This is a genomic window from Mesorhizobium sp. M3A.F.Ca.ET.080.04.2.1 (genome assembly GCF_003952525.1).
In the GTDB taxonomy this organism is placed as follows: Bacteria; Pseudomonadota; Alphaproteobacteria; order Rhizobiales; family Rhizobiaceae; genus Mesorhizobium.
Genome location: NZ_CP034451.1, coordinates 3388370 through 3444036, shown reverse-complemented (window position 1 = coordinate 3444036; position 55667 = coordinate 3388370). Strand labels below are relative to the sequence as shown.

Genomic DNA, 55667 nt, shown 5'->3' with positions numbered 1-55667 from the left:
AGAAGGCATACAGTCATCAAGTCGTCCGCATCGACTTGAGGCTCACGGACGCTTGGAAGCGGTAATCATGCTTTCGGCCCCATATGGGAGACAAGCATGTCGGCTCACGGAGTGGCGGATTCCGCCCAGCTCGCAATTCTGACAAAAGCATTGAACGACTACTGCGCAACGCATCATGTCGTGGATACCGATGAGCGCGAACAGATCGCGCTCAAGATACTTAGCCTTTTTCGGCGAGGCATGATTGATCCTACCCAGCTATCGACGGAGCTGGAAAAGATAGGCTAACGACCCCTCGCATTGCTGATGGCCCGACCTGCGGTCCAGTGTCTGGCGCGCCTCAGCCAACAGACGTGAAAGATGCGGTCAACATTATGGCAGGCGGCGCCGGGCTCGGACCGGCGTAATAGAGAGGCGGATCGGGCTTACTTGAAACGGGGGCGCTAAGCCCTATACTCACATACATCGTCGGCAACAGCCTAATGGACGCCTACGGCTGAGAGACAGCGACCGCGCTCCCGTCTGAACTAAGACCGGAGGCCAAGTTATGTCGGACGATCCCGAAATCCAACGCCCGCGCCAGTCCCAGCACGACCGGAACCTGCTCGTTCAGACGAGAGCAGCTATAAATCGTTCGCGGCAACTGCTTATCGATACCGAGCCGCAGCGAGACCCGCACAGGATACAGCTCGATCGAAATGCTGTCTCCATAACCCAGGTCGACGACAAGTGGCACGTCCTCGTCGAGCAAGCGGACCAGCATATGGTCACTCGCTCTTTCCGAAACGAGCAGTACGCGGTCAAATTCGCCAAGGCAAAAGGGTGCGTCTAGGCCTGCAAACGGTGAGCCGTATCTAGGCCGCCTTCTCCAGCCTTTGCCAGCAACCGCGACAGATACATCAATGCAAGTCTTGCATGCTTTCGAACAGGTCAAGCAGTTCGAATGCTCTCTCGGTAGGCAATTGGAGACGCTCTAATTCAGTGATGCGCTCGCGCTGCTGGGCGATGCGTCTTCCCAGCCTCACATGCCCCCGCACCATTTCGATGTCATTCGCGAGCACCATTTGTTCAAACCTGCAGGCTGGAAAGATAGTTCCTCGGCCAGCGCGCCCTCTTGGTTGCCACCACGACGCTAGTTGGCCGAGCCACTTCTTAGAGAGCTAGTGTACTCCATTTGGCTGTTCGCCACAGAGACAGATTGCGAGCGCGGTTCCATTTGCGCAGGATCACCCTCATTCCGCTTGGGCGGGGTGGGCCTGGCCCTGCGAACTCCTGTGCATACCCACAGTGACCAGCGGGGCCGGGCGGTTCCGACTGGCCGGCTCCCGTGCCTCGTTGATGCTCCTAGCCATCCAATCCCAGCGGCTTATGCCCTTGCTGCTCGTGCCACCTTGGCGAAGATCGCGCCGGTCAACAGCCTGGCCGCGTTTAGGGCACCGGTGGAAGTTCTCCTGTTCCGTGACGGCTGTTCTGGCTCGGTACTTTGCAGTGACGATAGGTGGGCCGAGGTCCGAAAGCTTCGTCATGTCTGGCTACCTCTCTTGGCCATGCAGTGGAGTCTGGAGCAGCAAACGGCATCGTTAAGCTAGTTCTAATATATGTAAAATTGTTTGGAACCCACGCCGACGCTGTCAGTTATTAGCGGTCGACCCCTCAGGTGGCGTAGGAGGGCGGAATGAGCGAAGTTTCTGTGCGTGAAGTTGTAGGTGAATGGCGGGTTTCAGTTCGCGCAGGCGGACACAGTCCGTGGATGCGCGTCTTTGATAGCGAGGCTAGCGCAAACGCGTTTGCACAAGCACAGAGGGCGCGGTTAGGTCTGGCAGCGACACCGCTCCTGGAAAAAGAGCTTGCAGGTGCAGAAGAACTCTAGATCGATGGCTGCTGGCTGCCTCTGAAGGGCCAGGACTGGCGGAACAATCCTCTAGTCACCCGGTTCGGGGCTGCGGCGCGGCTCCTTGACCGAGGGTTGGCCGCGTCGTTGGGTGCAAACCCGGAGCCCGTTCGACTTCCCCACAAAGCGGGCGGGCTCTTGGAGGCGGAACCTCAGACCTCAGGCATCGTTGACAGTGTTGGGCGCAGTTCCCGCATCACGGTCGAGCAAGCGCCTGTCGGGTTACAGGTTCCCGACGTGGGAGCCCGCTGATCAGGGGAGGTTTCTGGCGGCGGGCTTCCTACCACCCGAGCTACCGCTTACCAACCATGTCGGAGGATACAGCCGCCATGTTGGTCAGCCCCTTCGGTTGACAATTCGGGTGCCCATTTCTACCAATCATTGATTGGGTGGGAGTTCGATTATGGATGACGATCAGAAAGGCGCTTCGCCTGAGGATGTTCGCCACGCCCTGAAGGGGTGGGGATTCTTTTTCGTCCTAATGACCGCTATTTTCGGCCTGGCCTACGTCCTTGTCGAGATGTGAATCCGTCGATAAGCGGGCCGCCTATGCTCCGCCTTCCGGACGCCTATATCAACGGAATGATGCCCGCCGACCGCCTAAGAGTGAGCAAATCCGACGACCGCTACCAGGTGGCAGACGAGAGCGGCCCGATGCGCAGGTTCGACACCATCGTCGAGGCTGTGCGGTTTGTTCGCGATCGTGGGGCTCGCCTGTGGCTCGACTGGGGCCGAACCATCATCGGGGGCCAGATAGCACCGCAAGACTTCGTGGCGACGTTCCTAGGCTCTCCCGTCGGCCGCATTCAAGGCGAGCGACATGGCCCGAGCGCTGCCACATGGCGTTGGTCGATCGCCACACACGATAAGCGCTGGCGTGGACATGGCGGGCAGCGCGGCCAGGCGAACGCCAAGGATGAGGCGGTGGCCGAGCTGGAGCAGGTGTTCACGAAATACATCGCCGAGACGCCGGAGGGACCATCGCCCTACTCGCGAAAGAGCTCTTGAGCGAGTGCGGTTGTCACAGGGCAGACTGTCCCAACGGAATACGGGCTATATCTTTCAGTTACTCGGACCAATGCGCTTGGCGGTCCCGGACCTCTGCCGATTGTGAACCAAATGGCAAATCAGACACTCTCCGATCGCGCCGGCTGGTAAACCCCAAGCCCCCCGCCCATCAGTCGGCAGGACAGCCCGGCTTGCAATTCGCAAGCCGGGCTTCCGTCTCCAAAACTTGTGCCGAACTTGGAGACGCCGCATGATCACAACCAAGCCCCGGCAAGAGCCGGCTTAAGCCCTAGTCTTCCGCTTGCCTGTGCTCTTCGCCGGCTTTTTCGCGGGATTCCGGCCGAGCCCAGCCGCCTTGGCCAGCGTCGATCGCTGGGCGGCGTAGTTCGGCGCCACCATCGGATAGTCCGGCTTCAGCCCCCACTTCTCGCGGTACTCTTCGGGCGTGAGCCCGAAATCCACGCTGAGATGGCGCTTCAGCGATTTGAACTTCTTTCCGTCCTCGAGGCAAATGATGTAGTCGGGGAACACCGACCGCTTCGGATTGACAGCGGGCGCCTGGGCTGGCGTCTCGGGTTCGGCCGGTCCTCCGATCTTCGAAAGCGACGAATTCACGCTTTCGATGATCTCTGGAAGAGACGCAACCGGGACCGCGTTCTTGCTGACGTAGGCGGACACGATGTCCGCGGTGAGCTCGATCAACTGGACTCTATTGTTTTCCGCCTCTTCCGGCATGCAATGTCTCCTGTTTTACGGCAACAATTGCAGACCTCTTAGCCGTTTTTCAGAGAAACTCCAGTTCAGATAGGCCTCGCTCGGTGCAGCCACGCTGCCGGTGTCTTCCTGGCCCGGAATCGCGAAATGTCCACTGCAGTAGCAATCCCTCGTGATCGCTCGTTTGCGACGGACGAGGATTGAACGTAGTTGCGGCACAGACCCTCGGCGCCGCAGTTATGTGACCGTGGCCTATTGTTTCAGAACATTCCCGGCTTCTGATATAATCTTCGGATTGGCTCCCAGGGAAATCGCGTAGCTGAATCGAGCGGCGCCGTGTGCCTGCTTGTTTCTTGGGATACTCCGCACCACCCAATCATAAATGCCCGATACCATGCACGCGCCATTAGCGCAGGTCACCATCAGAGAACCATCGCGGATGCGATAGGCTCGCTCAGGCCACCGTATGAAATAATCTCTCTTATCGGCCAGGACTTCGCTTAGAGGTCTCTGCTTTCCGTAATATGAAACAGAATCCGCATATATGGCTGCAACGGCTTGCAGCGAGGACGACGCATCGCCGCTGTCGCGTTCTATCAAATTGCGAATGACCGCGACCGCTGCCTCTTTGACGGCTTCATTGGATGATGTGCCGGGTGGAGTTGATGGCACTTCGGCTGTCGATGGTAAGGGGCCAGTGTTAGCAAGCGGTTTTTCAGCACCGTGGCAAAGGACCTGAACAACCGATGGTACAACTTTGTCGGAGAGATCGGCTGTTGAAAGCGGTTTCGCATCAGCCGCAGCATCGGCGGCGTCGAACTGAATGTTCCGGCTTTGAAGGAACAATTCGACCACGTTCGATCGAATGGCAAAATTGACGTTCTGCACAGCAATGCCCGTCTCGTTCGTGAACTTCGATCCGAGCACCGCTGTCGAAACACCAATGATCGAGCCCCATTGATCAACTATTGGGCCGCCGGAGTTCCCTGGCTGAAGGGGCGTTGACACTTGTAGATATCGGGTGTCGTTCTCCATACCCACCAGCGAATTGACGTTCCCGGTCGTGACCTTAATGGAGTCAGAAAGCAACCCACTGAGAGGGAAACCGTAGGCGGCAATATCTTCTCCAAGCCGGGGTTGAGAGCGGCGCAGCGGAAGGTGAGGCTTTCCTGTACCCATAGCGAGCTTAAAGACAGCGAGGTCATTTTGGTTGTCGACGGCGAGGTCACTGCCGTCCCCCAGCTGTGGGACGCTGATGCTTATGCAACCTTCAACGACGTGTGCGTTGGTAACCACCCAGCCTTGATCGTTTACGAAAAAGCCAGTTCCCGAACTGGAAACCTCAGACTGGTCCGCATTTGCTGGTTGTGTGGCAAACGCAACAGCAACGGCCGCCACGGCGGCGAAACTAGTCTCCCATCTTTTCAAGCTCATTATCCGACCCGCCCATAAACCACCCCTCTGCTACTAAGCCGTGGAACTCACTTGGGGGCAAGCCTGCAACTAAGAAGCAGTTAAGATCGTCTTGAAGGATTCATCCGCATCCAAACAGTGTTGGCGATGCGGAAGGATTGGTCGCCCGGAGACACGCTTGCGGTCACCGCGCGGCCACCCTTTTGCTACTTCGCTGCCGTTTGCGTCAGTTCACCGGAGTATCGTTCCGTTCATAAATCGTCGCCCGACAGGCGCTGGAAGGACGGACACTCTTGCGCACTGACATGAAATCTGAAAGATTCTTGTTCAATACCTTGACGGCGCAATTTACCGCTTGCCAAGGTTGGGGTCGGGCGTTCGAATCGCCTCACCCGCTCCAGTTTCCTTCAGGGATCAAGCAAACGAAAAGCCGCGGTTTTCCGCGGCTTTTTCGCGTTTTGGAGCTGAGCTGCCCCACAGAATCTCTTCGGCAATACCTACGCCAACCTCGCCCGCGTCGTCCGCGGCGTCGCCAGCAGCAGGCTCGTCTCGCTCCCGGTAATGCCGGGGATCAGCCTTATCCGCCGCAGCACGGCGTCGAACTCGGTCAGCGAGGCGGTGCCGAGTTCGACCACCAGGTCCCAGCGGCCGTTGGTGGTGTGGATGGTCGAGACCTCGGGGAAGCCGCCGAGCGCCCTGATCACGCGGTCGGCGGCATGGCCTTCGATCTCGATCATCATCACGCCGCGGATGCGCTGGTCGACCGCGTCGGCGCGCAGCACCACCGTGTAGCCGATGATCTCGCCGGATTTTTCCAGCCGCTCCATGCGCGCCCTGACCGTCGCGCGCGAAACGCCGAGGTCGAGGGCGAGATCGGAGACACTGCGCCGCGCATCGTGCCTCAGAAGCGTTACCAGCCTTTCGTGTAGCGTATCCATTTGGCTTTGCATTTCGGTCAGAACAGCTGATCGAAATGATAGATCATCCTTCCCGAAATGCCAATTTTCCCTGTTCAAACCGCCAGCCCGTGATGATCCAATCCGCGCAATCAAATCGCAGGGGCTAAAAGAATCATGCGTTGCAGGATCGTTGGCGCGCCGGTGCAGGACGGTGCGGGCAGGATGGGATGCGAGATGGGGCCGAGCGCGCTGCGCACTGCAGGCCTGGTCTGGGTGCTGTCGGAACTCGGCCATGAAGTCGAGGACTGGGGCGCGGTTCAGCCGGCTCGGGCGCGCGCCGTCGTCCATGGCAATCTCGCGCTCAAGGCGCTGCCGGAGATTTCAGCCTGGACGGCGGCGATCGCCGAGACGGCCTACACGGCTTCCAGGGATGCCATGCCGATCTTCCTTGGCGGCGACCATTCGATCTCCGCCGGCACGGTCTCGGGCGTCGCCCGCCGCGCCGCCGAACGCGGCCGGCCGCTCTTCGTGCTGTGGCTCGACGCGCATCCGGATTTCCACACGCTCGACACCACCACCAGCGGCAATCTGCACGGCGTGCCGCTCGCCTATGCCAGCGGTCGTCCCGGCTTCACCGGCTATTTCCCGGATCTGCCGGCGGCCGTCGATCCGAGCCGCATCTGCACCATCGGCCTGCGCAGCGTCGATCCGGCCGAGCGCCGGGCGCTCAACGAGGCCGGCGTGACCGTGCACGACATGCGCGCCGTCGACGAACACGGCATCGCGCCGCTGCTGCGCGCTTTCCTGAGCCGCGTCGAGACGGAAAACGGCCTGCTGCATGTCAGCCTCGATGTCGACTTCCTCGACCCCTCGATCGCGCCCGCGGTCGGCACCACGGTGCCCGGCGGCGCTACCTTCCGCGAGGCGCATCTGGTGATGGAGATGCTGTCAGACAGCGGTCTGGTCTCCAGCCTCGACTTGGTCGAACTGAACCCGTTCCTCGACGAGCGCGGCCGCACCGCGACGCTGATGGTCGACCTCACCGCCAGCCTGATGGGCCGCCGCATCATGGACCGCCCGACCCGCAGCCATTCCGGAAGCCTCTGATCATGACCCAGCCGTCGCGCCTTGCCATCGTCCCCTTCGTCAGCGTCGACCGCATGATGAAGCTGGTGCTCGCCATCGGCATCGAGCGCTTCCTCACCGAGCTCGCCGCCTATGTCGAGGAGGATTTCCGCCGCTGGGAGCTGTTCGACAAGACGCCGCGCATCGCCTCGCACAGCCATGACGGCGTCATCGAGCTGATGCCGACCAGCGACGGCAAGATGTATGGCTTCAAATATGTCAACGGCCACCCGAAGAACATGCGCGAGGGCCGCCAGACCGTCACCGCCTTCGGCGTGCTCGCCGATGTCGGCTCCGGCTATCCGATGCTTTTGACCGAGATGACCATCCTGACGGCGCTGCGCACCGCGGCCACATCCGCTGTCGCGGCCAAATACCTGGCGCCTAAGGGCTCGCGCGCCATGGCCATCATCGGCAACGGCGCGCAGTCCGAATTCCAGGCCATCGCCTTCAAGGCGCTGCTCGGCATCGACCGGCTGCGGCTCTACGACATCGACCGCCAGGCCTCGGAAAAATGCGCCCGCAACCTCGCCGGCAAGGGGTTCGACATCACCATCTGCTCGACCGGGCAGGATGCGGTGGAAGGCGTCGACATCATCACCACGGTGACCGCCGACAAGCAGTACGCCACCATCCTCACCGACAACATGGTCGGCTCCGGCGTCCACATCAACGCCGTCGGCGGCGACTGCCCCGGCAAGACGGAACTGCATCGCGATATCCTGCTGCGCTCGGACATCTTCGTCGAGTTCCCGCCGCAGACGCGCATCGAGGGCGAGATCCAGCAGCTCGACGCCGACCATCCGGTGACCGAGCTGTGGCAGGTGATAACCGGCCAGGCAGAAGGGCGCAAGGCGCCGGAACAGATCACCCTGTTCGATTCCGTCGGCTTCGCCACGGAAGATTTTTCGGCACTGCGCTATGTCCGCGATCAGCTCCAGGCCACCGGCCTCTATGAGGAGCTCGACCTGCTCGCCGACCCCGACGAGCCGCGCGACCTGTTCGGCATGCTGCTGAGAGCGGCGATGCAGCCGGCGGCATAAGCCTTTCATCTTCTCCCCGTTTCACGGGGAGAAGATGCCGGCAGGCAGATAAGGGGCAGCGCCGGCGTCAACAATTGCCGCCACCAATGCATGTCGCCATTCGGGACACTGGCTTACTGGCCAACTTTTTCGATCTGCCTCGTTTTTCGGCGTATACGGCCCAACGTGTCCAGAACTCTTAAGCGCTTCAACGGGACGCCATCATACTCCGTAAGAGAACTGCGGCCGTTTCGATCTACAACGGTCAGCACTGCGCGACACCTGCCGCCTCTGGCATCAAACGCAGCGAGAAAACTCTGGAAGTCCGTCACCTCCGCGCCGTTCCTTTTGCAGAAGGCAGGAAAGGCTTGCCCAAATATGACCGCAGCACTTTTCAATTGGTCCGAAGGGCGGCCTCTGACAACACTCCCGCGCAGGAAGTCGATCTCGATTACTCCACCCGTGCTGATGGCGGCCTCTCCAAACACGTCGGTTTGGCAGTAGCCGACAACAAAGCCCAGGCCACTTGCCATCGAGTCGGCGAAGTTGTGAGCGATCGCGCAAAGACGTTCATGCTTCATCCTAGAAGGATAGCAACCTCATCGCCTGCTTTCCACCCGTGCTGGTCCTTCCGCATTTATGAGTTCACGGCCCGAAGTAAGAAAACCTGTTCTCAATTTCGAGATCCATGCTTTATCCGCGCACCGCCGCGCAGCTCTCCCGTTCGACCAGCACCGGCGCCAGCACCTCACGGCGCGACGGCGCCGCCGGCTCGCCGAGGCGCTCGAGAAGCAGGCTCACCGCGCGCGTGCCGATCTTCTCCACCGGCTGGGCGATCGTCGTCAGCGGCGGCCATGTGGTGACGGCATAGGGAATGTCGTCGAAGCCGACCATCGACATGTCGTCGGGAACCCGCAGCCCGCGCGAGCGCAGCGCGGTGATGGCGCCCATCGCCATCAGGTCGTTGCAGGCGAACACCGCCGTGATCTCCGGCACCTGTTCCATCAGGCGTTCCATCGCCAGCCGTCCGCCGGCGAATTGATAGTCCGAATCCACCACCGATGCGGCGGGCAGGTCGAGGCCCGCTTCCTCGAGCGCCCGGGTGAAGCCGCGCTGGCGGGCGGGGCTGGAGCTCGAATCGCGCGGACCGCCGATCACGCCGACTCTTCGGTGGCCGAGCCCGACCAGGTAGCGGCCGGCGAGATAGCCGCCGTGATCGTGGTCGACCAGCACCGAATCGACATTGACCGAATGGATCTCGCGGTCGAGCAGCACCGCCGGCACGTCGGGTGAAAGGCGCGAGAACACCCGCGCGTGGTCCGACGAGCCGGCGAAGATCAGCCCGTCGATCTGCTTGGCCATCAGCACCGACAGATAGCGCTCCTCCTTTTCGGCGTTGCCGTCGGAGTTGCACAGGATCACCGTGTAGCCGGCCACGAACCCCGCATCCTCGATCTGGCGCGCGACGCTGGCGAAGAAGGGATTAGAATTGTCGGGCAGCAGCAGGCCGATGGTCTTGGTCTCGCCGCGCCGCAGGCTGCGCGCCAGCGAATTGGGGCTGTAGCGCAGGGCGGCGATCGCCGCGCGCACGCGCTCGGCCGTCTTTGGCTCGACATGGCGCGTGCGGTTCATCACATGCGACACGGTTGCGACGGACACTCCGGCGTAGCGCGCGACATCGGCAATCGTTGTCATAGCCCTTTGGTCCTGGTTACTCCTGCTTGTCCCACGCAACTCCGGGCGAAAAAACGCCTACGCATTTTTGCGCGGCGTGCATTAGCGGATCCTCCGCAACAGCCGCTCCCGATACGCGTCTAGAATGACGGCGAGCACGATGACAAGGCCAATCACGATCGGCTTGAAATTGTCGCCGACACCAAGCAGCTGCAAGCCGGTGCTGAGCACCTGCAGGATGCAGGCGCCCACCAGCGTGCCGATGATCGAGCCCTTGCCGCCGCTGAGGCTGGTGCCGCCGATGATGACGGCGGCGATCGCGTTGAGCTCGTAGCCGACGCCGGCGATCGGGCTGCCGATGTTGAGGCGCAGGAGATAGACCATGGCCGCGATGCCGGCCGTCAGGCCGCTGATGGTGAAGGCAGCGACCTTGTAGAAGTCCGGGTTATGGCCGGAGAGCCGCACCGCCTCGTCATTGGTGCCGACGGCGAAGATCATGCGGCCGAAGACGGTGAAGCGCAGCACGAACCAGCCGGCCGCGATGACCAGCACCGCGACCAGGAAGATCGACGGCAGGAAGCCGCCGATGATCAGGTTGCCGAAATCGACGAAACTCTGCGGCAGGCCGGTGATGGTCGAGTTGTCGCTGACGACGCGGGCGGCACCCGCCGCCATGTTGAGCATGCCGAGCGTGACGATGAAGGAGGGGATCTTCCAGCGCGTCGAGATCCAGCCGTTGAGCAGGCCGCAGGCCGCCCCGGTTGCCATGCAGGCGAGCAGCGCCAGCGTGATCGCCGCCGCCGGCGACAGGCTCTCGTTGATCATGACCGTCGCGCCGACCACGGTGCACAGCGCCAGCACCGAGCCGACCGAAAGGTCGATGCCGCCGGTGAGGATGACGAAGGTCATGCCTGCCGCCAGAACCGTGTTGATGGCGATCTGCACGAAGATCTTCAACGCATTGCCGGGCGTCGCGAAATAGGGCGCGCTGAGCGAGAAGAACAGCGTGATCAGCACCAGCGCCAGGAGCACGCCGGCGTCGCGGATGAGGAAGCGCAGGAACTTCGCCCGGCCGGGGGAAACGGGCGCCGCCACGAGGGGTTCGGACGTCTCGCTCATGGTCGCACATACTCCTGATAGGCCAGCGACAGGATGCGCTCCTGGTCGAATTCGGCGCGCGGCACCTCGCCGACGATTCTGTTCTTCGAGAAGACGATGATGCGGTGGCACATGCCCATCAGCTCGGGCAGGTCGGACGACACCATGATGATGCCCTTCTGCGCCGCCGCCAACATCCAGAGCAGCTGGTAGATCTCTCGCCGCGCGCCGATGTCGACCCCGCGCGTCGGCTCGTCGAGGATCAGCGTTGAGGTGCCGCGGAACAGCCATTTGGCCAGCACCACCTTCTGCTGGTTGCCGCCCGAGAGGTTTCGCACCGCCTGCTCGATCGAGCTTGCCTTGACGCGCAGCTGGCCGATCAGATCCCTGGCCACTGCGGCTTCGGCGCGGCGGTTGACCAGCCCATGGCGCGAAACCTTTGCCAGATCGGTGATGGTGATGTTCTTGTCGACGGCCAGGTCGAGCAGCAGCCCCTGGCCCTTGCGGTCCTCGGTGAGCAGGCTGAGCCCATGCCGCACGGCATCCTTGGGTGCGGTGATCGCTACCGGCTTGCCGTCGATCTCGACGATGCCGTCGAGCTTGGGATCGGCGCCGAACAGGGCCCGCATGGCCTCCGTGCGGCCGCTGCCGACCAATCCGGCGACGCCCAGGATCTCGCCATGCCGGACGGCGAAGGAAATTTCGGGCGTCGCTGCGCTGCGCTTCAGACTGGCGACGCTCAGCGCGATCTTGCCCGGCACGATCGAGGCGTCGAAGCTGTATTCGTCGGCGATGTCGCGGCCGATCATCATGCGCACCAGGTCGGGCACTGCGAGGCCGCGGAGGTTGCGTGTCGCCACCAGCCTGCCGTTGCGCAAAATGGTCACCCGGTCGCCGATCTCGAACACCTCATGCAGGCGATGCGAGATGTAGATGATGGTGACGCCCTTGGCCTTCAGCCGCTTGATGATGGAAAAGAGCCGTTTGATCTCCGGCGGCGTCAGCGTCGCCGTCGGTTCGTCGAGGACCAGGAGCTTGCTGTCGTAGCTCAGCGCCTTGGCGATCTCGACCAGCTGCATCTGCGCGACGCCCAGCGCCTCGACGCGGGTCCGGGGGTCGACGTCGAGCCCGACCTCCTCGAGCAACGCCACCGCGCGCCGGTTGAGCGCCTTGCCGTCGACGATGCCGAAGGCGCGGCGCGGCAGGCTTTCCAGCATCAGGTTCTCGGCGATGCTGAGATAGGGCAGCAGGTTGAGTTCCTGATGCACGATGCGGATGCCGCTCTGCTGCGCATCATGCGGCGTCTTCGGCTCATAGGGCGCGCCGTTGAATGCGATCGAGCCGCTGTCCGGCTGGTAGATGCCGGCGAGCAGCTTGATCAGCGTCGACTTGCCGGCGCCGTTCTCGCCCAGGATGATATGGGTTTCGCCGCGCGCGATCGACAGCGAGACGTCGCTCAGCGCGACGGCGCCGGGAAAGATCTTTCCGACCCCTTGAAGGGAAAGAATCACGTCGTCCATGGGCAGCGAAAAGTCCTGAGCTCCGCTCTTCTACCGCGAAAGCGATAGGAACGCGCCATCCTCGCCGCCGGAACAGGCCGGCGGCGACGATCAGGTAAAATGGGCGATAGCACCAGCTATCGACGCTGGTGCCGTTGGCAGTTTCACGCCGTGACCAGCTTGATGTCCGTCTTGACCCAGCCGGAGAATTTTTCGCCGGCGAGCTCGCGCAGGCCGTAGTCGATGCCGAGCGCCGCCATCTGCGCGCCATACTGCTCGACGGTGGCGAGCATCTTGCCTTCCTTGAGCAGCGGCCCGACGGCCGGGATGTTGTCGAATCCGACCACCTTGATCTGGCCCGACTTGCCGGCCGCGTCGATCGCCTTGACGACGCCGAGCGCCATCGAGTCGTTGGCCGCCATCACGCCCTGGATATCCGGGTGCTGGGTAAGGAAGTTGGTCATCAGCGTGTTGGCTTCCTCGGTCTCCCAATGCGCCGTCTTGGAGTCGAGCAGGTCGAGGCCGTGTTCCTTGACCGCGTCGTCGAAGCCGAGCTTGCGCTGCTTGGCGTTGTCGGCCTCCGGATTGCCTTCGAGGATGACGACCTTGCCGCCCTTGCCCAGCGCCTTGCCGAGCGCGTCGCCCGCCAGCTTGGCGCCGGCCCGGTTGTCCGGGCCGAAGAAGGCGAGATCGATGCCGGCCTTCTTCTTGGCTTCCTCGTCGAGCGCGACGTCGATGTTGATGACCTTGATGCCGGCCTTCAGCGCCTTGGCGATCGGCGTCACCATGGCCTTGGAATCGGCCGGCGCCACGACGATGATGTTGTAGTTCTGGGTGATGAAGTTCTCGATCGCATCGACCTGCGCGGCGAAATCGCGCTCGTCCTTCATGCCGACGGCGGCGAAATCGAACTTGTCCTTGTTCTTGGCCGCATACGCCTCGGCGCCGGCCTGCATCTGCTTGAAGAACTCGTTGGCCAGGGACTTCATGACCAGGCCGACCTTCGGCTTGTCGGCAGCGAAAGCCGGGCCGAATGGCAGTGCGAGCGCGCCGGCGGCAAGCGCGCTGGTCCTGAGAAACTGGCGCCGCGAGAAGCGGCTTAGATCGAGTCCATGCGACTTTGAAGTCTTGCTCATGCTTTCCTCCACTCATTACGCCGTAATCGGTTACGTAACCGATTACGTGAAAGTAAGATGTTATTTTATCAGGTGTCAATATCGACGGTAAGCCACATCCCGAGCGCCGCAGCAATATTGGGGAAGTCGGTCCGGCTTAGCGCCAGCCCAGCGCCGGCGCGACGTGCTTCAGGATCGCCTCGATGACATGGGCGTTGTAGTCGACGCCGAGCTGGTTGGGCACGGTGAGCAGCAGCGTGTCGGCCTCGGCGATCGCCTGGTCTTGCCTGAGCTGTTCGACCAGGACGTCCGGCTCGGCGGCATAGGTGCGGCCGAAGACGGCGCGCTTCTCCGGCTCGATATAGCCGAAATGGTCCTCGCCCTCGCTGCCGCCGAAATAGGCGCGGTCCATGTCGTTGACGAGCGCAAAGATGCTGCGGCTGACCGAGACGCGCGGCTCCCTGGCGTGGCCGGCTTCCTTCCAGGCGGCGCGGTAGGCGCGGATCTGCTCGGCCTGCTGGATGTGCAGCGGCTCGCCGCTCTCGTCGAATTTCAGCGTCGAGCTCTGCAGGTTCATGCCGAGCCTGGCCGCCCATTCGGCGGTGGCGTTGGTGGCGGCACCCCACCAGATGCGCTCGCGCAGGCCAGCGGAGAACGGCTCCAGGCGCAGCAGCCCGGGCGGGTTGGGAAACATTGGCCGCGGATTGGGCTGCGCAAAACCTTCGCCGCGCAGCAGGTCCAGGAAAATCTCGGCGTGGCGGCGCGCCATGTCGGCGTCGCTCTTGCCCTCTTCCGGCACGTAGCCGAAGTATCGCCAGCCATCGATCACCTGCTCGGGCGAGCCGCGGCCGATGCCGAGCTGCAGCCGCCCGCCGGCGATCAGGTCGGCCGCGCCGGCATCCTCGGCCATGTAGAGCGGGTTTTCGTAGCGCATGTCGATGACGGCGGTGCCGAGCTCGATCCGCTTCGTCTTCGCGCCCGCCGCGGCCAGCAGCGGGAAGGGCGAGCCGAGCTGCCGGGCAAAATGGTGGACGCGGAAATAGGCGCCGTCGGCGCCGAGCTCCTCGGCCGCGACCGCCAGGTCGATCGATTGCAGCAGCGCGTCCGCTCCCGAGCGCGTGCCCGATTGCGGCGCGGGCGACCAATGCCCGAACGAAAGAAACCCGATCTTCTTCATGCGCTCCATTCCAGTCCGGAGCGGCTCGCCGAGCCGCTGAAATTCGTTTGTTGCCCAGGAAAAGCCAACGCTTTCGGCCTGGGAATTTCGTGAAGACAGGTAGTAGGGCAGGGCAGCGATTCAACGGACACTGAATTGATACAGACTGTCAATCAGTACGGATCCAGACGCCCTTGGTGTGGAGATATTCATCGAGATGCTCGGCGCCGCCCTCGCGGCCGTAGCCGCTCATCTTGTAGCCGCCGAAGGGCACCGCCGGGTCGATGGCGTGATAGGTGTTGACCCAGACCGAGCCGGCGCGCAGCCGGTTGGCGAGCTGATGCGCCTTGCCGACGTCGCGGGTGAACACGCCGGCGCCGAGTCCGTAGGGCGTGTCGTTGCCGCGCCGCACCGCCTCGTCCAGCGTGTCGAAGGGCAGCGCCGAGATGATCGGCCCAAAAATTTCCTCGCGCGCGATGCGCATGCCGTCGCTGACCCCTGAGAACACACCGGGCGTCATGAAATTGCCGGCGGCCAGGGCGCCCTCGGTGATGCGCATGCCGCCCGTCAGCAGCCGCGCGCCTTCGCGCGCGCCGTCCTCGATGAAGCCTGTGACACGCTCGAGCTGCCGCGGTGAGATCAGCGGCCCGATCTCGGTGTCGGGATCGGCGCCGTCGCCGATGCGGAGTTTCGCGGCGAAGGCGGCGACGCGCTCGACGAATTCGTCGTAGATCGGCCGCTCGACGAAAAGCCGCGAGCCGGCAATGCAGATCTGGCCGGAATTGGCGAACACGGACATCGCCGTCACCGGCACGGCGCGCTCGATATCGGCATCGGCCAAGACGATCACCGGCGACTTGCCGCCGAGTTCCAGCGACACGCGCTTCATGTTGGCGGCCGAGGCGCGCAGGATGGCCTGGCCGGTGGCGGTCGAGCCGGTGAAGACAAGCTTGTCGACATCCATATGCGCGGCCAGCGGCGCGCCGGCTTCCGCGCCGGTGCCGGTCACGACATTGACGACGCCGGGCGGCACGCCGGCCTCCTGCATCAGGTCGGCGATCAGGAGCGGCGTCAGCGGCGCCTCTTCCGAGGGCTTCAAGACGATGGTGCAGCCGGTGGCCAGAGCCGGGCCGATCTTCCAGATCGAGGCGGCGGTCGGCGCATTCCAGGGAATGATCGCGCCGACCACGCCGACCGGCTCCTTGCGCGTGTAGGAGACGATCTCGCCCGGCAGCGAATTGCCGATCGTGTGGCCGTGGATCGACGTCGCCATGCCGGCATAGAAGCGCAGCATGCCGAGCACGCGGTTCCTGTTGGCCAGGGTGCGGGTGATCGGCATGCCCATATCGGTGGTGTCGGAAAGCGCCAGCTCTTCCCAATGCCGCTCCATCAGATCGGCAATCTTCAGCAGGAGCAGCTGTCGCTCATAGGGCTTGAACCGGCTCCACGGCCCTTCGAAGGCGCGGCGCGCCGCAGAAACCGCGAGATCGATGTCTTTCGCGTCGGCCTGCGGCACGGTGCCGATCAGGGCGCCGGTGGCCGGGTTGCGCGTTTCGAATGTCCGGCCGCTGACAGCGTCGCACCACTGGCCGTCGATCAGCATCTGCCGGTGCCGGCCGTCGATCGGGGTGCGTGGGGAAAGACGTCTCGCCGGTATCGCCATCCGGTTGTTTCCTTAGCTGGTTCGTGGCGTTATGGCATCGCCTAAGATCGGGCTGCAAGGCGGGCACGCCGCCGCCGGTCGTCCGCATATTCCAATCTGCCATAGTTTGGGCTTCATAACCGATTGAACAAGGGCTGCGCGTCGAGCGTGATCACTCGGCGGCAATGCTGGAGACCCGACCTTTGCACGACCTGACACCCATCCTCTCCACCGTCACGGCATCGTTCCTGGCGTCCTTTGTCGAGGTCGTCGAAGCCTTCACCATCGTGCTTGCCGTCGGCGTGACGCGCAGCTGGCGCCCGGCGCTGACGGGCGCCGCGCTAGCTCTCGCCGTGCTGGCGGCGCTGGTGCTGGCCTTCGGACCGCTGCTGGCGCTCGTCCCCATCACCGTCCTGCAATTCGTGGTCGGCGTGCTTCTCATCCTGTTCGGCATGCGCTGGTTGCGCAAGGCGATCCTGCGCAGAGCCGGCATCCTCGCGCTGCGCGACGAGGAGGCGGCCTTCTTGCGGCAGACCGCCGCGCTTGGCCGCCAGGCGGCCGACCGCCGCGCCGACTACCTGGCCGGCGTGGCGGCCTTCAAGGCGGTGCTGCTCGAAGGCGTGGAGGTGGTGTTCATCGTCGTCGCCGTCGGCGCCGCGCATGGGCAGACGCTCTATGCCAGCCTGGGTGCGCTGGCGGCTTTCGTGCTGGTGATGCTTGTCGGCCTGGCCGTCCACCGCCCGCTGGCGCGCGTTCCGGAAAACGCGCTCAAATTCATTGTCGGGCTGATGCTGACCAGCTTCGGCGTATTCTGGACCGGTGAGGGCCTCGGCGCCGAGTGGCCCGGCGAGGATTTCGCGCTCATAGCCATTTTCGGCATCATTGCCGGGACGTCCTTCGCCATCGTGCGCCGGCTGCGCGGCGTCTATCCTAGGCCCGCTGAAGGAAGCGCCCGATGAAGATCCTCAGCCTCATCCTGAAGGAGCTGGTCGGCATGTTCGTCGACGACGGCAGCCTGGCGCTGTTGGCGCTGGTCCTGATCGCCTTGATCGGAGCGGCCGTGAAGCTGCTCGGACTGCCGCCGCTCGCCGGCGGCGTGCTGATCCTGCTCGGCTGCCTCGCCATATTGTGGCAGAGCGCCCGCCGCGCGGCACGTGAGGGAGAGAGGTGATGGGCTACCGGCCGCCCGCCCTGCGGAAATCGGAGGGAGACATGCCGGCAAGCTTGCGGAACGACTTGTTGAAGGCGCTCAGCGAGCCGAAGCCGGAGTCCATCGCCACCTTAAGAACATTGGCATCCTCATGCATCAGCAGCGCCTGCGCGTAGCTCAGCCGCAGCAGGTTGACATACTCGTTGAGCGTCATGCCGGTCGATTTCTTGAACAGGCTCATGGCGTATTTCGGGTGAATGTCGGCGGCGGCAGCGATGTTCACGCAATCGATGTCGTAAAGGAAATTTTCGGCGATGAAGTCGCACATGCGCCCGACATTGCGCGACGACTGCTGGTCGAAGGGATTGCCGGCACCTTGCCCCGGTCCGGTCCCCGGCACCAGCCGGTACGGCTCGAAGCGCACCCGCTCGAGCCTCAACAGCAGCTCGTTGACGGCATGTTCGGCCTTTGCCGGATCGCCCGAGCGCGCATACTCGTTCCAGCGTCTGAAATTATCATTGTCAGACTGGTCGGTGGCATTCGTCACCAGCGTCGCCCCGGTCATCAGCCGGTGCCTGACATCGGCCGGCAAATGCAGCCTGAAGAAATGCACCAGCGGCAGGTGCGCGCCGGCATAGATGGCGTCATCCGTCAGGTCGTCCATCTGGTGCGGCAGGCCGCCCCAGAACAGGCACATCTCGCCGGCCGAAAGCGATATCTCATGCTCCGCCATGCGGTAATGCACGCTGCCGCGCACGATGAAGTTCACCTCGACCTGGGCGTGCCAGTGGGGTTTCAGCATCACCAGCGGATGGTTGTGGAACATCTGCAGCGCCAAGGGCAGGCCTTCGACGCTGCTCGCGCCGGGCTGATAGAACGGACGCCCAGGCATCTTACTTTCCGCCAACTTCTTATTCCCTTTGTCGGGGACAAGCCTTCCGCGCCGCATAATCTAGCCACGCTCACGGTGAGAGAGCAAACGAAATGGGAGGATTTCAATGCGCACCACACTGACCTGCGCCACGCTTTTGCTTGCGCTGGGCTCCGGCCCGGCGCTGGCGCAATCCGGCGAAATCACGATTTGGAGCTGGAACATCGCCGCTTCCTCGCTGAAGGCCACGGTAGCCGGCTTCAACAAGAAGTATCCCGACATCAAGGTCACCGTTCAGGACCTCGGCAATCAGCCTACCTATGACAAGTCGATTGCCGGTTGCGCCGCCGGCGGCGTCGGTCTGCCCGACATCGTCTCGATCGAGAATGGCGAGGCCGAGAACTACTGGAGTCAGTTCCCCGACTGTTTCGTTGACCTGCACACGCTTGGCTACACCGCCGAGGACGAGAAGAAATTCCCCGATTTCAAGCGCACCGAGCTCGAAGTGGGCGACAAGGCCTACGCGATGCCGTGGGATTCCGGACCGGTGGCGGTGTTCTACCGCCGCGACTTCTACGAAAAGGCTGGCGTCGATCCCGCCTCGATCAAGACCTGGGACGATTTCATCGCCGCCGGCAAGAAGATCCAGGCCGTCAATCCCGGCGTCACCATGACCAATGCCGATTTCAACGGCGACACCGAATTCTTCCGGATGATCTCCAACGAGCAAGGCTGCGGCTACTTCGCCGAGGACGGCCAGTCGATCACGGTCAACCAGCCGAAATGCGTCGATACCCTGACCAAGATCAAGGAGATGAAGGACGCCGGCATCATGTCGTCGGCCGACTGGGGCACCAAGATCACCAACAACACCGCCGGCACCGTCGCCAGCCAGGTCTATGGCGGCTGGTATGAAGGCACGATCCGCACCGAATCGCCGAAGGAGAGCGGCAAGTGGGGCGTCTACCCGATGCCCAGCCTCACCGCCGACGGGCCGCGTGCCGCAAATCTCGGCGGCTCCTCCTTGGCCATCACCTCGGCCAGCAAGAACAAGGAAGCGGCCTACGCCTATCTGAAATACACGTTGGAGACCAATGAAGGCCAGATCACCATGCTGAAGGATTTCGGCCTGGTGCCGTCGCTGATCTCGGCGCTCCAAGACCCCTACGTCTCGCAGGGTCTGGACTACTGGGGCGGCCAGGCGGTGTGGAAGGACATTCTCGCCACCCTGCCCAAGGTGGTGCCGAGCCGCGGCACGCAGTTCCAGAGCGATGCCGAGATCATCATGCGCGCCGTGCAGACCAAATATCTGGGCGGCGGCTATCCGGATGCCAAGGCGGCGCTCGACGACGCCGCCAACCAGATCGCCTCGGCGACCGGCCTGCCGGTAAAGTGAGGAGGCGGGAATGGTGCCGCTGGCAGTTTCGACAGCAAGATTGCCGGACCGTCGGCGCTGCCCCTCACCTGCCTGCCGGCATCCTCTCCCCGTATAGTGACGGGGAGAGGGGCGCTGTCGCCAACGGTTTCGCCAATCGCCAAGGTCGGGGGGCGCCGGCGGTGCGCCCAGCCCCTTCTCCCCGTCACTATACGGGGAGAAGTGCCCGGCGGGCGATGAGGGGCGGCGGCGGCATCGACAGTTGAGGCTGCGCTGAAATGGAACCGCGAGCCACACCGGCATTATAGCTGACACGACGCCAGAGGCGGCATGTCACAATCCCGGAACCGGAAAGGAGGAAGACGATGCGCTACCGGAACGCCACCGCGTATCGCTTCCTCACGCCCTATCTGCTGGTCTTCGCCATTTTCTGGATCTGGCCGATCATCAGTTCCTTCCTGATCTCCTTCCAGGCGACTCGCACCGTGCCGTGGCGATTCGCGCCGGCCTTCAACTGGGGCCGCCTGATCGGCGACCCGGCCTTCTTCAACGCGCTCAAGAACACCCTGCTGATCCTCGTCATCCAGGTGCCGGTGATGATCGCGCTGGCGATCGTGATGGCGGTGCTCTTGAATTCGCCACTGCTGAAACTGCGCGGTCTCTACCGCTTCGCCTTCTTCGCTCCGGTCGTGGTCGGCGAGGTGGCCTATTCGGCGGTGTTCCGGCTGATGTTCAGCCTTGATTTCGGTATCGTCAACAAGCTGCTCAACGGCGTCGGCCTGCCGAAAATCGACTGGTTCTCCAACGACACGCCGGCCATGGCGCTGATCATGATCGCGGTCACCTGGCGCTGGGCCGGCTACAACGCCATCATCATCCTCGCCGGCCTGCAGTCCATTCCGGACGACGTCTACGAGGCGGCGACGCTGGATCGCGTCAGCAAGGTCAAGCAGTTCTTCTACATCACCTTGCCGCTGCTGAAGCCGGTGATCGTCTTCTGCGCCGTGCTGTCGATCATCGGCACCATGCAGCTCTTCACCGAGCCGTTCCTGATCACCGAGCGCGGCGGACCGGGCGGCGGCACCGAGACGCTGGGTCTCTTGCTTTACCGCCAGGGTTTCCGCTCGCTCAATTTCGGCTATGCCTCGGCCATCGCCTACACCATGGCCGGGCTGGCGATCGCCATCACCCTGGTGCAGCTCTGGCTGACGAGAGACCCGAAATGACCTCGCGCGCCAACAATCGCCTCGGCCGCAGCATCCTGCTGCATCTCGTCCTGACGCCGCTGGCGCTGGTCTGGCTGTTCCCGCTGTGGATGATGGTGGTGTTCGCCACCATGCCCGACAACGCCATCTTCAGCCCCGGCATCCAGCTTCTGCCGCGTGACAGCTTCCTCGACAATGTCGGCAATCTCGAGCGCGACACCAATTTCATCGGCGCCATCGGCATCTCGGTCTCGGTCGCGGTGACCTACACCTTTCTGTCGGTGCTGCTCACCTCGATGGCCGGCTGGGCGCTGGCGCGCTACGAGTTCTTCGGCAAGGGCATGGTGGTGGCGATCATCTTCGGCACCATCACGCTTCCCTATGCGGTCGTGCTGATCCCGCAATTCATAATGGTGGCGCGCGACTTCCAGCTCGCCAACACCTGGGTCGCGCTGATCGTGCCGCCGCTGTTCAATTCGCTCGGCGTGCTCTTCATGCGCCAGGCCTTCTCGATGATGCCGGCCGAGCTGTTCGACGCCGCGCGCGTCGAGGGCGTGAAGGAGTGGCGCATCTTCCTTTTCGTCGCGCTGCCCCTGGCGCGGCCGATGCTGGCGGCGCTTGCCATCATCCTCTTCCTCGCCTCCTGGAACAATTATCTGTGGCCGCTGCTGATCAACAGCCAGCCCGGCGCGATGACGGCGCCGGTCGCGCTCGGCACGCTGATCGGCCTGACCAAGGTTTCATGGGGCGGCATCATGGCCGGCGCCGTCATGCTGACCGTGCCGATGCTTGTCGTCTTCGTGCTGCTGCAGCGTCATTTCATCGCCGGCATCGCCGCCGGCGCAGTCAAATAGGACAGGACCAGGATGGCTGCGGTCACCCTCACCAATGTCGTCAAGCGCTTCGGCGTCTTCGAAGTCGTCCATGGCGCCAGCATCGACATCGCCGATGGCGAGTTCGTCGTCTTCGTCGGCCCGTCCGGCTGCGGCAAGTCCACGCTCTTGCGCATGGTCGCCGGGCTCGAGGACATCAGCAGCGGCGAGATCGCCATCGGCGGCAAGGTGGTGAACGATGTCGAGCCGGCCGACCGCGGCATCGCCATGGTTTTCCAGTCCTACGCGCTCTATCCGCATATGACGGTGGAGCAGAACCTCAGCTTCGGTCTGAGGATGAACGGCAACCCCAAGGCCGACACCGATCGGCGGGTGAAGCGCGCCGCCGAAATCCTGTGCATCGACGAGCTGATGCAGCGGCGGCCGAAGCAATTGTCCGGCGGCCAGCGCCAGCGCGTCGCCATCGGCCGCGCCATCGTGCGCGAGCCGCAGGTCTTCCTCTTCGACGAGCCGCTCAGCAACCTCGACGCCGAATTGCGAGTCCAGATGCGGATCGAAATCTCGCGCCTGCACAAGGAACTCGGCGCCACCATGATCTATGTGACGCACGACCAGACCGAGGCGATGACGCTGGCTGACCGGATCGTCGTGCTCAAGGCCGGCAATGTCGAGCAGATCGGCGCTCCGCTCGACCTCTACGACGATCCGGCCAATCGCTTCGTCGCCGGCTTCATCGGCTCGCCGAAGATGAATTTTATCGCCGCGAGGGTCGTCGAGGCAGGGCACGGCTTCGCGACCATCGAACTCGTCAATCATGGCGGCGCGAGACTGCGCAAGCCGCTTTGCGACGCGGCACCGGCCGCAGGCGCCGAGGTGGCGCTCGGCGTTCGGCCCGAGCATTTCTTCGAGGCCGGGCAAGGCGACTGCGACATCGCCGTCAAGGCCGAGGTCGCCGAGCATTTGGGCTCGGTAAGCTACGTCTATGCCGATGCCGGGCCAGAGGAGCTGATCATCGAGCGCGAGGCCGCGCGTCAGCGCGCCAGCGGCGACCACTTCACCGTCTCGATCAAGGCCGACCGCTCGCTGCTCTTCGATAAGACAGGCGCGCGCATCCGCTGACTTTCCTTTCCTGCCCGATCGCCAAGGCGAGCGCGGCGACCCATGGAGAATTTTGACATGACATCCATATCCAGAAAGATTCGCTGGGGCATTCTCGGGCCCGGCAGCATCGCAAGATCCTTCGCCGGCGGCGTCGCGCAGTCGCGTACCGGCGAGCTGGTCGCGCTCGGCGCCCGCAACCCCGGCAAGCCGGGACTCGCCGAAGCCTTTGCGGGTGCGCGCATCCTCGGCGGCTACGAGGCGCTGCTTGCCGATGACTGCGTCGACGCCGTCTACATCGCGACACCGCATCCCGGCCACGCCGAATGGGCAATCAAGGCCGCGGAAGCCGGCAAACATGTGCTGTGCGAGAAACCGCTGGCGCTGACCGCCTTCGAGACGGATGCCATGATGCACGCGGCCCGCAAGGCCGGCACGTTCCTGGGCGAAGCCTTCATGTACCGGCTTCACCCGCAGACCCGGCAGCTGGTCGAGCTGATCAAGTCAGGCGTCATCGGCGAGGTTCGCATGATCAAGTCGAGCTTCGGCTTCGCCATGCCGGGCTTCATGCCCGAGCATCGGCTTTATGCCAACGAGCTTGCCGGCGGCGGCATTCTCGATGTCGGCGGCTATCCGGTGTCGATGGCGCGGCTGATCGCGGGTGCGGCGGCGGGACGACCTTTCCTCGAGCCGGACAGGGTAGTGGGTGCCGCCCATCTCGGCCAATCGAGAGTCGACGAGTGGGCCTCGGCGCTGCTCACCTTCCCGGGCGGCATCGTCGCCGAGGTCTCCTGCAGCATTTCGCTGAACCAGGACAATGTGCTGCGCATCTTCGGCACCAAGGGTCACATCGAGGTGCCCGACTTCTGGTTCGCCGGCGGCAACCGCGATGTCGGCCTGGGCCGGATCGACGTGGTCCGATCCGGGGCTGCGCGCGAAACCGTCAGCGTCAACGAGACGCGTCATCTCTATTCCTTCGAGGTCGACGCTGCGGGCGAAGCAATCCAAGCGGGCCGGCAGGAATTCGCCTGGCCGGGCATGAGTTGGGCCGACAGCCTCCATAATCTGCGTGTTCTCGACAAATGGCGTGCCGCGGTCGGGCTGGAATACGAAATCGAGAAGCCGGCAAAGCGCATCAACACCATCTCCGGCCGGCCGCTCAGGGCCGGCGGCACCGCCATCGGCAAGCGCACCATTCCGGGACTGCCGCGGCCGGCTTCGCGGCTGGCGCTCGGCTTCGAGGATTTCCGCACCTTCTCCTCGGGCTCGATCCTGCTCGACGCTTATTTCGAGGCCGGCGGCAATCTGTTCGACACCGGCTATGTGTACGGCGGCGGCTACACCGAGACGCTGCTCGGCCAATGGCTGAAGAATCGCGGCGTGCGCGAACAGTCGGTCATCATCGCCAAGGGCGCCCATTCGCCGCTCTGCTACCCCGATGTGATCGGCAAGCAGCTCGCCCAGTCGCTCGACCGGCTGCAGACCGACCATGTCGACATCTATTTCATGCACCGCGACAATTCGGACGTGCCGGTCGGCGAATTCGTCGACGCCATGGACCGGGAGGTGAGGGCCGGCCGCATCCGCGGCCCGTTCGGCGGCTCCAACTGGACGATGGAGCGCATGGATGAGGCGATTGCCTATGCCGAGCGCACCGGCAAGCAGAAGCCGGGCGCGCTCTCCAACAATTTCTCGCTGGCCGAGATGCTGGAGCCGATCTGGGCCGGCTGCATCACTTCTTCGAGCGATGATTGGAAAGCCTGGCTGACGGCAAGGCAGATGCCGAACTTCGCCTGGTCGAGCCAGGGCCGCGGCTTCTTCACCGATCGCGCCGGCCGCGACCGCACCGACAATGAGGAGTTGGTGCGCGTCTGGTATTCGCAGAAGAATTTCGGCCGCCGCGACCGGGCGATCGAACTGGCGCGGAGGCTCGGCAAGAGCCCGATCCATGTCGCGCTGGCTTACGTCTTGGCGCAGCCCTTCCCGTCGGTGCCGCTGATCGGTCCGCGCACGCTGGACGAGCTCGAGGACAGCTTGAAGGCGCTGGACATTGAGCTGTCGGCGGAAGATGTGGCGTGGCTGGACAACGGGCCGGAGAGAAGGCGGGCGTAGGAGCCGACGCTTGAGATTGGCGAAGGCCGCCGCGACATCCAATCTCCCCCCTTGCGGGGGAGATGCCTGGCAAGGCAGAGGGGGGTGCTGTCCCGCCGGCGTCTCCTAACATGTGACTGGCACGAGAAGACAGGCCAAAGCCGGCATTCCTTCACACCCCCCTCTGGCCTGCCGGCCATCTCCCCCGCAAGGGGGGAGATCAGCAGTTCCACCGCCCCGCCTCACCGATCCACCCGCGTCGACAAGATGATCGACGACGACGTCCGTTCCACCCCGTCCATCGCTCCGATCCGGTCGAGCAGCGCGTCGAGATCGCGGATCGACGGCGCGTCGACGATGACGATCATGTCGAAATTGCCGCTCACCGAATGCAGCGTCCTGACTTGCGGCAGCGCCTCCAGGCTGCGCACCACCTTGTCGGCGAGCTTGGGCGTGACGGTGAGCAGGACATGCGCCTTGACCAGCCCCTGCTCATAGTCCGGTGACAGCCTGACGCCATAGCCGGCGATGATGCCGCGCTGTTCCAGCCGCTCGATCCGGCTCTGCACCGTGGTGCGCGACACGCCGAGCTGTCTTGCGAGCTCCGCGGTCGAGGCGCGTGCGTTGGCGCGCAGCAGCGAAAGCAGGGCCTGTTCGGCATTGCTGATCATTTCGACGAAACCTCTCGGCAATAAGCTTAAACTTGAGCTTCACTTTGACAGATTCCACGCTTCTTTTCGACGGGCAAGCTGCGATGATCCCGGCAGCTCGAATCGGCCCCGTCCGAATTGGCCCACCCGAATTGGAGAGGGTATGATCATGAAGAACATCGTTGTCGTCGGCGCCGGCAAGATCGGCTCGACCATCGCCGAGATGCTCAGCGCCACGGGCGACTATCACGTCACGCTCGTCGACCGCTCGGCCGCCCAGTTCGCCGCGGCCGAATTGCCCGCCGCCGTCGCGACGCGCGAGCTCGACATCGCGGCGCCGGGCGCGCTGGAGGCAGTGTTCGCCGGCAAGTTCGCGGTGCTGAGCGCCGCGCCTTTCCACCTCACCACGCGCATCGCCGAGGCAGCCGCCGCCGCCGGCGTGCACTATCTCGACCTCACCGAGGATGTCGTCAGCACGCGCCGGGTGAAGGAGCTGGCGCGCGCCGCAAACAGTGCCTTCATTCCGCAATGCGGCCTGGCGCCGGGATTCATCTCGATCGTCGCCAACGATCTCGCCAGCCGCTTCGACACGCTGGAAAGCGTGCGCATGCGCGTCGGCGCCCTGCCGCAATATCCGTCCAACGCGCTGAACTACAACCTGACCTGGAGTACCGACGGCGTCATCAACGAATATTGCGAGCCCTGCGAGGCGATCGTCGAGGGCGAGCTGATCGAGGTGCCGCCGCTGGAGGAGCGCGAGGAGTTCTCGCTCGACGGCGTCACCTACGAGGCCTTCAACACCTCCGGCGGTCTGGGCACGCTGGCCGAGACGCTGAAGGGGAAGGTGCGCACGCTGAACTACCGCACCATCCGCTATCCCGGCCACGCCGCGATCATGAAGGCGCTGCTCAACGATCTCGGGCTGCGCCACCGCCGCGACGTGCTGAAGGACATTTTCGAGAGCGCGCTGCCGGCGACGCTGCAGGACGTGGTCATCGTCTTCGTCACCGTCTCCGGCCGCAGGAACGGCCGCCTGCTGCAGGAGACCTACGCCAACAAGATCTACTCGCACCGCGTCGGCGACGTCGTGCGCAGCGCCATCCAGATCACCACCGCCTCCGGCATCTGCGCCGTGCTCGACATGCTGGCCGACGGCACCCTGCCGGCCAAGGGCTTTGTCCGCCAGGAAGACATCGCGCTCGACGCCTTCCTCGCCAACCGCTTCGGCCGCGCCTACGCCCAGCACGAGATGGTGAGCCGATTAGCGGGGTGAGCTGTGTGATCTTCCCCCTTGAGGGGAAATGTCGCCGAAGGCGACAGAGGGTCGCCGCGCGTGGAGCGCCAACCTCCATCTGTCGCAACGGAGTCGCATCCAGTCGCATCGACCCCCTCTGGCCTGCCGGCCATCGCTCCCTCTAAATATGCAGCGCGTGGCCTAACGCCTTCAGCGCCGCTTCCTGGAACCCCTCGCCCTGCGTGGGATGTGCATGGATGGTGCCGGCGATGTCTTCCAGCCGCGCCCCCATTTCCAGCGCCAGGCCGAAGGCCGCCGACAGCTCCGACACACCCTGCCCGACCGCCTGGATGCCGAGCACCAGGTGATTGTCTGCCCGCGCCACGACGCGGACGAAACCGTCCTCGCCTTGTTTGGTCATGGCGCGGCCGTTGGCGGAGAACGGAAACTGCCCGATCTTGATCTCGCCCGCGAGCGCTTTCGCCTCGTCCGGCGACAGCCCGGCGGTGACCAGCTCCGGATCGGTGAAGCAGATCGCCGGGATCGCGCGCCTGTCCCAACTTCTTTTGTGGCCGGCGACGATCTCGGCCACCATCTCGCCCTGCGCCATGGCGCGATGCGCCAGCATCGGCTCGCCGGTGACATCGCCGATGGCGTAGATGCCGCGCATCGAGGTGCGGCACTGGTCGTCGATGCGAATGAATTTTCCCGCCATGTCGAGGTCGATCTGCTCCAGGCCCCAACCCTCGGTGAGCGGCTTGCGGCCGACCGTTATCAGGATCTTGTCGGTAGCGAGTTTGGCGTTCTTGCCGTCGGCCGCCTCGACAAGCAGCGCATCGCCTTTGGTCGACAGCCCCCTGGCCTTGGCGCCTTGCATCACCTCGACGCCGAGTTCGCCCAGACGCTTGAGCACCGGCCTTGTCAGCTCGGCGTCATACTGCGCCAGCACGCGCGGCAACGCCTCGACCACAGTGACCTTGGCGCCCATCTTGGCAAAGGCCATGCCGAGCTCGAGCCCGATATAGCCGCCGCCGACCACGACGAGCTTGCCCGGCACTTCGCTGAGCGCCAGCGCTTCGGTCGACGAGATGACCGGTCCGCCGAAGGGCAGATCCGGCAAGGCGACCGAAGCCGAGCCGGTGGCAATCACCACCGTCTCGGCGCGGATGATTTGGGTCCCGGTCTCGGTCTCGACCACGACGCTCTTGCCGTCCCGGAACGTCGCCCAGCCATGCACGGTCTTGACCTTGGCCTTTTTCAATAGCCCCGCGACGCCGCTGGTGAGCCGGCTAACGATACCGTCTTTCCAGCTGATCGTCCGCGCCAGATCCAGCGCCGGCGTGGCCACCGCGATGCCGAGCGGGCTCTGTGCCCCCGCCAGATGCGCGATTCTGTCGAACTCTTCCGCCGCATGGATGAGCGCCTTGGACGGGATGCAGCCGACATTGAGGCAGGTGCCGCCCGGCTTGCCAACCTCGACGATGACGGTGTCGACGCCCAGCTGGCCGGCGCGGATGGCGCAGACATAACCGCCTGGACCGGCACCGACGACGAGCAGCTTGCAGGAGATTTCTTTCATGACGTTCTCGTTGCTGAGCACGGGGATTTTGGCTGACCCAATCGCAGACCGTGGCGATTGGCCGATATCCTTGGAACGTCATCATCCTGGGGCGGAGCAAGGAGCGTAGCGACGCGCGTAGACCCCAGGATCCATGCCGTGACGTGAGGGCGTTGCAACGGTCCAGAATTCTGGTCCGCCGCGCCCTTCGGCCGAGGTCGCGGCATGGATCCTCGGGTCAAGCCCGAGGATGACGAAGCTAAGGGGGCACCGTCCGCATCCATACGACTATTCCACGAAGATCAGCGCCGGCGTCTCCAGCAGCGTCTTGATGCGCTGGACGAAGACGGCGGCATCCCAGCCGTCGATGACGCGGTGGTCGAAGCTGGATGACAGGTTCATCATCTTGCGCGGCATGAACTGCGTGCCGTCCCACACCGGCCGCACCATCATCTTGTTGACGCCGACGATCGCCACCTCCGGATGGTTGATGACCGGCGTCGTCGCCACGCCGCCCATGGCGCCGAGCGAGGTGATGGTGATGGTCGAGCCCGAAAGCTCGTCGCGGCTCGCCGTGCCCGACTTGGCCGCCTCGGCGAGCCGGTTGACCTCCGCGGCGCAATCCCACAGGTCGCGCGCCTCGGCATGCTTGACCACCGGCACGACGAGGCCGTTGGGCGTCTGCGCGGCGATGCCGATATGAATGCCTTCGTGCTGGTGGATGATGCCGGCTTCGTCGTCGAACAGCGCGTTGAGGCTGGGCTGGTCGGCGATGGCCTTGACCATGGCGCGCATCAGGAAGGGCAGCAGCGTCAGCTTTGGCCTGTCCGCTCCGTGCGCGCCGCGCTTTTCCTTATTGAGCGTGGCGCGCAGCTCCTCCAGCGCGGTGACGTCGATCTCCTCGACATAGGTGATGTGCGGGATGCGCGATTTGGCGAGCGCCATCTTCTCGGCGATCTTGCGCCGCAGCCCGACGACCTTGATGTCCTCGACGCCGTCCTTGCGCGTCAAGCCGGTGGCGCGGGCAAGCTGCGGCCCGCGGGCCAGGAAGGCTTCGATATCCTCATGACTGATGCGCCCGGCCGGACCACTCCCTGCAACCTGCCTCAGGTCGATGCCGGCCTCCTTCGCGCGCAGCCGCACCGCGGGCGAGGCCAGCGGCTTTTCGCCTTCCGCGCGCGGCGCGCCAGAAGTCGGCGCAGCACCCCCACCCCTGACCCCCCGAAAGCGGGAGGGGGATTGCGGTGCCGGCTCACGATCTCGTGCCGGCGCCTCTGCGGTTGAAGAAGTCATTGGCCTGGCAGCGGCCTTGGCGGTCGAAGCGTGTTCCCCTCGCCCTTGTGGGGAGGGGTCAGGGGTGGGGGTCGGTGCCGCCATGACCTCCGACGGTTGCGCGCCCGCCACGACATTTCCATCGCCGGCAACCTTCAGCCGCACGATCGGCGACCCGATCGCCACCGTGTCGCCGATCTCGGCGCCGAGCCACAGGATCTCGCCGTCGACCGGAGACGGAATCTCGACCGTCGCCTTGTCGGTCATGACGGCCGCCAGCACCGTGTCCTCGCGCACCAGGTCGCCGAGCTTGACATGCCACTCGACGAGCTCGGCCTCGGCGACGCCTTCGCCGACATCGGGAAGCTTGATCACATATTCGCCCATCGTGATTCCTCTCAGGCTTCCATGGTCTCGACGAGCGCCCGCCCGACCCGTGCGGGGCCGGGGAAATATTCCCACTCCTGCGCATGCGGATAAGGCGTGTCCCAACCGGCGACTCGCGCCACCGGGGCCTCCAGATGGTAGAAGCAGTTCTCCTGCACCAGCGCGACCAGCTCGGCGCCGAAGCCCGAAGTCAGCGTCGCCTCATGCACCACCACGCAGCGGCCGGTCTTCTTCACCGAGGCGACGATGGTGTCGAGGTCGAGCGGCAGCAATGTCCTGAGATCGATGATTTCGGCATCGATGCCGGTCTCCTCGGCAGCGGCCTGCGCGACATAGACCATGGTGCCGTAGGCGATCACGGTGACCGCCGCGCCCGGCCGGCGGATCGCCGCCTGGCCGAGCGGAACCGTGTAGTGGCCGTCGGCAACCTCGCCGAGCGCGTGCTTCGACCACGGCGTCACCGGCCGGTCGTGATGACCGTCGAAGGGGCCGTTGTAGAGCCGCTTCGGCTCGAGAAAAATCACCGGGTCCGGATCCTCGATCGCCGCGATCAGCAGCCCCTTGGCGTCATGCGGATTGGACGGCACCACCGTCTTCAGGCCGGAGACATGCGTGAACAGCGCTTCCGGGCTCTGGCTGTGCGTCTGGCCGCCGAAAATGCCGCCGCCGGTCGGCATGCGCACCACGATCGGGCAGGTGAAATCGCCGTTCGAACGGTAGCGCAGCCGCGCCGCTTCCTGCGTCAGCTGGTCGTAGGCCGGATACATGTAGTCGGCAAACTGGATCTCGACGCAGGGCTTGAGCCCATACGCCGCCATGCCGATGGCCGAACCGACGATGCCGGATTCGCTGATTGGCGCATCGAAGCAGCGGCTTTTGCCATACTTCGCCTGCAGCCCTTGCGTGCAGCGGAAGACGCCGCCGAAGAAGCCTACGTCCTCGCCATAGACGATGACGCGCTCGTCGCGTGCCATGGAGACATCCATGGCGTCGCGGATCGCCTCGATCATGGTCTTTCTCGGCATGTCAGACCCCCGCCTGCTGGCGCTGGCGCCTGAGATGCGGCGGCATCACGGCATAGAGCCCTTCGAACATATCGCGAGTCGACGGCTTGCCGCCGGCATGCAACGTGCCGTGGCTCTCGGCCTCCTTCTGCGCCGCGATCACCGTCTCGAGGATCTCGGCTTCCGCCTGGGTGTGGCGCTGCTCGGACCAGACGCCTTTGTGGATGAGATGGTTTCTCAGCCGGATGATGGGGTCGCCGAGCGGCCAGGCGTCGGATTCCGCCTTCGGCCGGTAGGCGGACGGATCGTCCGAGCTCGAATGCGCACCGGCGCGGTAGGTGACATATTCGACCAGCGTCGGCCCGAGATTGCTGCGCGCGCGCTCGGCCGCCCACTTGGCCACCGCATGAACGGCGAGGTAGTCGTTGCCGTCGACGCGCAGGGCCGGGATGCCGAAGCCGAGGCCCCGCGCCGCGAAAGTGCCGGCGCCGCCGCGGGCAATGCCTTGAAAGGTCGAGATCGCCCACTGGTTGTTGACGACATTGAGGATGACCGGCGCCTTGTAGGTCGAGGCGAAGACCAGCGCCGAATGGAAATCGGACTCCGCCGTCGAGCCATCGCCGATCCAGGCGGCGGCGATGCGCGAGTCGTTGGAGATCGCCGAGGCCATCGCCCAGCCGACCGCCTGGATGTATTGCGTCGCCAGATTGCCGGAAATCGAGAAGAAGCCGTGCTCCTTCGACGAATACATGATCGGCAGCTGCCGGCCTTTCAGCGGATCGGCCTCGTTGGAATAGATCTGGTTCATCATCATGACCATGGGATAGCCGTCGGCGATGAGCAGTCCGGCCTGCCGGTAGGTCGGAAAATTCATGTCGCCGGGCTTGAGCGCCTTGCGGAAGGCGGTGCTCACCGCCTCCTCGCCGAGATGCTGCATATAGAAGGAGGTCTTGCCCTGGCGCTGCGCCATCTGCATGCGCTGGTCGAAGGTCCTCAGCGTCATCATGTTGCGCAGGCCTTCGAGCAGCTCCTCGTCGGTGAGCAGCCCGGCCCACGGACCGACCGCTTCGCCGGCACGGTTGAGCACCCGGATGATGGAGAAGGCCATGTCGCGGATGCTGCGCGGATCGACATCGATCTCCGGACGCGGCACCGAGCCTGCCTTGGCAATGGTCACATTGGAGAAATCGGGCGTGCCGCCGGGCCGAACCTCGGGCTCGGGCACATGAAAGCGCAACATTCCAGCATCGGCCATGACCTTCGTCCTCCAATGTTGCCGGTGCGATAGTGGCACATCCGCGCCGCCATTTCATCGGCCGAGATAGCGGCTGCCTTCCCTGTTGCCGGCCGCCGCCGGCGGCGGCAGCCCATGGCCGACAAGATGCAGATATGGCAGCGAAATTTCTTGTCGATGTTTTTGCCTCCCGCGCAATTTGGCGAATGGTGGCTGGGCGTTAGGCGCAAGAGGAGGCAAGTCGGCGGTAGGTTCGGTCAGCGCCCATTTGCCGGCGGTGACGCTGCCCCTCACCTGCCTGCCGCGGCCTGACCACCTGCCGCCCTTAATGGCCGAACCTCTGGTTCCCTCACCCCGCCCCGTGCTAACTCACCCCGCATGGCACAGAAGAAGGGATACGAGGTCGATTCGTGGCTCGCGAAGCCGGACCCCGCGATGGCGATTGTCCTGCTTTACGGCCCCGATCGCGGCTTGGTCGCCGAGCGGGCCAAGACCTTTGCCACCAAGACCGGCCTGCCGCTCGACGACCCGTTCTCGGTGGTCAAGCTGGACGGCGCGGAAGTCGACCGTGACCAGGGCCGCCTGCTCGACGAGGCCCGCACCGTGCCGATGTTCTCCGACCGGCGGCTGCTCTGGGTGCGCAATGCCAGCGGCCAAAAGGCCCTGGCCGACGACATCAAGGCGCTGACGAGCGAGCCGGCACGGGATGCGGTCATCCTGATCGAAGCCGGCGACCTGAAGAAGGGCACCGGCTTGCGAGCCATCGTCGAAGCCGCCGGCAACGCCATGGCCTTGCCCTGCTATGCCGACGAGGCCAGGGATCTGGATTCGGTCATCGATGACGAACTGCGCAAGGCCGGCATGTCGATGACGCTCGACGCCAGGCAGGCGTTGCGCCGCAATCTCGGCGGAGACCGGCTGGCCTCGCGCGGCGAGATCGAGAAGCTGGTGCTCTACGCCCACGGCAAGAGGGAGATCGTCCTCGACGACGTCAATGCGATGTCGGGCGATGTGTCCGGCGCCTCCTTCGACGACGCGGTCGATGCCGTGCTCGACGGCAGGATCGGCGATTTCGACACCGCCTTCACCCGCCACTGCCAGTCGGGTGGTCACCCGTTCCTGGTGCTGTCGGCTGCGATGCGGCAGCTGCAGGCGATCCAGGCAATGCGCGGCCAGATGGAATCGGGGGGCCGCAATGCCGCGTCGGTCGTCGCCGCCGCCCGCCCGCCGGTTTTCTTTTCGCGCCGCAGGTTGGTCGAAAAGACACTCGAACGCTGGAGCAGCGAAGCGCTCGGCCGCGCGCTGAACCGATTGCAGACGGCGGTGCTGCAGACCCGCAAGCGGCCCGATTTATCGGAGGCCTTGGCGCGCCAGGCCCTGCTCGGCATCGCGGTGGAAAGCGCCAGGCTGGGGCAGCGCTAAAGCATGTCGCCCAGAAGTGCGCAGCGGTTCTGGGGCAACGACATGCGTAAAAACAAAGACTTAAAGCGCGTCGCCTGACTCCGTTTCAGCGCGTCGCGCTTTAGCCCCCTTCGCGCCATGGCACTTGTTCTGCCGTTCAGTTCATGGTCATGCCGTCCGCCGCCTGGAAGGTCGGCAGCGCCTGCGGAAAGACGAGCACGGTGGCACCGTAGAGCAGCAGAGCAATCCCGGACACCTTTGCTATCCGCCCTCCCGCCGGAAGGGTCTTTTCCGCAAAGACCAGCAGGGTGACCACGGCCATTGCCGCGATGTGCATCATCCCGAGCGGAAAAAGCGCGACGAACAACAGCCAGCAGCAGCCGAGGCAATAGAGCCCATGCGTCAGGCCCATGCGCACCGCGCCCCAATGACCGTCGCGCCATGAGGTGAGGATAAACCCAAGTGGAGTGCGGCATTTGGCCAGGCAAAGGTCCTTCAATGGGGAAAGCTGGTAGGCGCCCGCGACGATCACCAGCACACCACCGATACGCGCGGCCGTCGCGGCGGACATTCCCGCCTGCGCGGCAAGCAGTTCTCCGGCAACCGCGCCGGCAAAGGCTAGCGCGCCCGTCGCACCCCAGACCAGCATGTATCCAGCCACGAAAGCCCAGGTCGAGACAAAGGTTTCGCCGCGCCCCATTTTGCCGGTCTGCACTCGATGGAACATAAGGATCATCGGCGCGGCCGTCGGGAACATCATCGCGACCATCATGATGATCCAGACAGCAAGAAACACCGGCGCCGTCATGCCCATGGTGGGTGAATACATCTCCATCGACATGCCGGCGTCCATGCCGCTCTGCTGCAGGACCAGCAGAGCCCAGGCCGCCGCCGCGACAGCGATCAGCAGCGCCAGAATGATGTTTCTTTGCAGCGCGAGCGGGTCTGCTCCGGCCATGGAACGCCTATTGCTGGCCGGACCAGTTGATCGGGGCATAATGGCCGTTCCGGCCGGAATTGTCCCAGTTCATGCCGTGGTCGCTGAACGTGCTGCCTTGTACGCCCATCGCCATTGTGAGCCTGTCGGGATTGACGGGATGTCCGGTCGCCGCCCACATCTCGCCGTCCTCGCGCATGGTTGGCAGCGGTTCGACGGCCATGTGCATGACGCCAGGGATTTCCGCCGACCGTTTCTTACCGTCGACCTGGTATCTGATCGGCGTTTTCTTCGCTCCGAGATTGTTGCCGATCATGGGCGCAAAGGCAGCCATCGGGCCACCTGCGGCACCGGTGAAGATCGCACCCAGCGCTTCCATCTGCCTTTCGTCCGCACGCTCGTCGATATAGGCGGCAGCCGTCCAGTTGCCCTCCGCCATCGGACCCGGCGTGTGAGCGATCATCGCCACGTTGAGGTCATCCAGCCGGACGTCGCCGTAATTGCCTTGATCGATGTGGAACACCAGGGCGACATCGCAGACGCCCTGCGTCGGCTTCGAGGTCAACTGCGCGTTGGTGGACAACAGACAGGGACACACGACGTCGCAATTGCAATTTTCGAAATAGCTCCCAGACAATTGCCAACTGATTGCCATTTTCACCTCCCTGCTCTGTCAGGCGCGGCGGCACGGCTAGACGAGATGGGCGCCGCTTCGCTGGCATCGGAGGAACGGCACATAGCCCGACATCACGGCTTCTCGGCGCGCCAGGGCATATTGTTCAGTTGCACCTAATGGAGGTTACGCCGATACCGCGCACTGTCAAGGAACAGGCCGGGCCAGCTTCGGCTGCCTCTCATCGCGCCTGCCGGCTGCAACCGCTTCTTCTCGAAAAGGCCCCGACGTTCATCTTAAGCTGGAAGATAATTTGCCGGCTAAATACAGTTCTTCCTCAATGGCCTAGCGTTCGTCTTTGAGACGTCGGCAGAGCTCGTCGAGTTGGTCCAGCGTGCGGTAATTGACCCGCAGCGTGCCGCCTTTGCCCTTGTGCTCGATGCTGACGATCATGCCGATCGTGTCGGTCATCAGCTTTTCCAGCGCCAGCGTGTCGGGATCCTTGTCCGGCGCGCTCGACGCGGTTTTCACTTTGGCCGGCGTCGGACCGGCCGGCATCTGCGCCAGTGCTTCGGCCTGGCGGACCGAAAGTCCTTCCTCGACGATCCGCTTCGCAAGCCCGGCCGGATCGCCGGCCGTCACCAGCGTGCGCGCATGCCCGGCAGACAGTGCGCCGTCGACAAGCATGTCATGGATGACCCCGGGCAGCTTGAGCAGCCTGAGCGTATTGGCGACATGGCTGCGGCTTTTGCCGATCACCTGGCCGAGATCGGCCTGGGTATAGCCATGCTCGTCGATCAGTTGCTGGTAGCCTTGCGCCTCCTCGACCGGATTGAGGTCGGCGCGCTGCACGTTCTCGATGATCGCCAGTTCCAGCGCGGTGCGATCGTTGACGTCGCGCACGATCAGCGGGATCTCGGTGAGTCCTGCACGTTGCGCCGCCCGCCAGCGCCGCTCGCCGGCGATGATCTCGTAACGGCCGGGCTGCGACGGCGCTGGCCGCGCCACCACGGGCTGCACCACGCCATGTTCGCGGATCGATTGCGCCAGATCGGTAAGCTCGGCATCGCCGAAATGCCGGCGCGGGTTCTTCGGGTTGGGGCTGACGAACTCGATCGGCACCTTGCCGTCCGCCGCGACTTGGCTCGGCTTTTCCGCCACTGCCGGACGGTCGATCTCGCCGATCAGCGCCGCGAGCCCACGGCCCAGTCTTTTTCTCGATTGGTCTTCGCTCATTATTCTGTCCAGGTCGTTTCGGGATGGAATCGGCTAATCGTCATCAGGATGCGATCAGGCTGCGCGCAGCTTGCGCTCGCGGCGGATCACTTCGGAGGCGAGTTGCAGATAGGCCTGGCTGCCCGAGCATTTGAGATCGTAAAGGATCGCCGGCTTGCCGTAGGAGGGGGCTTCGGAAACGCGCACATTGCGCGGGATGATCGTCTCGTAAACCTTGTCGCCCATATGCGCCCGAACGTCCTGCACCACTTGGTTGGCGAGGTTGTTGCGGCCGTCGAACATGGTGAGCACGATGCCTTGGATGGTGAGATCCGGATTGATCGTGCGGCGCACCTGCTCGACCGTCTCGAGCAGCTGGCTGAGACCTTCCAGCGCGAAGAATTCGCATTGCAGCGGCACCAGAACCGAATCGGCTGCCGCCATTGAATTCAAAGTCAAAAGGTTGAGCGACGGCGGGCAGTCGATGAGCACATAGCCGAACGGTGCCGCGCGTTCGGCAGCGGCGCGCAATGCATTGCGCAGGCGCAGCACCCGGTCGGGGGCCGAGGCGATCTCCATCTCGATGCCGAGCAGGTCGAGGGTCGAAGGCACGATCGACAAGCCCGGTACCGCCGTCGGCACCGCGGCTGCTTCGAGCTCGAGCTCGCCCGTCAGCACGTCGTAGGACGACACCGTGCGGTCCTTGCGGTCGATGCCGAGACCGGTGCTGGCATTGCCCTGCGGATCGAGATCGACGATCAGCACCTGTTCGCCGATCGCGGCCAGCGCGGTGGCCAGATTGATCGCCGTGGTCGTCTTGCCGACGCCGCCCTTCTGGTTGGCAACGGTGATGATACGCGGTCCAGTTTTCATGGGTCTATGCCAGTAATTCATTGTGGGGTCGCCGGGCGCAGATCGGTGATTTCCAGGATGACGGCGTGGGGGTCGGTCATGCTGGGATGTTCTACCAGATCGAAGGTCCAGCGGTGAGCGCTTTCTTCCACTTCGGCTCGGTAATCCCGGCCTTTATGAAAGAGCGCGCGCGACCCTTGCGTCAGCCAGGGCGCTGACAGACCAAGCAGTTCGGGCAGTGCCGCCAATGCCCGCGCTGTCACAATTTCCGGTGCGGAAATAAAAGGATAGCTGTCGTCGATGCGCCGCGCGAGGACTCGTGCCGGCAGCCCGAACTGGCCAACGACGGACTGCAGGAACGACGCTTTCTTGCGGTTGCTCTCGACCAGGTCGATTGACGCGCCCGCGCGCTCGGCCAGCAGGAAACCCATCACCAATCCGGGAAAGCCGCCGCCCGAGCCGATGTCGACCCACCGCTTTGCGACAGGCGCGATTCGGGCAAGCTGAGCGCTGTCGAGGACATGGCGACGCCAGACGTCCTCCAGCGTCGACGGCGCCGCCAGATTGATGCTGCGATTCCATTTGAGGAAGAGCCGCTCGAAGACCTTGAGACGTTCGAATGTTTCACGTGAAACCGCACCGGCAGCCTGCTGCAGGTCTTCCCAGGCATCAGCGCTCACGCCACGTCCTTCCGCACGGCGAGCTCGACATTGCGGACATGGGCGACGATGATGGCAAGGGCCGCCGGCGTCATACCTTCCATCCGCTGCGCATCAGCGATCGAGCGTGGCCGACGGATCTTCATCTTTTGCTTCAACTCATTCGACAGCCCGGGCACGCCTGAGAAGTCGATGCTCTCCGGGATGAGGCGCGACTCCTCATGCCTGATCTGCGCCACATCAGCCTGCTGGCGTTCGAGATAAACGGCATACTTGGCCTCTGTCTCGAGCCGTTCCGCCGTTTTGCCATCCAGCGCGGCAAAGCGGGGCTCGACGCGGGTGAGCCAAGCCATGTCGACACCGGGATGCGCAAGCAGCTCATAGGCAGAGCGCCGCACGCCGTCCTTGTTGATCTCCAGCCCATGCCGCGCCGCTTCGTTCGGGGTGAACGTCACGGATTTGGCCAGCGCACGCGCCTGGTCCAGTTGCTGCGTCATCTCGCGGAAGCGCAACATTCGATGAGACGAGGCAATTCCGAGCTTCGCAGCCAGCGGTGTCAGCCGCTCATCGGCGTTGTCGGCGCGCAGCGAGAGCCTGAACTCGGCCCGTGAGGTGAACATGCGGTAGGGCTCGGCGATGCCGCGGCTGGTAAGATCGTCGATCATGACGCCGATATAGGCCTCGGTGCGGCTGAGCACGATCTGCTCGCTGGCCGAAGCCTTCCGCGCAGCGTTGATGCCGGCAAGCAGTCCCTGCGCCCCGGCCTCTTCATAGCCGGTCGTGCCGTTGATCTGCCCGGCCAGGAACAGGCCGGCAATGCGCTTCGTCTCCAGCGTCGTCCTCAGTTCGCGCGGATCGACATGGTCGTATTCGATGGCATAGCCCGGCTGCAGCATCGTCGCTCGCTCCAGCCCGGGAATCGTCTTCAATATGTCAAGCTGCACGTCTTCCGGCAGCGAGGTCGAAATTCCGTTCGGATAGACGGTGTCGTCGTCGAGGCCTTCCGGTTCGAGAAAGATCTGGTGACCCTCGCGATCACCGAACTTGACGATCTTATCCTCGATCGACGGGCAGTAGCGCGGTCCGACACCTTCGATCGATCCGGAATACATGGCCGAGCGGCCGAGATTTGCACGGATTAGATCATGCGTCGCCGGCGTGGTGCGGGTAATGCCGCAATGAATCTGCGGATTCGTGATCCGGTCAGTCATCAGCGAGAACGGGACCGGATCCTCGTCTGCCGCCTGGCTTTCCAGCGACGCCCAGTCGATGGTGCGGCCATCGAGGCGAGGGGGCGTTCCCGTCTTCAGGCGTCCAAGCTTGAAGCCTGCGCGGCTCATGGTCGCCGACAAGCCCATGCTCGCCTGCTCGTTCATGCGGCCGGCAACCATTTTCTTCTCGCCGATATGGATCAGCCCGCGCAGGAAGGTGCCGGTGGTCAGCACCACGGCACCACAGGCCAGCCGCCGGTCGCCGGAAACGAGGACGGCCTCGACCCGCTCGTCCTCGATCGCGAGATCCAGAACCTCGCCCTCAATCACGTCGAGATTGGCCTGATCGCCGATCGCCGCCTGCATGGCGAGTCGATAAAGTTTGCGGTCAGCCTGAGTGCGCGGTCCGCGCACGGCCGGGCCTTTGCGGCGATTAAGCAGGCGAAACTGGATGCCGGCGGCATCGGCGATGCGCCCCATCACCCCGTCCATGGCATCGATTTCGCGAACCAAGTGCCCTTTGCCGAGGCCGCCGATCGCCGGGTTGCAGGACATGACCCCGATCGTCTCGAAACGCAGCGTCACCAACGCGGTCCTTGCGCCGGCGCGCGCGGCAGCACTGGCCGCCTCGCATCCGGCATGGCCGCCGCCCACCACCACCACGTCATAGTGATTGGTCATTTCAAGAATCCGGTTTCAGAGATCGTCCGAACACATGTCCCCGCTGCCCCGCGCTGTCAAGGACGAACGCCCGACTCGTTTCACGTGAAACACGCCACCATTGCAGCCTGCGGTGTTTCACGTGAGTCACGCCGGCGCGCCGCGATCCGGTGTTTCACGTGAGTCACTTCCCAATGCAGAACTGCGAGAAGATGACGTCGAGCAGGTCCTCGACGTCAACGGCACCGACGATCTTCCCGATACGATCGGCCGCCAAGCGCAGGTCCTCAGCCCTCAGTTCCGGGCTCACCCCGGAACGGGCCCTCGCAAGAAAGCCCTTCGCCTCGTTCAAGAGCTCGACGTGCCGAAGCCTCGACGGCAGGATATCGCCGGCATCGCCGATCGCTTGCGCAGCGCGGCTGCCAATTACGTCCAGCAGCGCGGTCAGCCCCGTGCCGTCCTTCGACGAGATCAAAAGATCATAGCCGTTCGGCTGTCCAGCTCCGAGATCAGCTTTCGTCCCCAGCTTGAGCAAAGGCACACCTGCCGGAATCTCGCCCACGGGCAGGGGACCTGTCATGTCCTCCAGCAGCAGCACAAGGTCGGCGCCGCCGGCCTTGGCGCGTGCCCTTTCGATGCCGATAGTCTCGACTTTGCCGACGGCCTCGCGCAAACCGGCTGTATCGACGACCCGAACGCGCATCCCGTTCAGATCAAGCGCCACTTCCAGTAGGTCCCGGGTGGTCCCCGGCTCGTCAGTCACGATCGCCGCCTCTCGCTGGGCGAGTGCATTGAACAGGCTGGACTTGCCGGCATTTGGCGCGCCGAGGATAACCACCTCAAAGCCGTCGCGGATAATTTCGGCGGCCTTGAACCCGCGGATGTGGCGTTCGATCTCGACAATCATCGTGGCCACATCAGACCAAACCGCGTCCGAAACAGAGCCTGGCACATCGTCTTCCTCGGCGAAGTCGATCTCCGCCTCGATCATCGCGCGTGCATGGATCAGCCGCCGGCGCCAGCCCGCGTAAAGATCGCTCTGCACGCCTTCCGCATTGCGCACGGCAAAGCGGCGCTGCGCTTCCGTCTCGGCACTAACGAGATCGGCCAACGCTTCCGTCTCCACCAGATCGAGTTTGCCGTTGAGAAAGGCGCGCCGGGTAAACTCGCCCGGCTCGGCGTGCCTGATGTCATCGAAGGCCGTGATCGCCTCGAGCAGCTTCGCGGCAACGGCGCGGCCGCCATGAACATGGAACTCGGCGACGTCCTCGCCGGTAAAGCTTGCCGGCCCCGCAAAGAACAGAACAAGCCCGTGATCGATGACCGAGCCATCCGACGCCGTCAGCTTGCGCAGCGTGGCATGCCTTTCCTTAACGCCTCCGGCAGCGATCGTTTCGACCACGAATCGAGTCTTCGGGCCCGAGATGCGGACCACAGCGACCCCGGCCGGCAGGCGGCCGCTCGACAGCGCCACGATCGAATCCTTCGAAGCCATCTGGGAAACCATTTGCCCGACCTGCCGAACCGCCCTAGGTATTTCGTTTCACAATTCCGGACACGCTGCTGCTGGCTTGCCGGAATTGTCGCTCATCAACGATCATGCCGAGCCGCCCATCGTGACCCTGCCCGCACGAAACCTGCTTGCCGAAGAGGCCAGTCCCTACCTGCAGCAGCACAGCGACAATCCCGTGCACTGGCGGGCCTGGTCGCCGACGGCCCTGGCCGAAGCCAAGGAGCTCGAACGGCCGATCCTTCTCTCCATCGGCTATGCCGCCTGCCACTGGTGCCATGTCATGGCGCATGAAAGCTTCGAGAACGCCGCCGTGGCTGCCGTCATGAACCGGCTCTTCGTCAATATCAAGGTCGATCGCGAGGAGCGCCCGGACATCGACCAGATCTATATGGCGGCACTCCATGCCATGGGCGAGCAGGGCGGCTGGCCGTTGACCATGTTCCTGACGCCCGACGGCAAGCCGTTCTGGGGCGGCACCTATTTTCCGCGCGAGGCCCGCTACGGCCGCCCCGGCTTCATCCAGGTGCTGGAAGCGGTTGACAAGGCATGGCGGGAGAAGCGGCAAAGCCTTGCCGACAGCGCCGCTGGATTGGCCGCCCATGTGGAGCAGCGGCTTGCCGGAACCCAGGGCAGGGCGGCGCTCGACCGCGGCACGCTGGCCGACCTCGCCGGGCGTATCGACCGCATGATCGACCGCGATCTCGGGGGCTTGAGCGGCGCACCGAAATTCCCCAACGCGCCGTTCATGCACACCCTATGGCTGTCCTGGCTCCGCGACGGCCACGCTGCCCACCGCGACGCCGTGCTGCTCAGCCTCGAAAGGATGCTCGCCGGCGGCATTTACGACCATCTCGGCGGCGGCCTCAGCCGCTATGCGACCGACGCCGAATGGTTGGTGCCGCATTTCGAAAAGATGCTCTACGACAATGCCCAGCTCATCCGCCTCTGCAACTGGGCCTATGCGGCGAGCGAGAACGAGTTGTTCCGGATACGAATCGAAGAAACGATCGCCTGGCTGCTGCGCGAGATGCGCGACGACGGCGGCGCCTTTGCCGCCAGCCTCGATGCCGATAGCGAAGGCGAGGAGGGGCTGTTCTACACCTGGAGCCCGGGAGAGGTCGAAGCCGCACTCGGGGACGAGACGGCTATGTTCTTCCGCTATTTCGAGCTGGCCGCTCCTCATGGCTGGGAAGGCAAGCCGATTATCAGCCAGACCGCCGGACAACAACGCCAGGGCGTCGCCGACTGCATCCAACTTGCGCCGCTGAAGGCCAAGCTGCTCGCCAGCCGGGAAAAGCGGGTCAGGCCGGGACGCGACGGCAAGGCGCTCACCGACTGGAACGGCCTGATGATCGCCGCTCTCGCCGAAGCTGGCCGAACCTTCGGGCGATCCGACTGGATCGAGGCCGCGGCCAAGGCCTTCGCTCATATTGTCGGAGCCAGCCAGAATGGCCGGTTACCGCATTCGATGCTGGGCGCCAAAAAGCTGTTCCCGGCCTTGTCGAGCGACTATGCCGCCATGACCAATGCCGCGATCGCCTTGTTCGAGGCGACCGGAAATTCGATCTACTCGGACCATGCCAAGCAGTTCATCGACCAGCTCGACCGCTGGCATCAGGACAGTGCAGAGACCGGCTACTATCTGACGGCGTCGGACAGCAGTGACGTCCTGATCCGCATCCGCGGCGATGTCGACGAGGCGATCCCTTCGGCCACCAGCCAGATCATCGAAGCACTGGTTCGGCTCTCGTCTCTTACCGGCGATCTCGAACTCTGGGACAAGGCCTGGACGACGGCCGAGCACGCCGTCGGCCGCGCCGCCCAGCAGGCCTATGGCCAGGCCGGCATCATCAACGCCTGCGCGCTGGCGCTCGAACCGCTGAAGCTGGTCATTATAGATGGAACTGAGTCTTCAAGCCTCGTTCCGGTAGCGAATCGAACACCGGACCCAAGGCGTGTCGATGTCGTCGTTCCGATCGGCACGGAACCGAATCGACCGCTGCTGCCCGGCGGCGTGCTGCCGCCGACGGATAAGCCAGGCGCCTGGCTCTGCACCGGGCAAGTGTGCCTGCCGGTGGCAACCGATGCCGCGGAGTTGGAGAAGTTGCTGCGGCGGGGCTCGTCATCCTAGGCCGGAGCAAGGAGCGAAGCTACGCGCGCAGACCCTAGGATATGCCGTGACGGCGGAGGTCACGGCATGGATCCTCGGGTCAAGCCCTAGGATGACGAAGAGGAGGGGCAGCGCCCCACCCGATCACGTGTTCATCGAATCGAAGAAATCGGCGTTGGTCTTGGTCTGCTTGAGCTTGTCGATGAGGAACTCGATCGCGTCGGTCGTTCCCATCGGCGCCAGGATGCGGCGCAGCACGAAGATCTTCTGCAGATCCGCGCGCGGCACCAGCAGGTCTTCCTTGCGGGTGCCGGACTTGAGGATGTCCATCGCTGGGTAGATGCGCTTGTCGGCGACCTTGCGGTCGAGCTGGATTTCGCAGTTGCCGGTGCCCTTGAACTCTTCGAAGATCACTTCATCCATGCGGCTGCCGGTATCGATCAGCGCCGTGGCGATGATGGTGAGCGAACCGCCTTCCTCGATGTTGCGGGCGGCGCCGAAGAAGCGCTTCGGGCGCTGCAGCGCGTTGGCGTCGACACCGCCGGTCAGCACCTTGCCGGATGACGGCACGACGGTGTTGTAGGCGCGGCCGAGGCGCGTGATCGAATCGAGCAGGATGACGACGTCGCGGCCATGCTCGACCAGGCGCTTGGCTTTTTCGATCACCATCTCGGCGACCTGCACGTGGCGGGCGGCCGGCTCGTCGAAGGTCGAGGAGATCACCTCGCCCTTCACCGAGCGCTGCATGTCGGTCACTTCCTCCGGGCGCTCGTCGATCAGAAGCACGATCAGATAGCATTCCGGATGGTTGGCGGTGATCGAGTGCGCGATGTTCTGCATGAGAACCGTCTTGCCGGTACGCGGCTGCGCGTTGATCAGCGCGCGCTGTCCCTTGCCGATCGGTGCGACCAGGTCGATGACGCGCGGCGAGATGTCCTTGGAGGTCGGATTGTCGATCTCCATCTTCAGCCGCTTGGTCGGATAGAGCGGCGTCAGATTGTCGAAATGGATCTTGTGCCGGATCTTCTCCGGATCGTCGAAATTGATCGTGTTGACCTTGAGCAGGGCGAAATAGCGCTCGCCCTCTTTCGGGCTGCGGATCGGTCCTTCGACCGTATCGCCGGTCTTGAGCGAAAAGCGCCGGATCTGCGACGGCGAGATATAGATGTCGTCGGGACCGGGCAGGTAGTTTGCGTTGGCCGAGCGCAGGAAACCGAAACCGTCCTGCAGCACCTCGACCACGCCGTCGCCGATGATTTCTATGTCCTGGGCAGCGAGCTTCTTCAGGATTGCGAACATCAGCTCCTGCTTGCGCATGACGCTGGCGTTCTCGACCTCGAGCGATTCGGCATAAGCGATCAGCTCTGGCGGCTTCTTGTTCTTGAACTCGGCGAGTTTCATTTCTTGCATTAGATAGACTCTGGGTAGGCTTTGGGGAGAAAAATCGGCTGGTATGCGACAAATGCCGGGCGCGGCCGAAAGCGAAAAGGGGGCGGCGCATGACGGGAAGGAAGACCCGTCTTTTATCGTCGGTCGCCTGAAAGAGCAAGCCGCCTTTTGCTGGGCCATCCGGCCCGTTCTTGGGAATCTCAGAACGGCTTCACGATGACCAGGATGACGATGACGATCATCAACAATGTGGGGATTTCATTGACGACCCGCCAGTGCTTGGCGCTCTTTTCGTTGCGGTCCTCGGCGAATTTTCGCACCGCGCCGGCGAAATAGCCGTGAAGCCCTGAAAGCAGCAGCACCGCGGCGATCTTGGCGTGCAGCCAGCCGCCCTGGAAAGCGAAACCTTTCCAGGCGAGCCAGAGGCCGAACACCCAGGTCACGGTCATCGCCGGATTGATGATGGCCCGCAGCAGCCTGCGCTCCATCACCTTGAAGGTCTCGGACTGCGCCGAGCCCCTCTGGGCATCGGCATGGTAGACGAAGAGCCGCGGCAGGTAGAGCATGCCGGCCATCCACGAGATGACGGCGATGACATGGATCGCCTTTGCCCAAAGATAGAAGCTGTCCGGCGCCACAAGGAACAGCAGCCCGGTCAGCAGGACAAGCACGAGGATGCCGATCACCATGCGTTTCATCGCCTGGCCGGTGCTGTTCTCGCTGGCTATACCGGTCATCCGCGGCTCCTCACCATTTTCACCATCGCCTCGACATGCGCCACCGGTGTTTCGGGCGTGATGCCATGGCCGAGATTGAAGATCAGCGGGCCATCGCCGAGCGTCCGAAGAATGGCGGCCACGCCGTCAGCCAGCGCCTTGCCGCCGGCGACCAGCCGCAGCGGATCAAGATTGCCCTGCACCGCGCCTTCGCTCTGCAACTCCTTGGCCATCGAAAGCGGCACGGTCCAGTCGAGGCCAAGACCGGTGATTCCCGTCTTCTTGCGATAGTCGCGATAGCGCTCGCCGGCGCCTTTCGGGAAACCGATCACCGGGACATCGGGATGCGCAGCCTTCACCTGCCGCACGATCTCGGCCACGGGCTCGACGCAGAACGCCTCGAACGAGGCGTCGTCGAGAACGCCCGACCAGGAATCGAAAATCTGCACGACATCGGCGCCGGCCTCGATCTGGCGGATGAGATAGGCGGCCGAATGGTCGGCCAGTAGCTTCAGAAGCCGCGCGAAAGCCTCCGGTTCGCGATAGGCAAAAAGCCGTGCCGGCGCCTGATCCGGCGTGCCGTGGCCGGCAATCATATAGGTGGCCACCGTCCAGGGTGCGCCGCAGAAACCGATCAGAGTCGTTTCATCCGGCAGTTTCGCGCGCAGGCGACGCACCGTTTCGTAGACCGGCTCGAGATTCACGTGAAACGTTTCGCCATCGAGCGCCGGTATCTCGGCCGCCGCGATCGGCTTCAGGATCGGCCCGCGGCCTTCTTCGAACCGGACTTCCCGGCCCAGCGCATTGGGCACGACAAGGATGTCGGAGAACAGGATCGAGGCATCGAAGCCGAAGCGTTCGATCGGCTGCAGCGTCACTTCGACGGCAAGCTCGGGATCGTAGCAGAGATCGAGGAAGGATCCGGCCCGCTTCCGGGTTTTGCGATATTCCGGCAGGTAGCGACCTGCCTGGCGCATCATCCAGAGCGGCGGCGGTGAGACCGTCTGGCCCTTGAGGACGTCCAGCATGATCCGTTTCCCAGCCATCAGGCGTCGATCCTTGGGTCTCTTACAATCAAATATCTATTTTAAAAGAGTCTTCTGATTCTAAGAGTCTGTTGGTTGTGGTGGTTGCGACCTGTCCCGCCTGCCGCCCGAAAACGCCAGTCAGCATATTGTCGCGCGCCCTTGTTCGCAAATTGGAGGGATCTGGGGAAGAACCGGATTCAGGCTGTGGAGTCAGCGGCTTGGCCTTGCCGCCTCGAATTTGGCACTGTGGATGGTACCGGCCAAGGAAAGTTGATCCCCAGTTTTGTCCCCAGCGCCGCGGCAAAGCCTACAGCGGGGCGAATTGTGGACAAGCTGGCATCTGATACAGTCGCCTTCGCCGGCCCCGATTTTTCGTCCAGCCTTGTCCACATCTGCCCACAGCCCGGAACCGCCCTTGTGAACAAACCCCAGAGCTTCTTTCACCTGCATCTGATTTCCGACGCCACCGGCGAGACGCTGCTGGCGGCCGGCCGCGCGGCGTCCGCCCAGTACAAGGACGCGCGGGCCATCGAGCACATCTATCCGCTGATCCGCACCGAAAAGCAGATCGCCAAGGTGTTCGAGGATATCGAGCAGGAGCCCGGCATCATTCTCTACACCGTCGTCGACCAGAAGCTCGCGCGCAGCATAGACGAGCGCTGCGCCGCCATGGGCCTGCCCTGCGTTTCGGTGCTCGAGCCGGTGCTCAGTGTCTTCCAATCCTATCTCGGCACGCCGGCCGGCCGGCGCGTCGGTGCCCAGCATGTGCTTGACGCCGAATATTTCCGCCGCATCGATGCGCTGAACTTCACCATGGAGCATGATGACGGTCAGCTGCCGGCCAATATGGACGACGCCGATATCGTGCTGATCGGCATCTCGCGCACCTCGAAGACGCCGACCAGCATCTATCTGGCAAACCGCGGCATCAAGACCGCCAACATCCCGATCGTGTTGGGCGTGCCGCTGCCGGAAAGTCTGATCGCCGCGAAGACGCCGCTGATCGTCGGCCTGGTCGCCACTGCCGAGCGCATCTCGCATGTGCGGCAGAACCGCATCCTCGGCAACACCGCCCCTTATGTCTCGACCGACTATATCGATCGCGTCTCGATCAACGAGGAGCTCGCCTATGCGCGCCAGCTCTGCACCAGGCATGGCTGGCCGATGATCGACGTCAGCCGCCGCTCCATCGAGGAAACGGCGGCGGCCATCGTTGCCCTGCGCGGAAAGAACAGATAACTGGGGCCGGCGATGCGCGGCTGACGACCACCGCCGCGTCGCTCGTAACCGTGGCCGAGGAGTGCAGCGATCCAAGAAATTGCTCGCCGCACTCGTCTCCTGCCCAGTTCAAACCTTAGGCAACCACAAAACCATGGCCGAGAAAATCATCCTCGCTTCGGGCAGTCCTTTCCGCAAGGCGATGCTCGTCAATGCCGGGCTCGACATCGAGGCGGTGCCGGCGAATGTCGACGAACGCGCGCTCGAGGCGCCCTTGCAGGACAGCGGCGCCTCGCCGGAGGACGTGGCTTCGATCCTCGCCGAGGCCAAGGCAACGGAAGTCAGCGAGCGCAAGCCCGGCGCTCTGGTGCTGGGCTGCGACCAGACGCTGTCGTTGGGTGACGAGGTCTTCCACAAGCCGGCCGACATGGAAGGCGCGCGCAGGCATCTTTTGGCTTTGTCCGGCAAGACGCATCAGTTGAACAGCGCCGCCGTGCTCTGCCGAGATGGCGAGGTCCTGTGGCGCCATGTCGGCATTGCCAGCCTCACCATGCTCAAGCTCGACCCGGCCTTCATCGGCCGGCACCTGGCCCGCGTCGGCGCCAAGGCGCTGTCCAGCGTCGGCGCCTACCAGATCGAGGGCGAAGGCATCCAGCTGTTCGAGAAGATCGAAGGCGACTATTTCACCATTGTCGGCCTGCCGCTCTTGCCGGTTCTGGAGGAATTGCGCGCCCTGGGAGCCATCGATGGCTGAGAGGAGGGCGTTCGTCACCGGTCATCCGATCGCGCATTCGCGCTCGCCGAAGATCCATGGCCACTGGCTGGCGCAATATGGCATCGACGGCAGCTACCAGGCGATCGACGTCGCGCTGGCCGATTTTGCCCGCTTCCTGAAATCGATCGGTGCCGGTGGCTATCGTGGCGGCAACGTCACCATTCCGCACAAGGAAGCCGCCTTCGCGGGGGTCGCCCGCCGCGATCACGCCGCCGAGCAAATCGGCGCGGTCAACACGCTGTGGTTCGAGGACGGGGTTCTGTGGGGCGGCAACACCGACGGCCACGGCTTTGCCGCCAATCTCGACGACCACGCACCGGGCTGGGCGGCCAATGGTCCGGCCGTGGTGCTGGGGGCGGGCGGAGCATCCCGGGCCGTGATCCACGCGCTCAAACAGCGCGGCATCGGCGACATCCGCATCGTCAATCGCACGCTGGCGCGAGCTCAGGAACTCGCCGACCGGTTCGGCGCCGGGGTTTCCGCGCATGGCGCCGGCGCTGTCGGGGAATTGCTTTCCGATGCCGGCCTGCTCGTCAACACCACGGCGCTCGGCATGCATGGCAACGAGGCTCTTGCCGCCGACCCGGCGGGCCTGCCCGGCCATGCCATCGTCACCGACATCGTCTATATGCCGCTGGAAACACCGTTGCTCGCTGCGGCCAGAACCCGCGGTCTGAAAACTGTGGATGGCCTCGGCATGCTGCTGCACCAGGCGGTGCCTGGTTTCGAGCTCTGGTTCGGGCAAAAGCCGGAGGTCACGCCGGAATTGCGGCGCATCATCGTCGCCGACATCGAAGCCCATTGATGACGGACAACGCCATGATCGTGCTCGGCCTCACCGGATCGATCGGCATGGGCAAGTCGACCACGGCGAAGATGTTCGCCGAGGCCGGCGTGCCGGTCCATGATTCCGACGAGACCGTGCATCGGCTCTATGCAGGAAAGGCCGCGCCCCTGGTCGAGGCGGCCTTTCCCGGCACGACGCGATCGGGCGTCGTCGACCGCGCCAGGCTGGCCGAAAAGGTGTTGGGCGATCCGGCCGCGCTAAGCAAGCTGGAAGCGATCATCCATCCGCTGGTGCGGGCCGATGCCGATGCGTTTCTTGCCAGCCATCGCGCCGCCGGCGCGCCGCTCGCCGTGCTCGACATTCCGCTGCTCTTCGAGACCGGCGGCCGCGACCGCGTCGACAAGGTCGTGGTCGTCACCGCGCCCGCCGACATCCAGCGAGAGCGTGTGCTCGCACGGCCCGGCATGGGCGAGGAGAAGTTTGCCGCGATCCTCGCCAAGCAGGTGTCGGACGCCGAAAAGCGCCGCCAGGCCGATTTCATCGTCGACACCGGCCAGGGCTTCGATGCCGCGCGCCGGGCGGTCGAAGCCATCATCCGCGAATTGACGGGGGAAAACTCCGGCAAGGACGCTTCCTGACGGCCCCTGTCAGCAGACCCCATTGCCATTTTGTTCCGGTTTGTGATTCTGGTATCCAGAGCGGACCGATTCGAAATGCGTGAGATCATCTTCGATACCGAAACCACCGGCCTCGATTTGCGCGAAGACCGCATCATCGAGCTCGGCGGGGTCGAGCTTGTCAATCGCTTTCCGACCGGCCGCACCTTCCACAAGTTCATCAATCCGCAAGGGCGTGCGATCCACGCCGAAGCGCAGGCCGTGCACGGCATCAGCGCGGCCGATCTCGTCGGCAAGCCGACCTTCACGGAGATCGTCGAGGAATGGCTGGCCTTCACCGATGGGGCCAAGCTCATCGCGCACAACGCCACCTTCGACCTCGGCTTCCTCAACCTGGAATTCAGCCGGCTCGGCCATCCGGCCATCGATCCGGGCCGCATCGTCGACACGCTGGCCTTGGCCCGGCGCAAGCATCCGATGGGCCCGAATTCGCTCGATGCGCTCTGCCGGCGCTATGGCATCGACAACACCCGCCGCACCAAGCACGGCGCGCTCCTGGACTCCGAATTGCTGGCCGAAGTCTATATCGAGCTCATCGGCGGCAAGCAGGCGGCGCTGATCCTCGATGCCGTGGCGGTGCAGGTGAACGGCGCCGGCGAGGTGGCCGACATCGACATCTCGATCGTTGCCCGGCCGATCGCGCTGCCGCCGCGCCTCACCGAGGCCGATCGCGCCGCGCATGCCGCCCTTGTCTCGGCGCTTGGCGAAAAGGCGCTGTGGCTGAAGGTGGCAGTCGGCGCTGGTAGCGCCTGATGCTGAGGATTGGCCGAAAGCACCCTCACGTCGTCATGCTCGGGCTTGACCCGAGTATCCATGCCCCGACCTTTGCCGTAGACTGCAACGGTGCAGAATTCTGTAACCGCGGCGACGCCTTAGCGTCACGGCATGATCCCAGGGTCTGCGCGCTTCGCTTCGCTCCTTGCTGCGCCCTAGGATGACGACCGAGCCGTCGTAGCGCCACGTCGAAGGCAACAAAAAGCCCGGCACGAAGCCGGGCGTTTCGATAAGATGCGACGGTGGCCGTCTCAGCTCACCTGAACCTTGGCCGCCGCCTGGTCCTCGGCCAGCTTCTGCTGGAACATCTGCGCGAAATCGATCGGGTCGAGCATCAGCGGCGGGAAGCCGCCATTACGGGTCGCCTCGGCGATGATCTGGCGGGCGAAGGGGAAAAGCAGCCGCGGGCATTCGATGAACAGGATCGGCAGCATGTGCTCCTGCGGGAAGCCGGCGATGGCGAAGACGCCGCCATAGACCAGCTCGACGTTGAACAGCACCTCCTGGTCGAAGGAGGCCTTGGCATTCAGCGTCAGGTTGACGTCGAACTGCTTGTCCGACAGCGGATTGGCGTTGACGTTGACATTGATGGCGATGCCCGGAGCCTTGTCGCGGCCGCGCAGCGAGTTGGGTGCGCCGGGGCTTTCGAAGGACAGGTCCTTCACATACTGGGCAAGCACGTTGAGCGAGGGCTGCGTCTGGTTGCCGTTGCCGTTGGCGGCGCCTGCCGCGGCGTCATCATTGCTGGCCATGAGCCTGTGGTCCTTTTGCCTGGGCAGCGTTGCTGACCGGATTGAAATCGGGGGTTCGCTACCATGGTCGGCAGCACAAGACAAGTTTCGCCGCCCTGTGCATGTCGTCCGAAAATCCGCAGCGGTCCTGTGGCAAGCGAGAGTCGGGACGGGATTTTCAGGCGCCGATCCGCGACTCGGCGCAACGGTGCCCGGGCCTAGTCGTCCTTGAGGCGTCGCCAGGGCGAATCATGGTCCGGCCCGCGCTTGTAGTCGTCGGCACGCGAATAGTCGCTGTCGTCGAGATCGATGGTCTTGTCGCGGCTGCGGGCGCGAAAGCCGCCGCTGAAGCTGGTCGCCATCACGATGCGGTTCTTGAGCAGGCGCCAGGCCAGGTCGCGCACTGGCGGGAGCAGAAGCAGGATGGCGATAATGTCGGTGATGAAGCCTGGAATGATGAGCAGGATCGCAGCCAGCACGATCATCGCGCCATGCGCGAGCTGGCGGCTGGGATCGCGTCCGGCGTCCATCTCCGCGCGCACCCGGGCCATCACGCCAAAGCCCTGGAGCCGGAGCAGCAGGCTGCCGGCGATGGTGGACAAAATGACCAGCCCAACCGTCGCCAAGGCGCCGACTTCACGGCCGACAATGACGAAGCCGGCGATCTCCAGCAAACGGCAGCAGGAGCAGGAACAGCGGAATGAACGAAACGCGCAAGTGTCGACCGATCGCTTTCTTCTTTCGCAGGCTCGGCGACAATCGCCGCTGGCCTTGGCGCCCTTAGATAGGTATGGCTGCCTTTGATTTGAATGATTGCGCCCGCCGTTCTATATGCTTTGGGTGATGAACGCTATGCGACCGCCGCCTTCTTAGAAGCTCTGGCGGTCCGGCCGGTACAGGGATCGAGTTGGCGGAAGATATGGGTTTCTTCGACTTCGGCACGATTTTCTTTTTGATTGCGGCAGTTGTGATCTTCTTCCAGCTGCGCAACGTGCTGGGCCGTCGCACCGGAAACGAGCGTCCGCCCTTCGATCCCTATTCGGCGAGCCGCACGCGCGACCAGGACGCGGCGCAGAAATCGGAGAATGTGGTGTCGCTGCCGCGCAAGCGCATGCCTGGCGAGACCGCCGCCGAGACCTATGCCGCGATCGATGCGTTCGCCAAGCCCGACAGCGACCTCAACAAGGGCTTGCGGACGATCAAGGACAACGACCCGTCCTTCGATCCGAAGACCTTCATCGACGGCGCCAAAATGGCTTATGAGATGATTGTCATGGCCTTTGCCGACGGCGACCGCAAGACGCTGAAGAACCTGCTGTCGCGCGAGGTCTATGACAGCTTCGCCGCTGCGATCGGCGAGCGCGAGGCGAAATCGGAAAAGATCCAGTCCTCTTTCGTCGGCATCGACAAGGTCGATATCGTCGCCGCGGAGATGAAGGGCAGCGAGGCCCATATCACGCTGCGCATCGTCAGCGAGTTGGTTTCGGCAACCCGCGACAAGGTCGGCGCCGTCATTGACGGCGATCCGGAGAAAGTGGCCGAGGTCAAGGACGTCTGGACCTTCTTCCGCGATACCCGCTCGCGCGATCCGAACTGGAAGCTCGTCGCCACGGAAGAAGAAGACTGACCTGGAGCATGATGCCGAAAAGTGTGAAGCGGTTTTCGGACGACATCATGTTTTATGATTTGGAGCCGGATCCCGATTTCAGGTCGAATCCGCCTGAAATCATCCGGCTCTAGGCGGCGGCTGCCATGTCGCTCTCTCCCGCATTCAGCCAAACGACCTTCAGCGACCTGCCCGGCTGGGATGAGGACGATCATGCCGCCGCTTACGCGGCGTTTCGGCGCTCTGCCTTCCACGTCCTCGTCAAGTCCTATCGCACCGGCTCGCTCGGCGTCGCTGGCGACGCCTTTGCCGAAGCCTATGCCGAGGCGCGCGCCGTTTCGGTCCCGGATGCGTCGGAGGCGCGGTCTTTTTTCGAGCGTCATTTCGTTCCGATGCTGGTGGCGGCGGAAGACGGCGGCCCCGGCCTGGTCACCGGCTTCTACGAGCCGGAGGCTGAGGCTTCGCCGGTCAGGACGGACCGCTTCAGCGTGCCGCTGCTTTCGCGCCCTGCGGATCTCATCGACATCGACGATGGCAACCGGCCGGCCGGGATGGACCCCTATCTCGCCTTCGCGCGTGAAACGCCGGCGGGCTTGATCGAATATTTCGACCGCGGCGCGATCGAGCGCGGCGCGCTTTCCGGTCGGAATCTCGAAATCGCCTGGCTCGCCGACAAGGTCGATGCCTTCTTCATCCACGTGCAGGGCGCGGCGCGGCTGAAGTTGACGGACGGCAGGCTCTGCCGCGTCACCTATGCCTCGAAGTCCGGCCAGCGTTTCACCGGTCCCGGCCGGATCCTGAGCGAGCTTGGCGAGATTCCGCTCGAGAAGGTGACGATGCAGTCGATCCGCGCCTGGTTCAAGGCGCATCCCGACCGCGTCGACGAGATCCTGTGGCGGAACCGCTCCTACATCTTCTTTCGCGAAGCCCCGGTCGAAGATGCAGCACTCGGTCCCATCGCCGCCGCCAAGGTGCCGCTGGCGCCGGGCCGCTCGGTCGCTGTCGACCGCTTGCTGCATACCTTCGGCACGCCTTTCCATATCGTTGCGCCGAGTCTCACTGCCTTTGACCAGAAGCCGTTTCGTCGCCTGATGATCGCGCAGGATACCGGCTCGGCCATTACCGGTCCGGCGCGCGGCGATCTCTTTGCCGGCTCCGGCGATGCGGCGGGCGAAATCGCCGGTGTTGTCCGCAACGCCGCCGATTTCTATGCGCTGGTCCCGCGCGTGCTGGTCAACGGAGTGCGCCGATGACCCGCCGCGACGACAAGCTCAGCGAGGATGACCGCATCCTCTGGAACCTGGTTGCTCGGACGGCCCGGCCGCTCAAGGGCAAGGCCGCGGTAGAGATTCCCGACCTCGTGAAACCGAACGCGACGCCGGAGCCCCCACCGGTCAACGGCGTTCCGGCAATCGCCGCGAAGCCGAAGGTGCAGCATGTTGCGCACGCGCTGGACGACCAGACGCTGCACAAGTTGAAAAAGGGCCGGCTGCCGATCGAGGGCCGCGTCGACCTGCATGGCATGACGCAGGACGAGGCCTATTCGCTGCTGCTTACCTTCCTGCATCGCGCGCATGCCGGCGGCATCCGCTATGTCCTCGTCATCACCGGCAAGGGCTCGTCCTCCGGCGGCGACGGGATCCTGCGGCGTTCGGTGCCGCATTGGCTGTCTACACCGGCTTTCCGGCATCTTGTCTCGAGTCACGATCACGCCGCCCGCAACCACGGCGGCTCGGGCGCGCTCTATGTCCGGTTGAGACGCACGCGCGCATGAGAATGGCCCCGTGACCCCGTTCGGCGAAAAGTTGCGGGCGCTGCGAGCCGAGCGCGGCGTCAGCCAGAAGGCGATGGCGCAAGCCATCGGGGTCAGCGCCGCCTATCTGTCGGCGCTCGAGCATGGCCGCCGCGGGGCGCCGACCTGGACGCTGATCCAGAAGATCATCGGCTATTTCAACATCATCTGGGACGATGCCGAGGACCTCGCCCGTTTGGCCGAGACCTCGCATCCCCGGGTCAGGATCGATACGTCGGGTCTGTCGCCCGCCGCGACCGAGCTGGCCAACCTCCTGGCCGAGAGCATCGAGAGGCTGGACGAGGCGGAACTGCGGACAATCACTGCGTCGGTCCGTGCGGCGCTCGGTCGACGCGGGCGGTAAGCGGCAATTGGCAACGTCGGCGCTTGCCCTCATCTGGCGGCCGCCATCCTCTCCCCATGCACGGCCGTGAACCGAGGAAAAATGCCCGGCAGGGCGGCGCCGACGCTCGCTATCTGGCAAAATGCGATGGAAGCGGTCCCGGGCGGCGCGGCCGCCAGACTCGAGGCTCTCGCCTACTGCACCGAGCCGACCAGCACCTGCTGGCCATCGCGGATCGAAACCCAGCGGCCGGTGTTGTCGATCGCCTGCCGCTTGAGGAAGCGGTAGCCTGTCTCGTCCCAGGCTTTGACCTTGTCGGTCAAATTGTCGAGGACGTAATCGCCCCTGTCGGTGCGGACGGTCAGCACCGAATGGCCCTCGCCGTCAGGCTTGCGCACGACGGTGATCAGAAGATCGGCGAGCGAAATGCCCATGCCGGAAA

54 protein-coding genes and 1 pseudogene (1 of these 55 cut by a window edge) are annotated in these 55667 nt (G+C 64.1%); 25 read left to right on the top strand and 30 right to left on the bottom strand.

Annotation, left to right across the window (positions count from 1 at the left end; all coding sequences use genetic code 11):
• Positions 1-96 precede the first annotated feature (96 nt).
• Positions 97-288 carry a hypothetical protein gene (locus EJ074_RS16460; RefSeq protein ID WP_095809296.1) on the top strand — a complete coding sequence of 64 codons (192 nt, stop codon included), beginning with the start codon at positions 97-99 and terminating at the stop codon, positions 286-288.
• 202 nt (positions 289-490) lie between these two features.
• Here the strand turns inward: EJ074_RS16460 and EJ074_RS29700 are convergent, their stop codons facing one another.
• Positions 491-763 carry a hypothetical protein gene (locus EJ074_RS29700; protein ID WP_165349948.1) on the bottom strand — a complete coding sequence of 91 codons (273 nt, stop codon included), beginning with the start codon at positions 761-763 and terminating at the stop codon, positions 491-493.
• Between the two features lie 912 nt (positions 764-1675).
• On the opposite strand from EJ074_RS29700, the gene EJ074_RS16445 reads away from it, so the two are divergent.
• The 3 genes from EJ074_RS16445 (at position 1676) to EJ074_RS16440 (ending at position 2899) form a co-directional block, all read left to right on the top strand.
• A complete protein-coding gene (locus tag EJ074_RS16445; RefSeq protein ID WP_129553589.1) occupies positions 1676-1870 on the top strand; it encodes a hypothetical protein in 195 nt (64 codons plus the stop codon).
• 424 nt (positions 1871-2294) lie between these two features.
• Complete coding sequence (locus EJ074_RS30625) at positions 2295-2417, top strand: hypothetical protein (protein ID WP_280952484.1); 123 nt, start codon at positions 2295-2297, stop codon at positions 2415-2417.
• A 23-nt stretch (positions 2418-2440) separates the two neighbouring features.
• Entirely contained in the window at positions 2441-2899 is a 459-nt protein-coding gene (locus EJ074_RS16440; protein WP_129553588.1) for a hypothetical protein, read from the top strand.
• Between the two features lie 282 nt (positions 2900-3181).
• On the opposite strand, the gene EJ074_RS16435 is transcribed toward EJ074_RS16440, so the two are convergent.
• From EJ074_RS16435 to EJ074_RS16425, 3 genes are all read right to left on the bottom strand, one after another.
• Positions 3182-3634 (bottom strand): MucR family transcriptional regulator, encoded by a 453-nt coding sequence (locus tag EJ074_RS16435; RefSeq protein ID WP_129553587.1) that lies wholly within the window; start codon positions 3632-3634, stop codon positions 3182-3184.
• Positions 3635-3865: 231 nt separating this feature from the next.
• The gene (locus EJ074_RS16430; protein WP_129553586.1) at positions 3866-5047 is read right to left on the bottom strand and encodes a serine protease; all 1182 of its coding nucleotides are present in this window, start codon (positions 5045-5047) and stop codon (positions 3866-3868) included.
• A gap of 476 nt (positions 5048-5523) precedes the next feature.
• Entirely contained in the window at positions 5524-5964 is a 441-nt protein-coding gene (locus EJ074_RS16425) for an Lrp/AsnC family transcriptional regulator (RefSeq protein ID WP_095805355.1), read from the bottom strand.
• 135 nt (positions 5965-6099) lie between these two features.
• On the opposite strand from EJ074_RS16425, the gene rocF reads away from it, so the two are divergent.
• On the top strand, positions 6100-7032 hold the full coding sequence (rocF, locus tag EJ074_RS16420; protein WP_095805354.1) for an arginase: 933 nt from the start codon (positions 6100-6102) through the stop codon (positions 7030-7032).
• Positions 7033-7034: 2 nt separating this feature from the next.
• Positions 7035-8093: an ornithine cyclodeaminase gene (locus EJ074_RS16415; RefSeq protein WP_095805353.1), complete on the top strand. Its 1059-nt coding sequence runs from the start codon at positions 7035-7037 to the stop codon at positions 8091-8093.
• A gap of 113 nt (positions 8094-8206) precedes the next feature.
• Here the strand turns inward: EJ074_RS16415 and EJ074_RS16410 are convergent, their stop codons facing one another.
• From EJ074_RS16410 to EJ074_RS16380, 7 genes are all read right to left on the bottom strand, one after another.
• Entirely contained in the window at positions 8207-8653 is a 447-nt protein-coding gene (locus tag EJ074_RS16410; protein ID WP_095805352.1) for a hypothetical protein, read from the bottom strand.
• A gap of 112 nt (positions 8654-8765) precedes the next feature.
• Positions 8766-9767, bottom strand: coding sequence for a substrate-binding domain-containing protein (locus EJ074_RS16405; protein ID WP_095805351.1), 1002 nt, complete (start codon positions 9765-9767; stop codon positions 8766-8768).
• 81 nt (positions 9768-9848) lie between these two features.
• Entirely contained in the window at positions 9849-10865 is a 1017-nt protein-coding gene (locus tag EJ074_RS16400) for an ABC transporter permease (RefSeq protein WP_095805350.1), read from the bottom strand.
• Positions 10862-12364, bottom strand: a complete 1503-nt coding sequence (locus EJ074_RS16395) for a sugar ABC transporter ATP-binding protein (RefSeq protein WP_165349947.1) — start codon at positions 12362-12364, stop codon at positions 10862-10864. Before EJ074_RS16395 ends, EJ074_RS16400 begins: the two co-directional genes overlap by 4 nt.
• Positions 12365-12507: 143 nt before the next feature.
• Positions 12508-13479 (bottom strand): sugar ABC transporter substrate-binding protein, encoded by a 972-nt coding sequence (locus EJ074_RS16390; RefSeq protein ID WP_095805463.1) that lies wholly within the window; start codon positions 13477-13479, stop codon positions 12508-12510.
• 136 nt (positions 13480-13615) lie between these two features.
• A complete protein-coding gene (locus tag EJ074_RS16385) occupies positions 13616-14635 on the bottom strand; it encodes an LLM class flavin-dependent oxidoreductase (protein ID WP_129553584.1) in 1020 nt (339 codons plus the stop codon).
• 148 nt (positions 14636-14783) lie between these two features.
• Entirely contained in the window at positions 14784-16277 is a 1494-nt protein-coding gene (locus EJ074_RS16380) for an aldehyde dehydrogenase family protein (RefSeq protein WP_095805348.1), read from the bottom strand.
• A gap of 182 nt (positions 16278-16459) precedes the next feature.
• On the opposite strand from EJ074_RS16380, the gene EJ074_RS16375 reads away from it, so the two are divergent.
• The gene (locus tag EJ074_RS16375; RefSeq protein ID WP_095805461.1) at positions 16460-17215 is read left to right on the top strand and encodes a COG4280 domain-containing protein; all 756 of its coding nucleotides are present in this window, start codon (positions 16460-16462) and stop codon (positions 17213-17215) included.
• Positions 17212-17427 carry a hypothetical protein gene (locus EJ074_RS16370; RefSeq protein ID WP_095805347.1) on the top strand — a complete coding sequence of 72 codons (216 nt, stop codon included), beginning with the start codon at positions 17212-17214 and terminating at the stop codon, positions 17425-17427. Before EJ074_RS16375 ends, EJ074_RS16370 begins: the two co-directional genes overlap by 4 nt.
• Positions 17428-17431: 4 nt before the next feature.
• On the opposite strand, the gene EJ074_RS16365 is transcribed toward EJ074_RS16370, so the two are convergent.
• Complete coding sequence (locus tag EJ074_RS16365; RefSeq protein WP_095805460.1) at positions 17432-18298, bottom strand: helix-turn-helix domain-containing protein; 867 nt, start codon at positions 18296-18298, stop codon at positions 17432-17434.
• A 106-nt stretch (positions 18299-18404) separates the two neighbouring features.
• Between EJ074_RS16365 and EJ074_RS16360 the strand changes: the two genes are divergently transcribed.
• The 5 genes from EJ074_RS16360 (at position 18405) to EJ074_RS16335 (ending at position 24900) form a co-directional block, all read left to right on the top strand.
• Positions 18405-19673 (top strand): ABC transporter substrate-binding protein, encoded by a 1269-nt coding sequence (locus EJ074_RS16360; RefSeq protein ID WP_095805346.1) that lies wholly within the window; start codon positions 18405-18407, stop codon positions 19671-19673.
• A 344-nt stretch (positions 19674-20017) separates the two neighbouring features.
• The gene (locus EJ074_RS16350; protein ID WP_129553583.1) at positions 20018-20878 is read left to right on the top strand and encodes a sugar ABC transporter permease; all 861 of its coding nucleotides are present in this window, start codon (positions 20018-20020) and stop codon (positions 20876-20878) included.
• A complete protein-coding gene (locus tag EJ074_RS16345) occupies positions 20875-21711 on the top strand; it encodes a carbohydrate ABC transporter permease (RefSeq protein ID WP_095805344.1) in 837 nt (278 codons plus the stop codon). Before EJ074_RS16350 ends, EJ074_RS16345 begins: the two co-directional genes overlap by 4 nt.
• A 12-nt stretch (positions 21712-21723) precedes the next feature.
• Complete coding sequence (ugpC, locus tag EJ074_RS16340) at positions 21724-22809, top strand: sn-glycerol-3-phosphate ABC transporter ATP-binding protein UgpC (protein ID WP_095805343.1); 1086 nt, start codon at positions 21724-21726, stop codon at positions 22807-22809.
• Positions 22810-22866: 57 nt separating this feature from the next.
• A complete protein-coding gene (locus EJ074_RS16335) occupies positions 22867-24900 on the top strand; it encodes an aldo/keto reductase (RefSeq protein ID WP_129553582.1) in 2034 nt (677 codons plus the stop codon).
• Positions 24901-25121: 221 nt separating this feature from the next.
• Here the strand turns inward: EJ074_RS16335 and EJ074_RS16330 are convergent, their stop codons facing one another.
• Positions 25122-25550, bottom strand: coding sequence for an Lrp/AsnC family transcriptional regulator (locus EJ074_RS16330; protein WP_095805342.1), 429 nt, complete (start codon positions 25548-25550; stop codon positions 25122-25124).
• Between the two features lie 148 nt (positions 25551-25698).
• On the opposite strand from EJ074_RS16330, the gene EJ074_RS16325 reads away from it, so the two are divergent.
• Positions 25699-26802, top strand: coding sequence for a saccharopine dehydrogenase family protein (locus EJ074_RS16325; RefSeq protein WP_095805458.1), 1104 nt, complete (start codon positions 25699-25701; stop codon positions 26800-26802).
• A gap of 142 nt (positions 26803-26944) precedes the next feature.
• Here the strand turns inward: EJ074_RS16325 and lpdA are convergent, their stop codons facing one another.
• The 4 genes from lpdA to EJ074_RS16305 all read right to left on the bottom strand — a co-directional run bounded on the left by lpdA (position 26945) and on the right by EJ074_RS16305 (position 32239).
• Positions 26945-28342 carry a dihydrolipoyl dehydrogenase gene (lpdA, locus tag EJ074_RS16320; RefSeq protein ID WP_095805457.1) on the bottom strand — a complete coding sequence of 466 codons (1398 nt, stop codon included), beginning with the start codon at positions 28340-28342 and terminating at the stop codon, positions 26945-26947.
• A 267-nt stretch (positions 28343-28609) separates the two neighbouring features.
• Entirely contained in the window at positions 28610-29980 is a 1371-nt protein-coding gene (locus EJ074_RS16315) for a dihydrolipoamide acetyltransferase family protein (RefSeq protein ID WP_095805341.1), read from the bottom strand.
• Positions 29981-29991: 11 nt separating this feature from the next.
• On the bottom strand, positions 29992-31005 hold the full coding sequence (locus tag EJ074_RS16310) for an alpha-ketoacid dehydrogenase subunit beta (RefSeq protein WP_095805340.1): 1014 nt from the start codon (positions 31003-31005) through the stop codon (positions 29992-29994).
• Between the two features lies 1 nt (position 31006).
• Positions 31007-32239 carry a 3-methyl-2-oxobutanoate dehydrogenase (2-methylpropanoyl-transferring) subunit alpha gene (locus EJ074_RS16305; protein ID WP_095805339.1) on the bottom strand — a complete coding sequence of 411 codons (1233 nt, stop codon included), beginning with the start codon at positions 32237-32239 and terminating at the stop codon, positions 31007-31009.
• Positions 32240-32596: 357 nt separating this feature from the next.
• Between EJ074_RS16305 and holA the strand changes: the two genes are divergently transcribed.
• Positions 32597-33640 carry a DNA polymerase III subunit delta gene (gene holA, locus EJ074_RS16300; RefSeq protein WP_095805338.1) on the top strand — a complete coding sequence of 348 codons (1044 nt, stop codon included), beginning with the start codon at positions 32597-32599 and terminating at the stop codon, positions 33638-33640.
• A gap of 136 nt (positions 33641-33776) precedes the next feature.
• Here holA and EJ074_RS16295 read toward each other — a convergent pair whose 3' ends face one another.
• From EJ074_RS16295 to mnmE, 7 genes are all read right to left on the bottom strand, one after another.
• Positions 33777-34577, bottom strand: coding sequence for a DUF2182 domain-containing protein (locus EJ074_RS16295; protein ID WP_095805337.1), 801 nt, complete (start codon positions 34575-34577; stop codon positions 33777-33779).
• Between the two features lie 7 nt (positions 34578-34584).
• A complete protein-coding gene (locus EJ074_RS16290) occupies positions 34585-35211 on the bottom strand; it encodes a DUF1326 domain-containing protein (protein ID WP_129553581.1) in 627 nt (208 codons plus the stop codon).
• Between the two features lie 303 nt (positions 35212-35514).
• On the bottom strand, positions 35515-36405 hold the full coding sequence (locus EJ074_RS16285; protein WP_095805335.1) for a ParB/RepB/Spo0J family partition protein: 891 nt from the start codon (positions 36403-36405) through the stop codon (positions 35515-35517).
• 54 nt (positions 36406-36459) lie between these two features.
• On the bottom strand, positions 36460-37257 hold the full coding sequence (locus EJ074_RS16280; RefSeq protein WP_095805334.1) for a ParA family protein: 798 nt from the start codon (positions 37255-37257) through the stop codon (positions 36460-36462).
• Positions 37258-37274: 17 nt separating this feature from the next.
• On the bottom strand, positions 37275-37916 hold the full coding sequence (gene rsmG / locus EJ074_RS16275; RefSeq protein ID WP_095805333.1) for a 16S rRNA (guanine(527)-N(7))-methyltransferase RsmG: 642 nt from the start codon (positions 37914-37916) through the stop codon (positions 37275-37277).
• On the bottom strand, positions 37913-39787 hold the full coding sequence (mnmG, locus tag EJ074_RS16270) for a tRNA uridine-5-carboxymethylaminomethyl(34) synthesis enzyme MnmG (RefSeq protein WP_095805332.1): 1875 nt from the start codon (positions 39785-39787) through the stop codon (positions 37913-37915). The genes rsmG and mnmG overlap by 4 nt, the downstream gene beginning before the upstream one ends.
• 163 nt (positions 39788-39950) lie before the next feature.
• On the bottom strand, positions 39951-41261 hold the full coding sequence (gene mnmE / locus EJ074_RS16265) for a tRNA uridine-5-carboxymethylaminomethyl(34) synthesis GTPase MnmE (RefSeq protein WP_129553580.1): 1311 nt from the start codon (positions 41259-41261) through the stop codon (positions 39951-39953).
• Positions 41262-41382: 121 nt separating this feature from the next.
• On the opposite strand from mnmE, the gene EJ074_RS16260 reads away from it, so the two are divergent.
• Entirely contained in the window at positions 41383-43410 is a 2028-nt protein-coding gene (locus EJ074_RS16260) for a thioredoxin domain-containing protein (RefSeq protein ID WP_095805456.1), read from the top strand.
• 123 nt (positions 43411-43533) lie between these two features.
• Here EJ074_RS16260 and rho read toward each other — a convergent pair whose 3' ends face one another.
• The 3 genes from rho to hemE all read right to left on the bottom strand — a co-directional run bounded on the left by rho (position 43534) and on the right by hemE (position 46540).
• Positions 43534-44799, bottom strand: coding sequence for a transcription termination factor Rho (rho, locus tag EJ074_RS16255; protein WP_095805330.1), 1266 nt, complete (start codon positions 44797-44799; stop codon positions 43534-43536).
• 179 nt (positions 44800-44978) lie between these two features.
• Positions 44979-45515 (bottom strand): protoporphyrinogen oxidase HemJ, encoded by a 537-nt coding sequence (gene hemJ / locus EJ074_RS16250; RefSeq protein ID WP_129553579.1) that lies wholly within the window; start codon positions 45513-45515, stop codon positions 44979-44981.
• Positions 45512-46540, bottom strand: coding sequence for a uroporphyrinogen decarboxylase (gene hemE, locus EJ074_RS16245; protein WP_095805328.1), 1029 nt, complete (start codon positions 46538-46540; stop codon positions 45512-45514). Before hemE ends, hemJ begins: the two co-directional genes overlap by 4 nt.
• Positions 46541-46939: 399 nt before the next feature.
• Here hemE and EJ074_RS16240 point away from each other — a divergent pair, with 399 nt between their 5' ends.
• From EJ074_RS16240 to dnaQ, 5 genes are all read left to right on the top strand, one after another.
• Positions 46940-47761: a pyruvate, water dikinase regulatory protein gene (locus tag EJ074_RS16240; RefSeq protein ID WP_095805327.1), complete on the top strand. Its 822-nt coding sequence runs from the start codon at positions 46940-46942 to the stop codon at positions 47759-47761.
• Positions 47762-47894: 133 nt separating this feature from the next.
• Positions 47895-48494: a Maf-like protein gene (locus EJ074_RS16235; protein ID WP_095805326.1), complete on the top strand. Its 600-nt coding sequence runs from the start codon at positions 47895-47897 to the stop codon at positions 48492-48494.
• Entirely contained in the window at positions 48487-49320 is an 834-nt protein-coding gene (locus EJ074_RS16230; protein ID WP_095805325.1) for a shikimate dehydrogenase, read from the top strand. Before EJ074_RS16235 ends, EJ074_RS16230 begins: the two co-directional genes overlap by 8 nt.
• A 14-nt stretch (positions 49321-49334) precedes the next feature.
• The gene (gene coaE / locus EJ074_RS16225) at positions 49335-49940 is read left to right on the top strand and encodes a dephospho-CoA kinase (protein ID WP_095805455.1); all 606 of its coding nucleotides are present in this window, start codon (positions 49335-49337) and stop codon (positions 49938-49940) included.
• A 75-nt stretch (positions 49941-50015) separates the two neighbouring features.
• Positions 50016-50732: a DNA polymerase III subunit epsilon gene (gene dnaQ / locus EJ074_RS16220; protein WP_095805324.1), complete on the top strand. Its 717-nt coding sequence runs from the start codon at positions 50016-50018 to the stop codon at positions 50730-50732.
• Between the two features lie 272 nt (positions 50733-51004).
• Here dnaQ and secB read toward each other — a convergent pair whose 3' ends face one another.
• A complete protein-coding gene (secB, locus tag EJ074_RS16215) occupies positions 51005-51505 on the bottom strand; it encodes a protein-export chaperone SecB (protein WP_095805323.1) in 501 nt (166 codons plus the stop codon).
• Positions 51506-51702: 197 nt separating this feature from the next.
• Positions 51703-52201, bottom strand: a pseudogene (locus EJ074_RS16210) (FxsA family protein).
• Between the two features lie 202 nt (positions 52202-52403).
• Between EJ074_RS16210 and EJ074_RS16205 the strand changes: the two are divergent.
• The 4 genes from EJ074_RS16205 to EJ074_RS16190 all read left to right on the top strand — a co-directional run bounded on the left by EJ074_RS16205 (position 52404) and on the right by EJ074_RS16190 (position 55246).
• Positions 52404-53111 carry a Tim44/TimA family putative adaptor protein gene (locus EJ074_RS16205; RefSeq protein ID WP_095805321.1) on the top strand — a complete coding sequence of 236 codons (708 nt, stop codon included), beginning with the start codon at positions 52404-52406 and terminating at the stop codon, positions 53109-53111.
• 125 nt (positions 53112-53236) lie between these two features.
• The gene (locus EJ074_RS16200; protein ID WP_095805320.1) at positions 53237-54343 is read left to right on the top strand and encodes a murein transglycosylase A; all 1107 of its coding nucleotides are present in this window, start codon (positions 53237-53239) and stop codon (positions 54341-54343) included.
• Positions 54340-54864 carry a Smr/MutS family protein gene (locus EJ074_RS16195; protein WP_095805319.1) on the top strand — a complete coding sequence of 175 codons (525 nt, stop codon included), beginning with the start codon at positions 54340-54342 and terminating at the stop codon, positions 54862-54864. The genes EJ074_RS16200 and EJ074_RS16195 overlap by 4 nt, the downstream gene beginning before the upstream one ends.
• A 10-nt stretch (positions 54865-54874) precedes the next feature.
• A complete protein-coding gene (locus tag EJ074_RS16190; RefSeq protein WP_095805318.1) occupies positions 54875-55246 on the top strand; it encodes a helix-turn-helix transcriptional regulator in 372 nt (123 codons plus the stop codon).
• A 173-nt stretch (positions 55247-55419) separates the two neighbouring features.
• On the opposite strand, the gene EJ074_RS16185 is transcribed toward EJ074_RS16190, so the two are convergent.
• On the bottom strand, positions 55420-55667 hold the 3' portion of the coding sequence (locus tag EJ074_RS16185) for a transglutaminase-like cysteine peptidase (RefSeq protein WP_095805317.1). The gene runs 370 nt beyond the window's last position; the window shows 248 of its 618 coding nt (coding positions 371-618); its start codon lies beyond the right edge, outside the window — the gene reads right to left on this strand; the stop codon is at positions 55420-55422.

What these genes read in the sequence shown, in the direction of transcription:
- EJ074_RS16400 (WP_095805350.1), bottom strand. Translation starts at nt 10,865, where the DNA reads ATGAGCGAGACGTCCGAACCCCTCGTGGCGGCGCCCGTTTCCCCCGGC.
- lpdA (WP_095805457.1), bottom strand. Translation starts at nt 28,342, where the DNA reads ATGAAAGAAATCTCCTGCAAGCTGCTCGTCGTCGGTGCCGGTCCAGGC.
- EJ074_RS16350 (WP_129553583.1), top strand. Translation starts at nt 20,018, where the DNA reads ATGCGCTACCGGAACGCCACCGCGTATCGCTTCCTCACGCCCTATCTG.
- EJ074_RS16325 (WP_095805458.1), top strand. Translation starts at nt 25,699, where the DNA reads ATGAAGAACATCGTTGTCGTCGGCGCCGGCAAGATCGGCTCGACCATC.
- mnmE (WP_129553580.1), bottom strand. Translation starts at nt 41,261, where the DNA reads ATGGCTTCGAAGGATTCGATCGTGGCGCTGTCGAGCGGCCGCCTGCCG.
- EJ074_RS16335 (WP_129553582.1), top strand. Translation starts at nt 22,867, where the DNA reads ATGACATCCATATCCAGAAAGATTCGCTGGGGCATTCTCGGGCCCGGC.
- EJ074_RS16310 (WP_095805340.1), bottom strand. Translation starts at nt 31,005, where the DNA reads ATGCCGAGAAAGACCATGATCGAGGCGATCCGCGACGCCATGGATGTC.
- EJ074_RS16405 (WP_095805351.1), bottom strand. Translation starts at nt 9,767, where the DNA reads ATGACAACGATTGCCGATGTCGCGCGCTACGCCGGAGTGTCCGTCGCA.
- EJ074_RS16380 (WP_095805348.1), bottom strand. Translation starts at nt 16,277, where the DNA reads ATGGCGATACCGGCGAGACGTCTTTCCCCACGCACCCCGATCGACGGC.
- EJ074_RS16445 (WP_129553589.1), top strand. Translation starts at nt 1,676, where the DNA reads ATGAGCGAAGTTTCTGTGCGTGAAGTTGTAGGTGAATGGCGGGTTTCA.
- EJ074_RS16330 (WP_095805342.1), bottom strand. Translation starts at nt 25,550, where the DNA reads ATGATCAGCAATGCCGAACAGGCCCTGCTTTCGCTGCTGCGCGCCAAC.
- EJ074_RS16305 (WP_095805339.1), bottom strand. Translation starts at nt 32,239, where the DNA reads ATGGCCGATGCTGGAATGTTGCGCTTTCATGTGCCCGAGCCCGAGGTT.
- EJ074_RS16280 (WP_095805334.1), bottom strand. Translation starts at nt 37,257, where the DNA reads ATGAAAACTGGACCGCGTATCATCACCGTTGCCAACCAGAAGGGCGGC.
- EJ074_RS16410 (WP_095805352.1), bottom strand. Translation starts at nt 8,653, where the DNA reads ATGAAGCATGAACGTCTTTGCGCGATCGCTCACAACTTCGCCGACTCG.
- secB (WP_095805323.1), bottom strand. Translation starts at nt 51,505, where the DNA reads ATGGCCAGCAATGATGACGCCGCGGCAGGCGCCGCCAACGGCAACGGC.
- EJ074_RS16415 (WP_095805353.1), top strand. Translation starts at nt 7,035, where the DNA reads ATGACCCAGCCGTCGCGCCTTGCCATCGTCCCCTTCGTCAGCGTCGAC.
- rho (WP_095805330.1), bottom strand. Translation starts at nt 44,799, where the DNA reads ATGCAAGAAATGAAACTCGCCGAGTTCAAGAACAAGAAGCCGCCAGAG.
- ugpC (WP_095805343.1), top strand. Translation starts at nt 21,724, where the DNA reads ATGGCTGCGGTCACCCTCACCAATGTCGTCAAGCGCTTCGGCGTCTTC.
- EJ074_RS16195 (WP_095805319.1), top strand. Translation starts at nt 54,340, where the DNA reads ATGACCCGCCGCGACGACAAGCTCAGCGAGGATGACCGCATCCTCTGG.
- holA (WP_095805338.1), top strand. Translation starts at nt 32,597, where the DNA reads ATGGCACAGAAGAAGGGATACGAGGTCGATTCGTGGCTCGCGAAGCCG.
- dnaQ (WP_095805324.1), top strand. Translation starts at nt 50,016, where the DNA reads ATGCGTGAGATCATCTTCGATACCGAAACCACCGGCCTCGATTTGCGC.
- EJ074_RS16290 (WP_129553581.1), bottom strand. Translation starts at nt 35,211, where the DNA reads ATGGCAATCAGTTGGCAATTGTCTGGGAGCTATTTCGAAAATTGCAAT.
- EJ074_RS16430 (WP_129553586.1), bottom strand. Translation starts at nt 5,047, where the DNA reads ATGAGCTTGAAAAGATGGGAGACTAGTTTCGCCGCCGTGGCGGCCGTT.
- EJ074_RS16395 (WP_165349947.1), bottom strand. Translation starts at nt 12,364, where the DNA reads ATGGACGACGTGATTCTTTCCCTTCAAGGGGTCGGAAAGATCTTTCCC.
- coaE (WP_095805455.1), top strand. Translation starts at nt 49,335, where the DNA reads ATGATCGTGCTCGGCCTCACCGGATCGATCGGCATGGGCAAGTCGACC.
- EJ074_RS16390 (WP_095805463.1), bottom strand. Translation starts at nt 13,479, where the DNA reads ATGAGCAAGACTTCAAAGTCGCATGGACTCGATCTAAGCCGCTTCTCG.
- EJ074_RS30625 (WP_280952484.1), top strand. Translation starts at nt 2,295, where the DNA reads ATGGATGACGATCAGAAAGGCGCTTCGCCTGAGGATGTTCGCCACGCC.
- hemJ (WP_129553579.1), bottom strand. Translation starts at nt 45,515, where the DNA reads ATGACCGGTATAGCCAGCGAGAACAGCACCGGCCAGGCGATGAAACGC.
- EJ074_RS16295 (WP_095805337.1), bottom strand. Translation starts at nt 34,577, where the DNA reads ATGGCCGGAGCAGACCCGCTCGCGCTGCAAAGAAACATCATTCTGGCG.
- EJ074_RS16385 (WP_129553584.1), bottom strand. Translation starts at nt 14,635, where the DNA reads ATGAAGAAGATCGGGTTTCTTTCGTTCGGGCATTGGTCGCCCGCGCCG.
- EJ074_RS16435 (WP_129553587.1), bottom strand. Translation starts at nt 3,634, where the DNA reads ATGCCGGAAGAGGCGGAAAACAATAGAGTCCAGTTGATCGAGCTCACC.
- mnmG (WP_095805332.1), bottom strand. Translation starts at nt 39,787, where the DNA reads ATGACCAATCACTATGACGTGGTGGTGGTGGGCGGCGGCCATGCCGGA.
- EJ074_RS16230 (WP_095805325.1), top strand. Translation starts at nt 48,487, where the DNA reads ATGGCTGAGAGGAGGGCGTTCGTCACCGGTCATCCGATCGCGCATTCG.
- EJ074_RS16440 (WP_129553588.1), top strand. Translation starts at nt 2,441, where the DNA reads ATGCTCCGCCTTCCGGACGCCTATATCAACGGAATGATGCCCGCCGAC.
- EJ074_RS16205 (WP_095805321.1), top strand. Translation starts at nt 52,404, where the DNA reads ATGGGTTTCTTCGACTTCGGCACGATTTTCTTTTTGATTGCGGCAGTT.
- rocF (WP_095805354.1), top strand. Translation starts at nt 6,100, where the DNA reads ATGCGTTGCAGGATCGTTGGCGCGCCGGTGCAGGACGGTGCGGGCAGG.
- EJ074_RS16285 (WP_095805335.1), bottom strand. Translation starts at nt 36,405, where the DNA reads ATGAGCGAAGACCAATCGAGAAAAAGACTGGGCCGTGGGCTCGCGGCG.
- EJ074_RS16315 (WP_095805341.1), bottom strand. Translation starts at nt 29,980, where the DNA reads ATGGGCGAATATGTGATCAAGCTTCCCGATGTCGGCGAAGGCGTCGCC.
- EJ074_RS16425 (WP_095805355.1), bottom strand. Translation starts at nt 5,964, where the DNA reads ATGGATACGCTACACGAAAGGCTGGTAACGCTTCTGAGGCACGATGCG.
- hemE (WP_095805328.1), bottom strand. Translation starts at nt 46,540, where the DNA reads ATGGCTGGGAAACGGATCATGCTGGACGTCCTCAAGGGCCAGACGGTC.
- EJ074_RS16235 (WP_095805326.1), top strand. Translation starts at nt 47,895, where the DNA reads ATGGCCGAGAAAATCATCCTCGCTTCGGGCAGTCCTTTCCGCAAGGCG.
- EJ074_RS16365 (WP_095805460.1), bottom strand. Translation starts at nt 18,298, where the DNA reads ATGCCTGGGCGTCCGTTCTATCAGCCCGGCGCGAGCAGCGTCGAAGGC.
- EJ074_RS16200 (WP_095805320.1), top strand. Translation starts at nt 53,237, where the DNA reads ATGTCGCTCTCTCCCGCATTCAGCCAAACGACCTTCAGCGACCTGCCC.
- EJ074_RS16370 (WP_095805347.1), top strand. Translation starts at nt 17,212, where the DNA reads ATGAAGATCCTCAGCCTCATCCTGAAGGAGCTGGTCGGCATGTTCGTC.
- EJ074_RS16360 (WP_095805346.1), top strand. Translation starts at nt 18,405, where the DNA reads ATGCGCACCACACTGACCTGCGCCACGCTTTTGCTTGCGCTGGGCTCC.
- EJ074_RS29700 (WP_165349948.1), bottom strand. Translation starts at nt 763, where the DNA reads ATGCTGGTCCGCTTGCTCGACGAGGACGTGCCACTTGTCGTCGACCTG.
- EJ074_RS16345 (WP_095805344.1), top strand. Translation starts at nt 20,875, where the DNA reads ATGACCTCGCGCGCCAACAATCGCCTCGGCCGCAGCATCCTGCTGCAT.
- EJ074_RS16460 (WP_095809296.1), top strand. Translation starts at nt 97, where the DNA reads ATGTCGGCTCACGGAGTGGCGGATTCCGCCCAGCTCGCAATTCTGACA.